The following is a 57,671-nucleotide window of genomic DNA, read 5'->3' on the forward strand; positions in this document are numbered from 1 at the left end:
GCAAAAAACCGCTATAAAATTGAAGCGCAAAAAACCGCTATAAAATTGAAGCAAAAAATAGTGAACTCAAGCATGGGCACGGTTTTGAAACAGCCAAATCCTCGGGTTTATTTGGTATGGAAATTCAAGGAGCCACAACCATATTCGCTGTCAATCTCAAACGGATAATAAAACTTCTTAATGAAAAAGAATAGGAAATAGGCAGAGGTATAAGCAACTTCCCTTCGAATTTCGGTAGGAAGTTGCTTTTTTTTGTCTTTTTTCATCCATAATGCCTTTTCCTTATTTATAAAATATAAAAAACGGAAGTTCTTCAGTGCCCTCACTGCGTGTCTGCGGGGTCTCGCCTGTCTCGCTTCTCCCGCAGGAGTCTTCGTGCCTTCCATGCAAATCAACAGGTTTACAACAACAACTGTATATTTAACAAAGCTTATAAAATGAATCCCCCTCCGGTTTGGAGGGGGATTAGCCATATTATTTATTTGTACGTTCTGGTTTTGCTAAATTAGCGTTGGAATCCGCCAAGTTGTTGTTCTGCCATTTGCACTAGACGCTTAGTGATTTCTCCTCCGACAGATCCGTTTGCACGTGAAGTAGTTTCGCCGCCAAGTTGTACACCAAATTCAGTTGCAATTTCGTACTTCATTTGATCAAGTGCTTGCTGTACTCCAGGTACTAAAAGTTGATTAGAGTTGTTGTTACTTGCCATAGTTGAATAACACTCCTCTTAATAATTTTGGGGTCAGTATGGAATTGAACCATTATGGTTATAGTAACCATTGCCACCTTGGCCTAACCCATCTTAAATAATGATTATAAGTTGGAGATGATTCACACATTGTGTGGCTGGGTTAGCCGGGCTTGCACCGGCGCTAAAGACCCTTTGATTGGTTTAACCCACCGAGTTAAGTTGTTGCTTTGTAATCATTATTATGGTTAAAATCCTCAAGCTTATTCAAATTTAAATATTAGTAATTTATTCCATTACATAGCAGATAATTTGTAACGCAAACTATAGTTATAAAATGAAACTCCATCAGTGGTGGTTTCTTCATCCCCACTGATGGTTAGTTGAATTAATGCCCGTTAATGCGGGATAAAAAAATAAAAGGGTGATAAGGGATGTCGATATGCCCAATATGTAATGGATTCAGAGAGGTTTATTCAGTATGCAACTCCTGTGGAAGTCAAATGATCGAGAGCGGCAGAGCAATGGATTACTATGATGATTACAGTCCTTACATGGAAATTGACTTAATGAAAATGGTTGATGGATTTCAAGATACAAACTCAGGTGATAAATGTCCTCATCTTTATCGATGTCCAACTTGTCAAAACGAAGAAATTTTATTTATAAAGGAATAGTAAAAAAGAGAAATAGAAAAAGCTCCGTTTCAATGGAAACGGAGCTTTACACAATTATTGTTCGTTATTAACGCGAATACGTGATTGAGTATCAACATCGAAGAAATGTGATTTATTTAAATCAAAAGCTAACTCAATTGACTCACCTGGGTTTACTTCTACACGAGAATCTAGACGAGCTACAAAATCTTGACTATCAAGGCTAGAGTAAACCATCATTTCTGCACCAGTTAATTCTGCTACATCAATTTTAGCTGTAATCTTCGTACCCACAGATGCCTCAATGAACACAGGCTCATCATGAATATCTTCTGGTCTAACTCCTAGAATGACTGGTTTTCCAACATATCCTTGCTCACGAAGGAATTTCATTTTTCCTTCTGGTACTGTAATCGTATCGTTACCGATAATAAATTTGCCATCTTCAAGTTTACCATTAAAGAAGTTCATGGCAGGAGAGCCGATGAAACCGCCAACGAATACGTTCTCAGGCTTCTCATATACTTCCTTCGGTGAACCAACTTGTTGAATGAGACCGTCTTTCATAACAACTAGACGTGTCGCCATGGTCATAGCTTCTGTCTGGTCGTGTGTAACATAAATTGTTGTAGTATTTAAACGACGATGAAGCTTAGCGATTTCCGCACGCATCGCTACACGAAGTTTAGCATCAAGGTTTGATAAAGGCTCGTCCATTAAGAATACTTTCGCATCACGTACAATCGCACGGCCTAGGGCAACACGTTGACGCTGACCACCTGAAAGAGCTTTTGGCTTACGAGTTAAGTATGCTTCTAATCCAAGAATTTTTGCAGCTTCTTGAACGCGGCGATCGATTTCATCTTTAGGGAACTTACGGAGTTTTAATCCAAACGCCATATTATCATAAACCGTCATATGTGGATAAAGGGCATAGTTTTGGAAAACCATCGCGATGTCACGATCTTTAGGAGCAACATCGTTTACTCTCTTACCATCAATATAGAAATCACCTTTTGAGATTTCTTCTAATCCAGCAATCATTCGAAGAGTGGTTGATTTACCGCAGCCAGATGGTCCAACAAACACAATAAATTCTTTATCTTGAATGTGTAAGTTGAAATCCTCAACTGCTGTTACTTTATTATCATAAACTTTATAAATATGGTCTAATTGTAATTCTGCCATCAGTAATTCCCTCCATAATCTTGATAGTTTTAGTTTACCTGGAGAGTTATGAAAGCGCTATATACAGGTTGCACAAGATTATGGGACTACTTTTTGGGCACTTTGTTATTTCTGCCTTCCTGCTCATATAGCATACATGCTAAAAAGACAGTGAATGCCCCATAAAAGTCTTTTAACTGAATTCCTGTTCTTTCTACAAACTTATCAATCCGATATTGAAGTGTATTTCKATGGATATACAGGCTTTTTGCGGTCATGCTGGCATTAAGGTTATTTTCTAGGAAAATTTTTAGTGTATCAAACAGCTCTGGATCATCTGTAAATACATCGGTAATGTGTCTGTGAAGCTGTTGGGTGATGGGATCATCCAAGTGGGCAGCAACAAATGAAGGGAATATTTTTTCAAATGTAAGGATATTTTTACTATCTAGATTTTTTTTGGCAAAGGAAAAAAAATCCCGTTCATGATTAAAATGCTCTCTAATTTGGTCGGAGTATGGATAAATTTTGCCAACATAGAAAGTGATTTTCACGTAAAAATCACTTTCTAGGGTGTCTGTCATTGAAACTAATTCCTGTTCTGTAAGAGAAAAATTACTAACTTCTTCAATGACAATACCGCTATTATTATGTTCCCAAACAATAATTACATCTTCTGTAAAAAATCCCTTCAATGCAGATTCAATCTCGACTTGGTCGACACCAATCCCTTGAATGTGAAATTGGATAAATCGAAAAGAAGATTCTGTACGATAGGAAAGAGTCTGTCCCTTTGCAAATAGATATTCATACCACTTTCTTGATATACTAGTAAATGCCTGTGGTTGAAATTCAATTTGTTCATAGAGTGTGTTAAGCACTCTAAGTTCTACTTCAGTTATGCTTGCCTTTGGAATTCCTACCCATTCTTGCTCTGATTCATCAAAGAAGATGTATTGGTCAGATGGATATTTTGGCTTCTCAGCGTACATTACTGAATTTTTATATAAATCGATAATTTTTCTTAGCATGGTCAACTTCCTTATTGTATAAATAATGTATTTTTTTGATTATGTATTAAACCAAGTGTAACAAAAAAAAACTGACAGTTAAACCTGTCAGCTTCCTTTAACATTAGATTTGTTATTGTTAAGTGTAGATTTTTGCGAAATCCGCTCCCTTTCCGCGGGCTCACCGGTGAGCCTCCTCGGTCGTTCCTCCCTGCGGGGTCTCACACTGGCTCATGCTCCCGCAGGAGTCTCGCAGATTTCGCAAAAATCTGTTTAAAATATCATTCATCATTACCTATGGCTAATATTAATCTGATTCATAAGGTGGTTGTTCTTTTACTAGGTCACTGGCTTCTTCGATGTTGGCTGTGTTGTTGCGGTTGTGAACGGAACCGCCGGATAAGCCTTCGTTTATGATTCGGTCGATATCTAAATAGACTTTATCCTTACCCTCATATAATACATCAGACTGAGTTTTCTTTTCTTTATTTTCCTCCATTACTTTCATTCCTTTCCCATTTTTCTTAGTGTGTGAAAAGGAATTAATTTAATGCAGGTGAGAGTTCTATTCATAAACATGGTATAGCATCAGTTCATGAATTTGGCTTATTAAAGATTCAATATCTTTTTGTTCCGGGGTATTTGCGGTCCACTCAATCTTGCCTGATTGATGATATAATCCCGTGTATCTTTTTTTATTATGATAAAATGAGAAATTCCAGCCGGGAATATTTTTATTTTCAAATAACGGCTTGAATTGAAAATGCATGAGCATATGGTATCCCCCTTATTTGCTTATTAACTTTAGCTTAAGGGATAAATTAAGGACAATCCAGCTGATTTTTATTTTTTTTAATAAGATTGAGGAATAACCGACAAAGGTTTTCTATTTTTCTTGCTTCGATATAACTTTCATCGAAGCTCATCGGTTTAGAATTTACTTCGTACAAGTAGTACTGTCCTGTTTGACTTAGGCCTGCATCAATTGAAAATTCACCAAAAAACCCGAATTGATTTGTTAAGGCTTCACCAATATGATTGACAATGGTTTCAATAAATTCATCATGTTCAGGGGATTGAATCTCGTGATAAGGAAGAGTCTTGCCTCCAGACGGTATATGGGTGGTGACATCCTGCTTTTGTGATTGCCTAATTCCGACCCCCGTCACAGTATAACGACATTGCTTATCCGCATGGGCAATGATTCGAAAATCAAATCTATTTCCATTATAAAGTGCAGGATGGATCGATTCTTGTGCTAGATAAGTCTTTTCTTTTAACTCCTTTTCCCATTTAAACCAAAAATGATCAAAGGTATCAAACCATTCCTGCTCTTTTATACCCTTTAGGAAAATTTGATTCTTATTTTTGTCATTCTCATTTACCTCTAATCTGTAAACACCCTTACCACGTGCCGATTTTGCTGGCTTTAAGTAAATATTTTTATGTTTCTGAATAAAGGAGTATAACCCCTGCTTCTGAGTAATCAGAATTGTTTCTGGTAAGTACTCATGAAGCACTGGATGGTTCTCAAAAAGTGAATAGAGATGATGCTTATTTATAAAACAGGGATTAAAAAAAGGAATATTTCTCTGAGATAACAAGTTAAAAAACTGCTGGTATTTTTCATGCTGCTCCGTTTTACGAAAGGGGATCCGGTTATAGACAAGATCGGGAAACGGGAAGGATTGCCTTTGCCATGTATTCTTTTCCGGTTGAAACTTGTAACCAACAATAGAATCGACGCCAACATCCTCTAATGTGAAAATAAAGCTTATTCCATCATGAGAAATAAGCTTTTTTTGTAATGCCATAAATAAGGGGCCATTACCCGAAATCATTCCATCTTTCTTACGGGCGGTTAAGATGCCGACAAGGGGTCCCGTATATTCCTCGGTTTTAGAGATATCTTTCATTTGAAAATTTCCTCTGGATACAGGATGGATTGTTCAGTGAGAAAGACGGCAAAGGCAATCGAAAGTTTACGTGTTAGGAAATCAAATTTCTTTAAATCAGGGTGGCTAAAGATGGATCTTCCTGGTTTAGAATTTGCTTCAAATAACCAGATGTCCCCATTTTTATCAATTCCTAAATCAAACCCAATTTCCGCGATAATCCCTTCCATATGGTTTTCTATCGCTTCGCTAAGAACGAGAGCTGCTTCAGAAAGTTTTTTCTTGAAAAACTCAGTCTCTTCCACTAAAAATACCTCTTTTAGCGTTTTAGTCTCTCCGCCGCTTCGCTTATGTGTCGTGACGCTCCCAGAGCCTGCAACCTTGGCTGCAAGGGCCGTTACATGCCATGCTCCAAATTCATCTTTATTTGTATGAATTCTAAAATCAATAAATCGCTGTTCTTGCCTAAGTAGGTGTATTCCTTGCTGGACGAGGATATTAGCTAGATTTTTCTTAGCAAAAACAGTACTAAATAACTTTTCAAGTGATAAAAACTTTCTCAAACGATTTACACCTGTATCATCTTGATACCGACAGAAGTATGCATCTTCGAGTTTATCATAAATAATTTGGTGAATCCCGAGACCTAGGCTGCCATTTTTAGGTTTAAGGTAAACATGACCATATTTAGATAACATTTTCTCAATTGTTGAGAATGAGGTGAAGGGGTGTGTTTCTGGCAGATAGCGGGTCACCGAAGCCTCCTGTTGTAAACGTTCATAAATGTCCAGTTTATTAAAAAATCCTGGATTGTACCAAGGGATAAGGTATTCTGTTTGCAGTCTTTCCTTCACTTGGATTAACTTTATATTCCTTTCACTTTTTCGATTGGGAAGCCGGTCGTAGATGACATTTGGAAATGGTACATCGATGGTTTTCCATTCGTTTTCATGATAAAAATACCCCGTGATGGTCGCTTGTTCCCAATTAATATGCTGTTCACCAAAAACAAAGGGTAGTGCACCAACCGTTTTATTTACAGATAGCAGTTTCGAGAAAAAGACCGATCGCTCCCCTATAGGTCTTTGGGGAAAAGGAGTGAATCCTGCAGTAAATATTCCAATAAGCGGGCCAATATAAAGTGTTTCATTTTCAATAAAGGTGTGCAAGGATATTAAGAAGTCTGGAAAATTTAATGCCTTTTGTATTTCTTTACTTATGCCTATTCGATTTTGTTTAGTTGTCTGAGGCGAAAAATTGGCAGAAACGGTTTTTGTACCAAATGCAATTCTCTTTATAGAATGCTCTTTAAGAAGAGCTGGCGGGCATACTACAACCTGTTTAGTCTCGTCTGTTAGTTCAATAGTATAACGTTTTCTCACTATAGCTCTTCCTTTCTTTGCTGTTATTATCAAAAAGATGTTTTCCATATAGAAGGGGTGCTCTCAATAAGGTCTCATTTAGGGTTGATTGTGTTTGAAGTATGACCTTTCTTCCCGGTTTAGAATTAACATCTAGAATCCAAATTGTCCCGTTTTTTGCGATCCCAATGTCTATGCCAATTTCAAATAAAGGAAGGAATTTTCTCTCAAGCAGGGCAGGAAGCTGTTTAATAATGTAGTCGATTTCATTACAAATCAATTCTTTTTTTGTAACAGGTAGGGCTTCTGTCCAGGTGGAGAAATCTAAACTTGAGCCACCAGCACTTAAGTTTGACAAAAGTCCGGCTTTATTCCCAATGCGGACCCCTTTGCCTCGTTCGACCCAATCACCAAGCTCATTTTTTTGTAGTAAAATCCTGATATCAAAAGGTTGTAATTCAGCATTTGAAAGCTCTAGATACGGTTGAAGAAGGTAGCTACGCTGTGTAATTAAAGTTCGAAGCCAGGATGTCAGCTTAGTGGTATTGGGAAAAGCGCGGGAAATCATTTCTTTGTTTTTTTCTGTTTTAACAAGATAGGTCTTAGAAATTTTTTGTAAATAATAGATTCCATAACCTTGTGAGCCATTAATCGGTTTAATAATGAGCTTCTTCAGTTTATCTAACTCTTGTACAACAGTTTTAGTATCTTTAATCAATTGGGTTGATGGTAAATAAGCCGCTAAAACAGACGAATTTAATGCCTGATAGAGCTCCATTTTATTTGGCAGACCATATCCTAAAAAGGTGATATCGGCCCTGGACTTTAACCACGAAACGATTGGCATACACTGTTTTGAATGTCTATCATCCCCATAAAAACAGCGGTCGTATATGAGTGACGGCAATATGAACTCTTGGTCCGCCCACTGCCTTTTTACGGAATCAAATTTTTTTCCTTGAACTTGAAGGGAATGCGGGTTTATCTTTGAGGGTATGAAACGGTAACAATCAATACCGCAATCTGCTGCTAGGACGGCCATTTCATTTATATAGCCTGATTCACTTTCCATACTAAGTGTCATGATTCCGAACGCAATCAAGTTAGTTCCTCCTATTCTTCAGGTGTATCAAAAGCGAGCTTCGTACAGAATTTGATAATCGCTTTTGCAGAAGGTCTTATTTTCAATTTGCCATCCTCAAAGTTTTTTGAGGGCTTTGAATTCACCTCGATAAGCCAAAGCTTTCCGGTATGATCAATTCCTATATCAATACCAAGCTCACCAAAAATACCTGAAGACTGAAGGCTAATCCAAGAGGTAATTTCGACAGCCAATTCCTTCATTTCTGAAAGGATTCTCGTTGCTTCTTTAGCAATAAAGGATTTCTCTATAGCGGTTTGTGGCGCCATAACCTCTCCACCCTTAGCTATGTTAGAGACAAATTCCGCTTCTGCTGAAACTCTAGCGACAACAGAGGTTACCTCCCAAAAGTCCCTGTGGTTCATGTGGCAGAGCACTCGAAAGTCCATTCCTCTAGATTCATAAGTGATAAGTTGAATTCCTTGTTGGACAATGTAAATTCGATTATTTAATAATGGCTTCAATTGCAGGTAAATCTCATCAATAGTAAACTTTGTAAGTTTCTTTTCTGAAAATGCCTTTAATGAAGAATCAACAGATAAAACACCATCAATTTTTTCAAGCTTGAAAATACTTCTTCCCTGGCTGCCATGAACTGGTTTTATAAACACGGTCTCATATTTTTCAAGAAAATATGTTAAATTTTCTTTAGAAAAAAGTCCTGTTTCAGGGACGTGAGTCACTAGATGATTTTCGTTTATTAATTGTTGATGAACTTCCCATTTTGATAGGAAGCGATCATTAAACAAGGGGATATTTAGCTGTTCAAGTTTTTTACGGAATAATGTAAAATCATTAGTATATTCTAGTCTTCTTGAGTGAATTCGGTTGTAGATGACATCAGGTAATGGGAGTTCTGAAGGGAGCCAGTTTCCATTGCTATAGTAATATCCCTGTACATTGAATTCTTTATAGGTAAAAACATAAAAAAAACCGCCAGCTTCCAAAATACCATGATGAAGCTCCTCACAAAATGCATGAATAGACCCAAAGCTTGGTTCAGTAGCTAATGAGTTGAACTCTGTTAACAGTCCAACGACTGGTCCAAGGTACAGGATATTGTTTTCCTTACTATAACTGGCATGAAACTTATAACATTGTACAGGTAAAAAAAATTCATTAAATAAATCCTCGGGTAGGCTTAGCTCATATGAGTCTATTTCTGCAGCTTGAACTATTATCGATACTCGCTTCTTTCCTAAGGAAATCGTCAGTTCATCACCCTCGTTTAAGCGTAATTGCTGAAGAAGGTAAAAGGAAATTCGTACATGATTATGGTTTGTGCTGAATTTCCAAGGAACAATCGAAATTGGGGGCATACTCACTCCTCATTTGTAGGCTAGTTTCGGGAATATAGGCATTAGCTGATATAGTATCGTATGTTAATGGGAGCATGGGTGTGATTCCTAGTTCGTGCTTCTTTCGAACATTCTCGCATTTATCTTCATAGTTTGTTATAGTAGTTTGGTGTTCAAAGCATAAACGTGCAGGTGTTATTACTGGGGTATATGGGATTTTTATATAACCTAAACGTTAGAGCTAGATAGAAAATGAGGAGTGGTACGATGTCAGGTAATTTATATGATGCTGCCTATGCATTGGAAAAAGCAATTCGTCAAAGTGAAGAGTATACACAACTTCAGCAGATGTATAGTGAAGTAAATGCAGATCCTGAGGCAAAAGCGATGTTTGATAATTTCCGTCACATTCAAATGAATTTACAGCAGAAACAAATGATGGGGCAGGAAATTTCTGAGCAGGAAATTCAACAAGCTCAGGCAACAGTAGCAGTGGTTCAACAAAATGAAAAAATATCTCGCCTTATGCAGACAGAACAAAGAATGAGCATGATTATTGGTGAATTAAACCAGATTATCATGAAGCCCTTGGAAGAGCTTTATACAAAATAATTTATTAAATGGGTAGTCCTCGGTTTATAATCGGGGGCTTTTACTTTTCTTTTATACCCTTTGTTCTATCTGGGCCTAAAATATCATAAAAGTGATATAAGGGTAAATTCAACCAAGAACAGGGGGCAGTAACATGATTTACCGCTTGCTGGCGTTAAATATTGATGGAACGCTTTTACAGACTAATGGAAGAATTCATAAATCAACAAAAGAAGCGATTGATTATGTACAACAAAAGGGAATTTATGTCACACTTGTAACATCTAGAAGCTTCCCTTCAGCTAAAAAGGTAGCCAGGGCTTTAAAAATAAAAAATCCATTAATCACTCATCAAGGAGCATATATTGCCAGTGCTCAAGATAAGCCAATTTATGTAAAGAGGATTAGTGAAGATATCACATATGATACCGTCCGTTTCTTAGAAGGGATTCCATGCCAAATTCGGCTCGTCCACGAGGATTACTCCTTAGCAAATCGGACTAAACTGTATAACAATTTGCTGTCTAAAACGGTCTTTACCTCAGGAGACCCTGTCTTTTATTCTCAGCAATTTGTGTCTTCCTTGAGTGAATACTTACATGACCAGCCTGTTACACCGCCAAAAATAGAGGTTTATTTTGAAGAAGAAAATGATTTACAGGACGTGAAGGATGCTCTTGGTAAAATGTATACTGAGATTGAGACTATCTGTTTGGATCCATTAAGGTTAGATATTGTCCCTGCAGGAGTCTCTAAGTTAAGTGGATTATCCTATCTTTGCAGTACTTTAGGTATTCAGCGTAAGGAAATGGTTGTTATTGGCGATGGATTAGATGATATCCCATCAATTGAAGCAGCAGGCTTAGGCGTAGCTATGGGGAATGGCGGTTTTGAAATCAAAAGGGCGTCCGACTGGATCACACGTTCACAAAATGAACAAGGCGTCGCTTATATGGTAAAAGAACACTTCAGAAAGCAGCAGCCAATCGAATTCCTACGTAAAATGAATATAATAAAAAAATAAGAATAAAGACATCGCAGGCATGACCCTGCGGTGTCTTTTCATATTTATTAATAATTTCCAGTATATTGACCTTATATTATTGTTTTTGTACACTTAAGGAAGTTTATCCCGCATTAACGGGCAGTAATACCCCCACCTCAAGGCTATGAGTGAAAATAAGAAATCCTAGGTGGGGATAACTGCCCGTAAAAGCCCGATAAGTTCAACTAACCATCATTGGGGGATGAAGAAAACCCCCAATGATGGAAGTTTTACTTTACTTTGAGAGAGTGATGGTATTGAAAATTTCTATATTGGGCTTAGACGATGAAAGATTCAACCGGCCCATACAGCTAATAGCAAACTTGTTTTTTGAGGAAAGCAACATCGTGAAAGATTTAGATATTACTGCAGATGTTTCAATTATATTTTCAGTGCAGGCTGGAGATAAAAAAGTCAATGTATCTGGAGAACTAAAGGACCGAAAGGAGAAATCTTTTAAAGCTAGCTATGAAACTGAATTAGTGCCATCTGATTCAGAAAAAGAAAGGTTTAACCAAATAAAGAATGCGGTTGCCCATGTGTACTTGACGGTCTTACAGGACTGGACTGAAATCACCCAAAAATGGGGGATTCTAACAGGGATTAGACCGACAAAACTACTACACAAGAAGGTTCAGGAAGGAATTCCTTCTAAGATTGCGCATCAGCAATTAAAGGATGATTACTTAATAACTGATGAAAAAATTGCATTGATGCAGAAAATTGTGAATCGGCAGCTTGCAGTTGTCCCCGACCTTTATTCACTTCAAAAGGAAGTAAGTATTTATATCGGCATTCCTTTCTGTCCAACAAAATGTGCTTACTGTACCTTCCCTGCATATGCAATTAATGGACGCCAAGGCTCTGTTGACTCATTTCTAGGGGGACTTCATTATGAAATGAGAAAAATGGGAGAATGGCTAAAGGAAAAAGATATAGGGATTACGACAGTTTATTATGGCGGGGGAACACCGACAAGTATCACGTCAGAAGAAATGGACATGCTGTATGAGGAAATGTATCAGTCATTTCCAGAGGTCGAGAAGATTCGTGAAATAACCGTTGAAGCCGGCAGGCCTGATACAATAACTCCTGAAAAATTAGCCGTATTAAAGAAATGGAACATTGATCGTATTAGTATCAATCCGCAATCATATACCCAGGAAACGCTAAAAGCAATTGGCCGTCATCATACGGTGACGGAAACGATTGATAAATACCATTTAGCCCGAGAAATGGGAATGAATAATATAAATATGGATTTAATTATTGGACTGCCAGGAGAAGGAATCCCTGAGTTTAATCATTCTCTTAGTGAAACGGAGAAGCTGATGCCAGAATCACTGACAGTTCATACATTATCATTCAAACGGGCATCAGAAATGACTCGGAATAAAGAGAAATATAAAGTAGCCGATCGTGATGAGGTTGAGAAAATGATGGAATTAGCAGAAGACTGGACTGCTAGTCATGGGTATGTTCCTTACTATTTATATCGTCAAAAAAATATTCTAGGAAACCTTGAGAATGTTGGTTATGCTATGCCTAAGCAGGAGAGTATTTATAATATTATGATTATGGAAGAGCAGCAGACGATTATCGGTCTAGGCTGTGGGGCAGCGAGTAAATTTGTTCATCCTGTCAGCGGGAAAATCACCCATTTTGCAAATCCAAAAGATCCGAAATCCTATAACGAAGGCTTTGAATCCTATACTGCTGAAAAAATAAAAATACTAAATGAACTTTTCTCAGAACAAAGTTCTACCACAAAATAAGTAGAAGCAGCCAAATTTGAACTGCACCAAAATTGTTAGACACAAAACTAACAATTTTGGTGCAGTTTTTTATGTTAGGTTAAATTTTTAGAATTAGTTGTTCTCAATAGAGGATTATTAAGATAAACGTCGAATGTTTTAGGGGACATCTGTCATAGAATATGATGATTATAAAACACTTTCATTACATAGGAGGGGATGATTAGTTATGATGCAAACACCTTTAACGATGATCCAGATGATTGAAAGGGCAGAAAAATATTTTCCAAAGAAGCAGGTTGTTTCTAGAACGACGAGCGGGATCCAGCGATTAACTTACAAAGAGATCGGCGAAAGAACAAGAAGACTTGCAGATAGCCTTAAAAAACTAGGTGTTCAAAAGGGTGAAAAAGTAGGGACTTTAGCATGGAATCACCACCGCCATTTAGAAGCTTATTTTGCGATACCTTGTATCGGGTCAGTCCTTCATACCATCAACATCAGACTTTCTCCACAGCATATTTCCTTTATTATTAACCACGCAGAAGATAAAGTTCTTTTAGTTGACCCTGATTTAATTCCATTACTAGAAAAGTGCGCCTCAGAATTAAAAACAGTTAAAGCCTTTATCATCATGACTGATGAAAAGGAACTTCCTGAAACCAGCCTGTCTCCAGTCTATCATTATGAAAATCTATTAGCAGAAGCTGACCCAGAGTACCAATACCCAAATGATATTGATGAAAATGACCCTGCGGGAATGTGCTATACCTCTGCTACCACAGGAAACCCAAAAGGTGTTGTTTATTCTCACCGTGGTATTTTCCTTCACAGTATGGCCTTAGGTCTTGCAGATAGCATTGGGCTGAGTGAAAAAGATATTGCTTTAGCCATTGTACCAATGTTCCATGCGAATGCATGGGGTATGCCTTTTGCAGGAGTATGGTTTGGTACTTCACTCGTACTTCCTGGACCAAATTTTACCCCGAAATTAATTGCTGAATTAATCCAAGAAGAAAAGGTAACGATTAGTGCGGGTGTTCCAACCATTTGGCTTGGCCTATTAAAGGAGCTGGAGGAAGGAACCTATGATACGAGCAGTCTAAGGGGCTTATTATGTGGTGGTTCTGCAGCACCAAAAGGAATGATTCGAGCCTATGAACAAAAGTACAAAATTCCATTTATGCATGGATACGGTATGACAGAAACAAGCCCTCTAGTGGTTATCTCGACTCTAAAAAGCTATCAAGAAGAGTTAGAATTTGAAGAAAGACTAGAGATCAGAGCCAAGCAAGGAATTCTTGTACCTGGCTTGGATATTAAAGTAGTAGGTAAGGACGGAGAAGTTGCTTGGGATGGGAAAGAAATGGGTGAATTATGTATAAAAGGCCCATGGATTGCCTCTGAGTATTACAAGGATGACCGTACAAAGGATGCATTTAAAGATGGATGGCTTCATACGGGTGATGTTGTAACAATCGATGAAGAAGGTTTTATCAAAATTGTCGACCGTACTAAGGATTTAATAAAGAGTGGCGGTGAGTGGATTTCTTCTGTTGATTTAGAAAATGCCTTAATGGCCCATGAAGGAGTATTTGAGGCAGCAGTTGTCGCAGTTCCACATGAGAGGTGGCAAGAAAGACCAGTAGCGTGTGTGGTATTGAAAGAGGCATACAGAGGAAAAGTCACTAAGGATGAGTTAACCGAGTTTTTAAAACCACAATTTGCAAAATGGTGGCTTCCGGATGAAATTTTATTTCTAGAGGAAATTCCGAAAACCTCGGTAGGTAAATTCCTAAAGATGGCCCTTCGTGATCAGGTCCAAAAGGAAGTATTACAGAAATAAATAGGCTTTAGGGACAAGAGGTTTTACCTTTTGTCCTTTCGCTTGGATAAAAATAGGTTATTATATTAATTAAAAATTCTATGGATTTGGAAAACTATTTTTTATTCTAGTGTTTTCAAGCTATAATGGAAGCAAAGACGATAGGTGGTGGTTAGTATGCCGGCAAATTTTGTTACAGAAAAGGTAAATATGAAGGTGAACGGTCGCATGGCAATAATTGAAATGAATCGGCCAGAAGCTTTAAACGCAATAGATGTAGACATGATAAAGGGGCTTGTCTCCAGGCTTAAGGAAATTTCCGAGTCAGATGATATTGATATTGTTGTGTTAACTGGTAATGGGAGAGCCTTTTCATCGGGCGGAGATATTAAAACGATGCTGTCTAATATGAATGAAACGGATTTCTTCCCTGTCATGGACTGTATTAGTGAATTAATTGTTACACTATACAGTATCCCTAAACTCACCATCAGCGCAGTCTCTGGCGCGGCAGCTGGTTTAGGCTTCAGTCTTGCTCTAGCAACCGACTATATTATTGCTGACAAGAATAGTAAACTGGCAATGAATTTTATCGGAATTGGCTTAATTCCAGACGGCGGTGCCCATTTCTTCCTTGAAAAAAGATTAGGGGAAGTGAAGGCAAAGCAGGTAATTTGGGATGGGAAAGTGTTGTCTGCAGATGAAGCTTTAGGACTTAACTTAATTGAAGAAGTAGCAGATGGTAGTTTACAAGAAACGGTGGATCGGAGAGTTGCCGATTGGTTAGGCCGTCCTGTTCAGGCGATGATCAAGACGAAAAAAATACTAGCTGATATGAACCGTCCACATCTGCTTAAAATCTTAGAACTTGAAAAAAATGGTCAATTTAACATGAGAAAAACACAAGACCATAAAGAAGGTGTAAGAGCCTTCATCGAAAAAAGGCCAGCGAAATTCATCGGCAAATAGATAATAAAAAACCAAAGAAGTGCGCGCACTTCTTTGGTTTTTTTTAGATTGTCCAGCGCAAGACGCCTTGCACTTTTCTTATTTTAAGAATGAAAGAGCAGTAGTTTACCGCTAGGTGAGGTGCAGCGATGTGTTTTCTCTAATAGGTTTTTCTCAGATAATATTTTTTCTCCCATTTCCTTTGCTGCGTCATCATGTTCTGCCTGAAAGGCTTCTTCTAGGACCTTTTCTCCATTTGCCTCAAAAACTGTTAATTTATAGGTTTTCATTTTACTCCCCCTTGAACACCTGATTTTATTATCATTTTTGCATATTTCATAATTTAATGCAAAAATGAAACTATCGAAAAGGTTAATCGTACTAACTCAGGGGAGGAGGAATTAATATGGTATTAAAAATAGAACATGTAACGAAGCGGTTCGGTCAGTTTACTGCGGTAAATGATTTATCATTAGCTATTCCGGAAAAAGAAATGTTTGGCTTTTTAGGTGCTAATGGAGCTGGAAAAACGACAACCTTTCGAATGATTCTAGGACTGCTTGATCCTAGTGCAGGAAAAATTAGCTGGGACGATAAACCGATTAATTATTCAACCAGCCACTTAGTTGGCTATTTGCCAGAGGAGCGGGGATTGTATCCGAAGCTAAAAGTTAAGGATCAAATTGTGTATTTAGCAAGATTACGGGGTATGCAAAAGAATGAGGCTATACAGGAATTAACATTCTGGCTTGAAAAATTTAAAGTGCCAGAATACGCAACAAAAAAGGTCGAAGAACTTTCAAAAGGTAATCAGCAAAAAATCCAATTTATTGCTGCTGTTATTCATAAACCAAAATTGTTAATTCTAGATGAACCATTTAGTGGTCTTGATCCAGTAAATGTAGAAATGCTAAAGGATGCTGTACTTACATTAAAGGAAAGCGGGACGACAATCGTTTTTTCGAGCCACCAAATGCATCATGTAGAAGAAATGTGTGAGCACCTATGTATTATGCATAAAGGAAGACCAGTGGTCCATGGTTCGTTAAAAGAAATAAAGCGTACCTTTGGAAAAAAGAACCTCGTTATTCATGCGGATTTTCCTCTAGATATGTTAAAAAATTACCCTGGTGTCCTTAAGGCAAGGACCACAATGGAAGGGATAGAACTGCAGGTGGAGGGCGAAAAGGTAGCTGAGAAGATATTAAAAGAGATTGTCCAGAATGGATTTATTAGAAGGTTTGAACTTGAAGAGCCATCTTTAAATGATATTTTTATCGAGAAAGTGGGTGATTCTTATGAATAGCTTTTGGATTATCCTCGTTCATACATATCTGAACAAATTAAAATCGAAATCCTTCATCATCACAACAATGATGACGGTCGTCCTAGTGCTGGCGCTGACAAATATCAATAATATTATTGAAGTTTTTGACAAAGATGGTGATAAATTAAACGTTGCGGTACTTGATGAAACAAGCCAGCTTTATGAACCATTTAAAGAGCAAGTAGGCATTATCAATAGTGACATCACTCTATCACTCTATAAGGGCAGTGAAAGTGTGGCGGAAAAAGCCGTGGAAGATGGTGAGTACCGAGGCCTTATCATCATTAGCTACAATGAAGAAAACCTTCCACAGGCAACGTATAAGGCAATGAGTATTGCAGATTCATCCTTGTTCATGGATTTGCAAGCAAGTTTGCAGCAAGTAAAAACAATGATGGCTGCGACACAAATAAATCTGACTGCTGATCAGCTGCAAAAGCTATATGAACCTGTAATGTTAGATCAAATTGCTCTCGAAGAACATGCAAAAACAGAGGAGGAGTTAAACCAAGCTAGAGGACTCGTATATATCCTGCTGTTCATTATTTATTTCTCTGTAATCATGTATGCGAGTATGATTGCCACAGAGGTAGCAACGGAAAAGTCCTCCAGAGTGATGGAAATCTTAATTTCCAGTGTATCACCGATAAAGCAAATGTTTGCAAAAATTTTGGGTATTGGGCTATTAAGCCTGACACAGTTAGCGGTATTTCTATCAATTGGTTATTATTCTTTTAAACAAAATAGTGAATCCTTAAAAGAAGGTTTTTTCGGCGTATACGGATTAGGAGATGTTCCTTTTGAAACGATTGCTTATGCTGTCGTGTTTTTTATCCTCGGCTATTTCCTTTATGCCACTCTTGCGGCATTTTTAGGTTCTTTAGTCAGCAGGATTGAAGATGTGCAACAGATGATCACTCCTATGACATTATTAATTGTGGGTGGGTTTATGATTGCTATGTTTGGTTTAGGTAAACCTGATGCCACGTTTATCACCATCACATCGTATATCCCATTCTTTACCCCGATGATTATGTTTTTACGTGTGGGTATGCTAACTCTCCCTGCCTGGGAAGCATATTTAGGAATAGGCATACTAATTGTAACAATAGTTGCTCTAGCCATCTTTGGTGCACGTGTTTATAGGGGAGGAGTTTTAATGTACGGAAAATCAAACTCCTTTAAAGATATTAAAAAGGCTTTACAGTTAACAAAAAATGAGTAAAAAGAGAGACTCTGTCAAAAATGGCAGAGTCTTTTTGAAAATCTATAACAGAACGTGCATTCGCACTTTACTGGTGGTACAATAAAGAAAAAGTCTGTGAAAGGAAAATATTATGAAACAGATATCATTTATACATGCTGCTGATTTGCATTTAGACAGCCCAATGATTGGATTAAAGGATTTGCCGGCTGCCATCCTTTCAAGATTAAGGGAAAGTACGTTTACAGCCCTAAAACGACTTACATCCTACGCCATAGATGAGCAAGTTGATTTTGTTATCTTGGCTGGTGACCTATTTGATGGTGAAGATCGAAGTCTGAGGGCCCAATCACGCTTCCGCAATGAAATGTTAAGACTTGCCGAGGCAGGAATCCCTGTTTATGTGGTCCATGGGAACCATGATCACTTAAACGGGACTTGGGTTCACATTGATATGCCGCCAAATGTAAAAGTATTTGACAGTGAGGTAGAGATGAAGGTTTTAGAAACTAGACGTGGTGATACCGTACATCTTTATGGCTTTAGTTATCCCACACGCCATGTTTATGAACGAAAAATTGATGATTATAAAAGAATAGAACCTGCTGATTTCCATATCGGCATCCTGCATGGTAATGAAAGCAGCAGTAAAGAACACGATAACTATGCGCCATTCTCAGTAAAGGATTTAATTGCCTTGAAATATGATTATTGGGCACTCGGTCACATTCATAAAAGAACGATTCTCTCGGAGCATCCGTCTATCGTTTATCCAGGTAACATCCAGGGGAGGAATAAAAAAGAACTTGAGGTTAAAGGCTGCTACCATGTAAACCTAGATGAGTTTACTACAAGTCTAGAATTTACTGAAACATCCGATGTGGTGTGGGAGGAAGCAGTTGTCGATGCAGATGAAGCACGTAACTTTCAAGATATTATCTACTTATGTCAGAAAGTAATTTATGAGAAACGTAAAACCCATAGGGGAACTTTATTACATTTAAAGCTGCAAAATGTCAGTCTGACCGATTCTAGGGAAATAAACCTTCTAACCGGAGAATTACTAGAAGTCTTAAACGACAATGAATCTGAGGAAGAGTCGTTTGTATGGGTAGTAGAATTAACAGTGTTAGAGGGTATGCATTATGATAGAGAAAGCATTACGACAGAAGCTAACTTTTTTGCAGAACTCTTTGAAACAAGAGACCAATTCGACAATCCAGAACAATCGTTAGCTCTATTATATGAACATCAACTTGGAAGAAAATATATAGCTGAATTGACGGAAGTAGAACAAAAAGAACTTCTAGAAAAAGCTGAAAAGCTATTAATAAATCTACTCTATCAAAAGTAATGAGGAGGTGTTTGCATGAAGATCATAGAGGTGCATATATATGGCTTTGGCCAGTTGAATAATTTCATTATAAAGAACTTATCAGATTTTCAAGTTTTCTTCGGAGAAAACGAAGCTGGTAAATCTACCATTATGGCATTTATACATGCTGTTTTGTTCGGTTTTCCAACAAAGCAGCAGTCGGCAGAGCTTCGATATGAACCTAAACATGATACAAAATATGGAGGTAAAATAAGAATTCAGCATGAAGAGCTAGGAATCGTCACGATTGAGAGAATGAAAGGTAAGGCAACAGGTGATGTTACCGTAAGCTTAGAAGATGGAACTGTGGGTGCTGAGGAATTGCTTAGTAAAGTACTCTCAAAAGTAGACAGATCTCTATTTCAAGCCATCTTTTCTTTTAATCTACAAGGATTACAGAACATACACCAAATGAAAGGTGAAGAATTAGGGAAATTCCTGTTTTCTGCTGGCACGCTTGGAACAGACAAACTTATGTCAGCAGAAATTGAGCTGCAGCGCGTGCTAGAGAATCGGTTCAAGCCAAATGGTAAGAAACCTGTGTTAAATGAAAAATTGAAAAACCTTCATGAATTAAATAGTGAATTGAAAAAAGCAGCAGCTAAAAACCAGCAATATGAAACGTTTATTTCAGATAGGAACAACCTGCAGCAGGAAATGGAAAGCATTCATTCTCTTTTGATTCAGACGAAGGATAAGCTTGATCGATTAAATGAATGGAAGAAAATCGCATCACTTGTTAAAGAAGAACAATGGACAAAAACTGAACTTGAAAAACTAGGAGAAACTACTTTTCCATTAAAAGGACTTGAACGGTTAGATAAGCTGAATCAATACATTCTTCCGTATAATGCTCAGATTATAAGCTTGGAAGAAAGAATGGAGCAAATTAAAAAGGAAATGAGCATCATTAATCCTGACGATGGGGTATTAAGGAATGAAGCTACGATCCTCTCAGCATTAGAACAAGTCCCCATTTATGAACAGCTTAAATTAGAAAAGCAGCAGGCTACATATAAGCTACGAGAGTTAGCAGAAAAATCTTCACTGATTAACGAAAAACTTCACTTATCTTTATCTGAGGAAGAAGTATTAGCAATTAATACCAACATTTATATGAAGAATCAAGTTGAGGAAATCTCTCGAAAATGTCAGAAGCTAACTGATGTAAAGCAAGAGTTAGAGGAAAAATTTCATGAGGAAAAAAGCATCCTTGAAGGCCTAGAAGATCAGGTGCTGTATGCTGAAAATCAAGTTATTTCTGAACATGAAAGAGCAAAACTTGAGAAATTGATTAGTGAAGAGAAAAATAAAGCCAGTTTAGAAATAGACCTTAAAATCCTTAAAGAAAAAAAGGAGTTAGTTCAAAATACAAATGAGCGTGAACGGAAGATAATCGAAAAATTACTTAAACAAAAGCAGACCCAATTTTATACTCTTGAATTTATCTTGATTGCTCTTGCAATCTATGGCTTTTTTACACAACAATGGCATTTATTAATTGTAGGTATACTCAGTGGTTTGGCTGCAATGATTTTGTTAGGTAAGAACATAAGGGGCGAAAAGGAAAAGGAGGATCGTCAATCGTTTAATCAATTAATAGAAAAAGAACAAGAAATAAAGAAAAAACTTGAATCATATGACAATATTTACTTTACTCACCTTCATGAACAATTAAAACTGGATAACCAGAGGAGAGACCAGTTGCAAATATCAAAGATGAAGTTAGAACAGCAGCATATCCTATATGAAAAGGTAATATCGAAATTTGAAGAATTCGAGCAACACACTGCTGAAAATAAGGTGAAGTTATTAAAGATTATGAGCGAGCTAAAGCTTTCAGAGGATATTGCCAACTCTTTTTTACTCGAAGCCTTTCATTTAATTGAACAATATAAGCTAGTTATAAGAGAGAAACAGCAGGTATCTTCTAGAATAGAAGAAATTACCCTCCAACTAGAAAACATAAAAAGTAAGCTTGATTTATTTAATAGCAAATATCTAGCGGGTCAAGGGTTAGAAGTCCAAAGGATCGTATATTTGTTAAAAACTAAATTAAAAGAAGAACAGGAGAAGCAAATTAAATCAGAGGAAAAGAAAGCAAAGCTTTTGGATTTAGAAGCAGATATACAGCAGTTAAGGCGCGAACAACAGCATGTAATGGAAGAACGTGCAAAGCTCTTGGAGGAAGCTAATGTTAAGAATGAAGAAGAATTCTATCAGTTGGGGTCCAAAGCTGAGAAAAAGGTAAAGCTGGGCGAAAGAATGAATGATTTAAGAAAGCAGTTACAATATACAATCATAAAGGAAAATGAATGGGCTGAGTATTTAACTATTCACAATGTGGATGAGTTAATTCAGCAAGCAAAGGAACAGTCACAAGAGCTGGCTGATCAGTTAGTTCTGCTACAAGAAAAAAATGCATCACTAAAGTACGATATTCAGCAATTAGAAGAAGGTGGTATTTATGCTGAACTACTTCACAAATTTAAACATAGAAGGTACCTATTGGAAGAGGAAGCAAAAGAATGGTCTGTCTATAGACTGGCCCAGGAAATACTTTCACGAACTGTTGAAAAGTATAAAACGGTTTTTTTACCAAATATGCTGGCAAAGGCTGAAGAGTACCTTTACTTTTTAACCGATGGCAATTATCATAAAATCCATCTTCAAAAGTCGGGAGCGGGGTTTCTAATTGAGAGAAAGGACCATACCATGTTCGAAGCGAATGAACTAAGTCAAGCTACTACTGAACAAGTCTATGTGTCGATTAGGCTCGCTCTAGCAACCACCTTGTATGAAAAATACCATTTGCCAATCATTATTGATGATAGTTTTGTAAATTTCGATGCAAAACGGACTGGTAAGATAATGGAACTGCTTAAGTGTCTCGAACAGAATCAGATATTGTTTTTTACCTGTCATAGACACTTACTTCAGTATTTTGAACCTGAAAATATACTATCCCTTAATAACGGTGCTGTAGAGGTACCTTCATAGGGATACCAGTAAATATGCTATACTAGGTTTATATGGGGGGAGAAACAGATGATGAGTAAAGGTGTATTACAGTATGACGTAGGAGTTCAAGTGGATTTATATCTGCTGATAAAAAGCGCTACAAAAGGAATTGCTGCCAATGGTAAGCCATTTTTAACACTCATTTTTCAAGATAAAAGTGGAGAAATAGAGGCAAAGCTTTGGGATGCGAGTGATGACGATGTAAACAGCTATGCACCACAAACGATTGTAAAAGTTAACGGAGATATTCACAACTACCGTGGCAGGAATCAGCTAAAACTTCGCCAAATTCGCAGAACAGGACCAATGGACCCAGTAAAGCAGGAGGATTTTCTTGAAACAGCACCGCTAAGCCAGGAAGAAATGACGGGGAAATTAACGCAATATATCTTTGATATGAAGAATCCAAATATCCAAAGAATCACCCGGCATCTATTAAAAAAACATCAGGTGGCCTTCTTAGAATATCCGGCAGCAACGAAAAATCATCATGAGTTTGTCTCAGGGCTAGTCTATCATGTTGTTAGTATGTTAGATTTAGCGAAGTCAATTTCTGTCCTCTACCCAAACTTAGACAGGGACTTATTATATGCAGGTGTGATTTTACATGATATGGGTAAGGTATTAGAATTATCCGGTCCAATTTCAACCGTCTATACCGTGGAGGGAAATTTACTAGGGCACATTACCATAATGGTAAATGAAATCGGAAAAGCGGCTGAAGAACTTGGGATAACAGGGGAAGAAGTCCTCATTCTCAAACATCTAGTTTTGAGTCATCATGGAAAGTCCGAGTGGGGAAGTCCAAAGCCGCCCTTAATCAAAGAAGCAGAAATCCTGCATTATATCGATAATATAGATGCAAAAATGAACATGATGGAGCGTGCACTAGAAAGAGTGAAACCTGGTGAATTCACCGAACGAATCTATGCGCTCGATAACCGGTCCTTTTACAAACCACTATTTCATAAATAAAAGATAACCTCCGGGTTATCTTTTTTATTTGGATAAGAATATTTAAGATTTTATTTGAATAAGTTGTTATAAAAAGTGGACAACCACTAAGGGAAGGAGCAGATATAATGATTATTCCTATTTGGGTATATGCTGTCGTGGTTGGTATTGTGATTAGTGCATTAATGGCCATAAAAACAGGAAGAGAAGAAAGACAAATTGAATTGGAATCAATTGAAAAAGAGGGAGAAATTTATATCACAAGATTAGAAAGAGAAAAGGAAATACGAGGCGGAGAAAGAGCCGCTGGCGAATAAAAGAAAGGAGGGACTCAAGCTTTTGAGACCCTCCTGAATTTTTATTGTTGAGTAGTAGCACCTAGCTCAAGTGCACCTTGTAAGTCTTTGTCGCTAATTTTTACTTTCGCATCTTTTAATTCTTTTTCCATGATTTCATTAATTTTCTCGTTGGTCATTTTAGATGCTACTAATTCTTCTTTTAGCTCGTCCTTATGATCTTCGAGCTTTGCGTCCTTGCGTGTTTCTGTTACCTCAATAATATGGTAGCCGAACTGACTTTTGACTGGTGCACTTACTTCATTTGCATTCAGTGCAAATGCTGCTGCTAAGAAGTCAGCATCCATCTGAGCTTCTTCCGCAAACCAGCCTAAGTCTCCACCGGCAGCTTTTGCAGCTTCGTCAGTTGAGTACGTGTTGCTTACATCTTCAAATTTCTCACCAGCGTCAAGCTTGGCTTTCACTTCATTTGCAGTTGCTTCATCTGCTACAAGGATGTGGCGAGCTTTAATTTGCTTCTTCCATGTTCCGAAGTATTCTTCTAATTCTTCGTCGGTCACTTTAATGGAAGCTTTTGCAGCTTTTTCTTGAAGCATTCCAAGTTTCATTGTTTGTTTAAAATCTTCCTCATCTTTATAACCATATTGTGCTAAAGCCATTTCAAAATTTTCACCAAGCTGCTCTTTTAATTCTGCAACTTTTGCGTCCAATTCTTTATCCGTTACTTCGTATTTCTCGGAAAGGACTTTTTCAAATATTAGCTGTTGCAGGGCTTGGGCTCCTACACGATCCTTCATTGCTTCGTAAAGTTCTTGTTGCGTAATATCTCCTGCATCACTTTTCGCCACAGTATCAGAACCGCCTTGATTACATGCACTTAAGGCAAGAACCCCGCCGGCTAATGTTAAAGCTAATAACAATTTTTTCATGTGAACCTCTCCTAAACAGTAGTTTCTTGTGGCCGTTTGTCCACAAACTATACTATACCATAAATGGTAACCACTGCAAAAAATAAACTTATGATGATTGATAATTTGTAGGAATTCACTTACCACTTTAATATCTTGAACGTATGATTTGCATGTAAGTAACTCATGAATGATTCTGAGCTATTGATTGACTAATTAAGTCGCCTGAAAAAGTTCTCGGACATTTCAATACACTTTTTCCTAAGAAATGTGATGTGTGCCTAGACGAAATGAAGACAGCCTGAATAGTATATCTTAACAAGTAATAAAGGAGGTATTTCCATGGGTGCAGTACATGGTGGATACGGTGCAGGATTTGCATTAATTATAGTACTCTTCATCCTATTGATTATTGTAGGAGCCTCCTGGTTCTAGGACCAGAAGATTTACAATTTAACTACTACTAGAAGGAGTGATCGGTATGACTGGAGCAGCTGGAGGTTTTTACGGAGGAGGATTTGCGTTAATCGTAGTCCTTTTCATTTTATTAGTCATCATTGGAGCATCTTGGCTGTAAGCTTCAAGAAAAAAGCGATGAGATCTTTCTCATCGCTTCTACTTTGGTACATATTCCAACATGGGTTATGGACTATGTATACAGAATTTCTACATAGGATGAAATCAATAAAATAGTAACAAGGACGTTAATGGTACGGAAAACCTTATGTTGGCGTTCCTCTGGTATTTCCTTTTGAATGCAAAGGGAATTGGTCATTTTATTTATATAAAATAAAATGAATATCGCAAAGACAATAAATACGGAGATCATCAATGATTCCCTCCCTGATGTTCATAGTTATGTTTAATACAATATCAAATAATTACAAAAAAAGATAGTTAAAAGGATTGGTAGAAAAGTAGGAAAATAAAAACAAAAGACAGTATCAATTATGTGACGATTTGAACATACGAATGGAAAAGTAAAAAGCGGAAGGAATATAAAATTTCATCCGCTTTTCTTTGAATTCTTATCATTCCAAAATAGCTTTCAAAAACTAGGCTAGTTCTTCCTCAGCACTTTTAGATTTTTTGAGCTTTCCTTCTTCTTCGACAAATTTGGTTTCAATATTTTCGAATGACCGCTCAAAAATCTCCATAAAATCATCCCCATAGATATTACGAACAATAGCCATCATTTCCATAATCTCAGGAAACTTTCCATATAAATCTCTTAACGGTAAAGCACCTGAAAATACGGCATTGCCTTGAGGTTCATACGTTTCCATCAAACGAAGAAGAATTTCCTCTCCCTTAGGTGTCAGTTGGATATACGTATTTCTCTTATCGTTTTCCTTTTTAGAAAAGCTCAACAAGCCTCTCTCTTCTAACTTTTTTGAAAAATTAAATGCTGTTGATACATGCATAACACCAAATTTTGCTACATCTGAAATGGAGGCTCCATTTAGATGATATGCAATCCAAAGGATATGATGTTCATTAATATTTAAATCAAAGGGTTTAATCCACTGCTGCCAGTCTTTTTCGATTGATTTCCACAAGGCTTTACTTAACTGAGCAATCCGTTGACTAAATATCATGGCTTCTTTCATTGAATAATGTTTCTCAGACATCCCCATTTTCACCTACTTTTTTATTTCTCTATTAACATTATGCCAATAAAATAAAAATTAATAAAGATGCAAATTAACAAAATTTTTAGAAATTACTATTTTTTATTTTCCCTTTAACTTCTATCTTTATTTTACTTGGTTTTACTGACTAATTACAACTTTTAAAATATTCACTCAATTAAAATGCTTGTTTTACTTGGAAACACTTTACTTGTACATAGTGAACAACAATAATTCATATAAATAGATATAACTTAAAGAGAAAAAGGGGGCGGAAAGTATGAAGAGTATAACTCTCATTCTTTTCTTTATCAGTGCCTTGCTGCTTTTAGGTGCTATTAAATTTCTGTTAGATCTTAGCAGACCAGGTGTATATCCGCCTAAACAATTATTAAAGAAAAGAGCTGCTGCTTTAGCAGGTGGTGGGGGAATCTTTTTAGTCATTGCGATAATATTAAGCAGCTTCATTTTCTAAGAAATATAAAGAAAAGAACCTTTGTAGGTTCTTTTCACAATTTACTTTGAAATAACAGTTGTGGATGTGAATCCCGTTCTTCTTACAACTGTTTGAGCAATAGGGTACAAAACAACCATTGCAATAGTATTAACTGCAGTTGCTGGAAGTACTACCCCTGCAAACAGGGCTAGAAATGGACCTGGTAATCCAACGATAAGCAGTGCTGATCCCAAAAATACTGTTCCAGAAACCAAAGTACCCACTGCGGTTAACACTCCAACACTAACAATAGAAGTTCGGAATTTCCCCAAGGCTAAAAATAAGCCAAAGAAGATTAAGGCGGTAACAGGTTTGTCAACGATATTTGGAATTTGTCCACCCGGAAATGATGTCGTTAAGGCAGAAATTCCACCGGTAACTATCGCTAATAACATCACATTTTTAATCTCTGGGAAAAGAATAATCCCTAAAAACATCATTGTTAACATCATGTCGGGTTTCATACCGAATAAAATGGGCGGAGCAACTGCGTGCAGTACAGCACCTATACCTACTAATAATGCTAAAGCTACAAGATTCTTTGTATTCATTTCTCATCTCTCCTCTGCTGGTCTCAAGCTTATTGGTTTCTCCTGCAGTGCGCTCAGATGCCTGCAGCGAAAAACTTGATATTATTATAGCATAAAAACTAGTTCGATTAAAAGATATAATTTTCAGATAATAACACTTTATCCCTCATTAACGGGGAGTAAGCCCCCACCTCTAGCTAATGAGTGAAAACGAGAAGTTCTAGGTGGGGGTAACTGCCCTTAAAAGCCCGAAATGTTCAACTAACCATCCGTGGGGATGAAAAAACCCCCTGGAGGGAAGTTTCCCATTATAGATTTTTATTAATACTTTCAGCCATCTCTTTTAGTAACTCCGGTGTATAATCACTTGTATTTGTTTTCCAGACTGCACCAAAACCATCACCTTGACCGTAGCGTGGAATTAAATGCATATGGTAGTGAAAAACCGTTTGTCCAGCTGCTTCGCCATTATTATTAATGGTATTTAAGCCGATTGGTTCATAAGTTTTCTTTAAAGCATTAGCGATGGAAGGCACGACTTCAAAGAGGTTTCTTGCAAGATCGGGAGTCAGTTCATATAAATTTTCTTTATGTACTTTTGGAATTACAAGTGTATGTCCCTTCGTAACTTGACTTATATCTAAAAATGCTATCACATGCTCATTTTCAAATACTTTGGCTGCTGGAATCTCACCATTAACAATTTTACAAAAAATACAATCACTCATTGACAACACACCTTTCTTAAGCTCATATCCGTATTTTACCATATACCTTGGAAGGAAAAAAGAAAGAGGCAGGATCCGCATGGAATCCTGCCCTCTCGAAGGGGAATGCTTCATTGTACGTTCATTAGGAACCCTCTTTGATAAACACCTCATTTGACATTAAAGTGTAATTATAAAGAGTAATCTTTGTTCAAGCTGACCATCCCCTATATGTGTTTTTATATGTTTTCCCAACTTATAAAAACGGATGACGATCTGCGGTAAACACCTCATTTTCTATTTATTTGACTAAATAGCTGGTGTTATTGAACTCAGTATGGTTTCAAGCACGCTGTGCAAAACAACCATCCCCTTATCTGAAACGTTGCGAAGCTAATGGGTTTGAAACGAAAATGTCTTTAACAAACACCTCATCTCAAGATTTGATGAATCACTTCATCGAGTTGTTGTTTCCCCTTCAAATATTATGATGTCCATAGCATGAGGAAATATACAATTTTTTTTCTAAAACCTGAACTTCTATTTTTCTTTATTACAATTTGTTAAAATATAAGGTAATCAGCAACGGAAGGACGTTTGTACATGACGTTATTATCAATTAAGAACCTTACAGGTGGCTATACAAGGAATCCTGTCTTAAAAGATGTAAGCTTTCAGGTAAATCAAAAAGAATTAGTTGGCTTAATTGGTTTAAATGGGGCAGGGAAAAGTACGACCATTAAACATATTATTGGATTGATGGAACCTCACCAAGGTGAAATAAAAATTAATGGTCAATCGATTCGCGACCATAAAGAGGCCTATAGAAAAATGTTTACCTTCGTCCCAGAGACACCGGTACTATATGAAGAACTGACCTTAGAGGAACATTTAAGATTGACTGCAATGGCCTATGGATTAGATGAGGCGACTTATCAGACGAGGGTTAAGCCTTTGCTTGCAGAGTTCAGAATGGAGAAGCGATTAAAATGGTTTCCAGCCCATTTTTCAAAGGGAATGAAACAAAAGGTGATGATTATGTGCGCTTTTTTGGTACAGCCCTCTCTTTATATAGTGGATGAACCCTTTGTAGGACTTGACCCGCTTGGGATTCAATCACTGCTCGACTTAATGAAAAAGATGAAAGAAAATGGGGCCGGTATCTTAATGTCTACGCATATTTTAGCAACTGCTGAAAAATATTGTGACAGTTTTATCATTCTCCATGAGGGAAAGATACGTGCTAAAGGAACTTTGGCTGAACTGCAAGAGCAATTTTCAATGCCAAGGGCATCCCTAGATGATCTTTATATCCAATTAACAAAGGAAGAAATTTATGAATAATGAGCAAAAACTCTGGAAGGACAGAGCCGCCCATCGGTTAAAGGAATTAGGCGTTTATCTTAGGTATATTTTAAATGGTCATCTTGTGATTGTTTTACTTTTTTTAATCGGAACGGGTGCCTATTATTATCAAAATTGGATAAAGACACTTTCTTCTGGATTCCCAGCAGAAATCATCATAGCGGTGTTACTGGGTTTGTTTATAACCTATAGTCCTCTATATAATTTCCTTCTTGAGGCAGATCAGGTGTTTTTACTCCCGCTCGAAGACCGATTAAAAGGATATTTTTTAAAATCTGGCTTCATTAGTTTAATTTTTCAAGGATACATATTAATCTTAATGATGGCTGTATTAATGCCACTATATGCACATGTCAGCAATAGCGGATTTAGCTCGTTTTTTCCTTTTCTGGGCATACTATTATTAGTGAAGACTTGGAATATTGCTGCTAGCTGGAAAATCCATTTTCATGTTCAAGCATCTGTTTATCTATATGACATGCTTGTCCGCTATGCTTTAAACACCTCATTTGTCTTTATGCTGTACAAACAGGCAAATATATTCTTGTTATTGTTATTAGCAGTCATTATGGTGCTTTATTATACCTATTTTAATGGTAAAACCAAGAGCTTAGGGCTCAAATGGGACACGCTAATTCGGCAGGAAGAAAAGAGGATGGGATCTTTTTACCGCTTAGCTAATTTATTTACAGATGTTCCAAAGTTGAAAGATACGGTAAAACGAAGAAAATGGATGGATCTATTTATCAACAATATTGGTTTTCTTCAAGAAAAGACCTACCTATATTTATTCTCACGCACCTTTCTCAGGTCATCAGATTATTTAGGGTTATTAATCCGTTTAACGATAATAGGAGCTGCTGCCTTGTACTATATTTCCTTTGGCATTGGGCAGATTTTATTGGCTGTCCTATTTCTCTACCTAACCGGGTTTCAGCTTTTGCCATTATGGAACCACCATCAAAATAAGTTGTGGGTAGATTTATATCCAGTGGCCTCTCAGCATAAAACAACTGCCTTTCAGCTTCTTTTATTGGTCATACTGGTTATTCAAGCGTTAATGTTCACACTTGTCATACTACTTAAAGGGGAATATCTAATTGCTTCTTTTGTGCTCATATCAGGAGTATTGTTCAATTTACTATTTGTATATGTTTATAGTAAAAAAAGACTGAAATATTAAACAGAATCCTCTTTCGGAATGAAAGAGGATTCTACTACTTCATGACATTTCTTTGTTTAAAGAATAATATCTATTTGTGGAGGGGTGAAGAAATGAATGAGTATGAATTAAAGGTTTATGAGGAAGTTGAAGCCTGGAAGAGAAAATTACACAGACGTTCAGGAATGATGAATCGAGTGTCTAAAAAAGCACAAGGTAAAATTAACGGATTAATTCCAGAAAAAGTCCATGAGGTAATGACAGAAAGCATAAAAGCAATGGTAAAAACAACTTTATTTGGTTCACAGCTAACGACCGATAGAAGTCAGGCAAATGGGCTGTCACTTGCCCAGCGAGATGAATTAATAACCCAGAAGACAGCTGTCTTTCAAAAGACTGCCCTAATTGAGGGAGCAGGTACAGGTGCTGGCGGAATTCTTTTAGGACTTGCGGATTTTCCGCTGTTACTTTCCATTAAGATGAAATTTCTGTTTGAAGCAGCCTCTATCTATGGTTTTAATACAAAAGAGTATGAAGAGAGGTTGTTCATTCTTCACGTTTTTCAACTTGCTTTTTCCAGTGATGAGATTCGAAAGAATACGTTGTACGAGATTGAGAATTGGGATCAGAGAAAGAAGGATATTATGGAAATGGATTGGCGCAAATTTCAGCAGGAATATAGAGACTATATCGATTTTGTGAAAATGCTGCAGCTGGTACCTGGAATCGGGGCGTTTGTTGGAGCATATGCAAATAATAATCTTCTAAAACATTTAGGTGAAACAGCGATGAATGCCTATCGGTTAAGGATATTAAAAAAAGCCCCTGAAAGATAGAATGTTCAGAGGCTATATTCATCAATTTTCTTGGCTGTTTATCGCTGCTGTACCAAGTGTTTTGGCCGCAATTAGCATAGCTTTCTCATCAATATCAAATTTAGGGTGATGGTGAGGATATGTTTTTTCTAATCCTTCTGGCATTGCACCTGTGAAAAAGAAGGTGCCAGGCACTTTCTGTAAGTAATATGCAAAGTCCTCGCCGCCCATTTGTGGTTCAGTTTCTTCAATCGATTTAACTTCAGGAACAACTGCCGCACATTTTTGCAAGAATTCAGTTTCTTTAGCATGGTTTACTACTGCCGGATAACCCTTTTCATATAAAAAGTGATAAGTGCTGCCTGTAGCATAGCAAGTTCCATGAATAATTCTTTCCATTTCTTCTTCAATAAACTGTCGTACACCTTCATCAAAGGTCCGAACGGTTCCAATAAGTTTTGCCTTATCAGCAATGACATTAAAGGCATTTTCTGCGGTAAAGGAGCCTATGGTAACAACTGCAGAGTCAATCGGATTGACTCTCCTGCTGACAATTTGCTGCAAATTAAGGACCAGTTGTGACGCTGTGACGATCGCATCCTTTGTTTTATGTGGCTGGGCTCCGTGACCGCCTTGCCCTTGAATTTCCACCTCAAAACGATCAGCAGCAGCCATAATAGGACCTGTTCGATATTGAATCTTCCCAGTTGATTCTCCGGCCCATAGATGGGTGCCAAATATCACGTCTACATGATCTAAGCAGCCATCCTCAATCATACTAACCGCACCGCCAGGCGCATACTCTTCAGCATGTTGATGGATAAAGACATAAATTCCTGCTAGTTCATCCTTTAACTCATGTAACGCTTTAGCGAGGATTAATAGCGATGCAGTATGTCCATCATGCCCACATGCATGCATAATGCCGGGTACTAACGATTTATAGGCAACTTCCTTTTCATCCTGAATGGGCAGTGCATCGAAATCGGCTCTCAAAGCAATGGTTTTCCCAGGTTTCTTTCCATAGACTTTTGCTACTACACCGTTGCCGCCCACATTTCCTCTTACTTCAATCCCAAGCTTTTCGTAAAAGGATTGAATAAATTGGGCAGTCTTGTATTCTTTAAAGGATAACTCAGGATGCTGATGTAAATAACGGCGAATAGAAATCATTTCCTCATAGTAATTTTCTATTCTACTAAAAAGGTTGTTTAGCATAATGTTCCCCCATTTTTCATAAAATATAATAGTATTTTCAAACTATTTTAACACTATTAAATAACGTTGTAGATTTTGACAGTCATTTTATTTATAATTTTAAAAGATTAGTTAGAAGGAAAGGATTTTTTTAATGCAGACGAAGGTTTTAAAATATTATACTCTAGGATTTATCATTCTAGCATTATTTGCTGCGGGATACACGACCCTAAATGTTATGACAGAGCGGGCCCTCATGCTCGATGAGATAGGGGCGGTCTTTTTTGGGTATGTGCCTGATACATTGAATCCTTTTTTCGTTGTATTAACGGAATTAGGGGATAAGAAAGGGATCGGTCTTGTTGCGGTATTTGTTCTTGGATGGCTACTGCTAATAAAAAGAAATTATTTAGGTGCAGCGATCATCACTTTAGCGGCAGCCCTTGGCAATGAGGTTAACAAGTTAATTAAAAACTCAATTGCACGTGAACGACCGGACCTCGAACATCTAGCGTTTATTGACAGCTATAGTTTTCCTAGTGGTCATGCTATGGTAGGCTTAATTGTTTATTTTTTTGTTGCCTATTTAATCGTAGAAAATATGAAATCTAAATCAGGTAAAATACTGGTCATAAGTTTTACAGGAGTACTACTTTTTCTGATTGGGGCAAGCCGTATTATCCTCCAAGTACATTACCCATCAGATGTCATTGGCGGCTTTTCCTTTGGGTATATCTGGGTGTTGTTATGGGTATTTATATATGAATATTTGAAAAAGAAATTAAGGAAATCATAGAAAAAGGCTGGACGATCCGTCAGCCTTTTTTATAAGGAATCAGAGCGTTAAGATGGTAATTTGAACAATATTCACATTTAAAAACGACTTTTTTTTGACACTTAGTATCGTAATCTATACACAAATAGGATTAATCGATATAGTGAAGACAGTTCTAGTCACGGCGTTAGTTTCATTTTCCTGCTACATATATTAAAATGAAAAACAGACATGTCTTGAAAGGTGGATTTATTTAGATGATTAAGCAAATCAACGAAACATTTTTGAAAGCGGCAAGAGGGGAGAAAACGGATTACGTTCCAGTATGGTATATGAGACAAGCTGGAAGATCACAGCCAGAGTATCGTGAAATTAAAGAGAAATACTCTTTGTTTGAAATTACACACCAGCCTGAGCTATGTGCTTATGTAACACGCTTGCCCGTTGAACAGTATAATGTTGACGCTGCTATTTTATACAAAGACATCATGACCCCACTTCCAGCTATCGGGATGCAGGTTGAAATTAAGTCAGGTATTGGTCCTGTGATTGATAATCCGATTCGCTCTTTAGCAGATGTTGAAAAACTTGGAGAAATTCACCCAGAACAAGACGTACCATATGTTCTTGATACAATCAAATTGTTAACTCAGGAACAACTGTCAGTACCACTAATAGGCTTTTCGGGTGCTCCTTTTACTCTAGCAAGTTACATGATTGAGGGCGGACCTTCCAAAAATTACAATAAGACGAAAGCTTTTATGTACTCTGAGCCAAAGGCTTGGTTTGCTTTAATGGACAAGCTTGCAGATATGATTATTATTTATGTGAAAGCTCAAATAAAAGCAGGCGCAAAAGCGATTCAAATTTTTGATTCATGGGTTGGTGCATTAAATGTTGAAGATTACCGCTATTTTATTAAGCCGGTTATGACTCGTATTTTCACTGAACTAAAAGAAGAGAATGTTCCACTTATCATGTTTGGTGTAGGTGCTAGTCATCTTGCTTTGGAATGGAATGACTTGCCGCTGGACGTTGTGGGATTGGATTGGCGTTTACCAATCCGCCAGGCAAGAGAAATGGGAATTCAAAAAACAGTCCAAGGAAACCTTGACCCAGCAATCCTTTTATCACCATGGGAAGTAATTGAGGAAAAAGCGAAAGCAATCCTAGATCAAGGAATGGAACAGGGTGGATATATCTTTAACCTTGGACATGGTGTATTCCCATCCGTAAATCCAGCGACATTGAAAAAATTGACTTCGTTTATTCATGAGTATTCAGCAACAAAACTAAGCAGATAAAATCCATTTTAAGTGTTTATATTGGTAAGTCGTCTAGTTTTTTGGCACAATATAATAAGCTTTATTCTTAAAGGGCCCTATACTAGCTAGAGGCCCTTTCATACGAGGATATAAATATATAAACCATACGATAACTGCTTCTAGATTTGAAAAATGAGGTGTTAAAATGACAAAGAAGAAAATGGGTTTACTCGTGATGGCTTACGGTACACCATATAATTTAGATGACTTGGAACGTTATTATACACATATCCGCCATGGCAGAAAGCCTACAACTGAGATGATAGAAGATCTCCGCAATCGGTATGAGGCAATTGGAGGCATATCGCCACTAGCGAAATTAACTCTTGAACAAGCTAGTAAACTTGAGGAACACTTGAATCAGGTTCAAGAGGAAATTGAATTTAAAATGTACTTAGGATTAAAACATATTGAGCCATTTATTGAGGATGCTGTGAAGCAAATGCATGATGATGGAATTATAGAGGCAGTTAGTATTGTTCTTGCACCACACTTCTCGACATTTAGTGTTAAGTCCTATAATGGACGAGCAAGTGAAGCTGCTGAAAAGCTTGGCAACCTAAAAATCACCTCTATTGAGAGCTGGTATAATGAACCAAAATTTATTGATTATTGGGCAGATAAATTAAGTGCCGTATATGAACAAATGCCGAGAGAAGAAAAAGACAATTCCATGTTGATTGTTTCGGCACACAGCCTGCCTGAGAAAATATTACAATCGGGTGATCCTTATCCACAACAGCTTCAGGAAACTGCGGATTTGATTGCAGTAAAAGCTGGAATTGATCAGTATGCTATTGGCTGGCAAAGTGCTGGGAATACACCAGAGCCATGGCTTGGCCCTGATGTTCAAGACCTTACGAGGGAATTAGCTGAGGAAAAACAAGTAAAAGCATTTGTATATGCTCCAGTAGGTTTTGTTTGTGACCACCTTGAAGTGTTATACGATAATGACTATGAGTGCAAACTGGTTACAGATAAAGTGGGAGCGGCCTATTATCGCCCTGCAATGCCAAATGCTCAGGATGAATTTATTGATGCATTGGCAACGGTTGTTTTAAAAACATTGAACGATTAGGATTATACTTATAAATATTAAGAAGGTGACACCCGTGACGGAAGAAAAAAAAACGGTTGTAATTATTGGCGGCGGTATTGCTGGGCTGACTTCCGCATATTATCTTCAAAAAATCGTGCAGGAGCAGCAATTGCCAATGGAGATCATCCTAGTTGAATCATCACATCGTCTCGGAGGTAAACTGCAAACGGTTGTAAGAGATGGTTTCACGATTGAGAGAGGACCAGATTCATTTCTAGCTAGGAAAACAAGTATGATTAGACTTGCTGAGGAAGTAGGCATGGGTGACCAATTAGTTTATAATTCTACAGGAAAATCCTATGTACTTGTGAATGATCAGCTTCATCCTATGCCAGGCGGTTCAGTAATGGGTGTTCCAACTGAAATTGGTCCTTTTATTACGACTGACTTGTTTTCTTTTTCAGGAAAAATGAGGGCTGCCGCAGATTTCATTTTACCGAAATCACCAGGTGGGAAAGATCAATCACTAGGTGATTTTTTCCGGCGCAGATTGGGTGATGAGGTTGTAGAAAACTTAATTGAACCTTTATTATCAGGGATTTACGCAGGGGATATTGATCAATTAAGTTTAATGTCAACTTTCCCACAATTTTATGAGGTAGAGCAAAAACACCGCAGTTTAATTCTTGGGATGAAAAAGTCCACCCCATCCCAACCGAAAAAGACAGAGAATAAAGGGCCATCAAAAGGAGCTTTCTTAACCATTAAAAGTGGGCTTCAATCTTTTGCAGAAGCAATTGAAGCTAAGTTGGACCCAAAGATAATTTTAAAAGGCCATCGAGTTGATAAAGTTACTAAATTGAATCATCAGTATGAGATATTCCTAAACAATGGTGAGGTTTTAATAGCAGATTCTGTTATCGCTGCAACTCCGCATAAGATAACTCAATCAATGTTCTCTGATTTTTCATTCTTTGATCCATTTAAAAATATTCCATCGACCTCTGTAGCGACGGTTGCCCTAGCTTTTCCAAAAGAAGCAATTAAGAAAGACATTGATGGTACAGGTTTTGTTGTTTCGAGAAATGGGGATTACTCAATTACAGCTTGCACATGGACTCATAAGAAATGGGAGCATTCTACTCCTGAAGGGAAGGTTCTACTCCGCTGTTATGTAGGCCGTTCTGGAGATGAAACCATTGTCGATCTTTCCGATGATAGAATCATTAAGATTGTACTTGAAGATTTGAGTAAAACGATGAATATTACGATGGAACCTGAATTTTCTGTCGTGTCACGTTGGAAGGAATCTATGCCTCAATATACGGTTGGGCATAAGCAGCGTCTTGAGACAATAAAGGAACATCTTGAGAAGGATCTGCCTGGTGTCTTTTTAGCAGGTGCGTCTTACGGAGGGGTTGGAATTCCAGATTGTATCGATCAAGGAGAGGCTGCTGTTAAAAGTGTTTTGACCTATTTTAAAAGTAGATGTTCGTACTGACAGAAGCTGAGCAGAAATGACACAGCTTCTTTTTTCTTGTACTCTTTTTGAGTATAGTAAAGATAGAAGGATTCTGATTTGGAGGGACATTATGAACTTAACAATCATTGGTTTTTGGGGAGGATATCCGAAGAAAAACGGTGCCAGCTCTGGATATCTGCTAGAACATGAAGGGTTTAAACTACTAATCGATTGTGGCAGTGGGGTTCTTGCAAAGCTTCAGAACATCGTCCAGCCTGAGGAGCTTGATGCGGTGATCCTGTCACATTATCATCCTGATCATATCGCAGATATTGGCGTCTTGCAGCATGCTCGACTCATCCAAGGGTTTTTAGGAAAAGAATGTCCTACTCTGCCAATATACGGGCATAGCTTTGACCAGAATGAATTTGAAAAGCTGACCTATAAAGAAATAACGAAAGGGATCGCATACGTACCTGATGAGGTTTTGACAGTGGGTCCTTTCCAAATTAGCTTTTTGAAAACAAATCATCCTGTTCCATGCTTTTGCATGCGAATAACGGACGGAGAAAAAACGCTAATCTATACTGGGGATGGCTCTTTTAAAGAAGAATTTATTTCCTTTAGTCAGAATGCGGATGTTTTATTGTGCGAGTGTAATTTTTATGCTCATCAAAATGGTAAAGCGGCTGGGCATATGAATAGTTTGGAAGCTGGTCAACTTGCGAATAGCGCTGGTGTTCAGCAGCTCATTCTTACACATCTACCTCATTACGGAGAATTATCTAAGCTTAAAAGTGAAGCTTTAACCGAGTTTACAGGTATAATAAAGCTTGCAGATGAGTTTCTATCTATCTCACTATAGGAAGGAGTAAACGTTCATGTTATTTATCGATAATAAAGGTATTACCGACCCACGGATTAATTTAGCGATAGAAGAATATGCCTTAAAAAACCTAGATATCAATGAAACGTATTTACTGTTTTACATAAATGAACCATCCATCATAATTGGCAAAAACCAAAATTCTATTGAAGAAATTAACACGGATTATGTCGAAAAGGGCGGAATTCATGTTGTCCGCAGATTGTCTGGAGGCGGAGCAGTTTATCATGACTTAGGTAATTTAAACTTTAGTTTCATTACAAAGGATGATGGAGAAAGCTTTCATAACTTCCGAAAGTTCACAGAGCCCGTAGTGGAAGCTTTGAAAAAACTGGGTGTTAATGCAGAACTTAGCGGCAGAAATGACCTTTTAGCCGAAGGTAGGAAAATTTCAGGTAATGCCCAATTCTCCACAAAAGGGAGAATGTTTAGCCATGGTACACTTCTTTTTAATTCGGAAATGGAACATATTGTTTCAGCCTTAAGGGTTAAAAAGGATAAAATTGAGTCTAAAGGGATCAAATCTGTTCGCAGCAGGGTAGCTAACATATCAGAATTTTTGTCAGAAAAGATTTCAATAGAAGAGTTTCGTGCATTACTTCTAAATTTTATTTTTGAAGGAAGAGAGATCAGAGAATATGTTTTAACAGAAGAGGATTGGGAGAAAATACATCAACTCTCGAAAGAACGCTATCAAAATTGGGATTGGAACTACGGAAAGTCACCTAAATTCAATCTCCAGCATTCACACCGGTTCCCGGTTGGGCAAATTGACGTTCGCTTGGAAGTTAATAAAGGTATAATTGAAAACTGCAAGATATATGGCGATTTCTTTGGTGTTGGGGATGTCAGTGAGATTGAAAACAAGCTATTAAAGCTCCGCTACGAGAAAAACAAGCTTGAGGAAGCTCTAAGCGATGTGGATATTTGATATTATTTTGGAAATGTTTCAAAAGAAGAGTTTATTAATCTAATTTATTAATATTTGAATGCGGATTAAATCTCCGCATTTTTTTCGTATTATACTTGAATAGTTAAATTTCTTTAAATATAATATATTTAGAAAATTTTTACGATTCAATGAATGAGTATTCATTCACAAAGGGGAGAAATCGGGTGAATTTATCAGTAAAACTTCAAGAAACGGCTAGAAACAATGCCAGTAAAACAGCCTTTTATTTTATGGGGAAAGGGACTTCTTATGGTGAATTAGATGCTGCTATTAAAAGGTTCGCATCTGGCCTTCAGCAGTTAGGGGTGAAAAAAGGGGACCATATTGCTTTATTGTTGGGGAACTCACCTCATTTTGTTATAGGTTTATACGGGGCATTAAGGTTGGGGGCAACCGTTATTCCGGTCAATCCAATTTATACTGCAGATGAAATTGGATACATTCTAAATAATGGTGATGTAAAGGTAGTCGTGGGTCTCGATATGGCCATTCCCTTAGCAGAAAAAGTGCATACCATGCTGCCTAAAGTAGAGTCATTTGTTTTTTGTGAAACCAGCCCAAATGGGATTACACAGTATAATATCGAAACATTATCACTCTACTCAAAAATGAAATCGTTTACAGAAGTATTGGCATCAGGAGATTTAGGCTTTCAAGGACCAACGCTTCACGGTGATGAGGTAGCAATTATTCTTTATACATCAGGGACAACTGGAAAGCCAAAAGGTGCAATGCTTACCCATAAGAATTTATATAGCAATGCGAGCGACGTAGGCGATTATCTAAAAATGAGTGAGCAAGACCGGGTCATAACAACTTTACCGATGTTTCATGTGTTTTGTTTAACCGTGGCTTTAAATGCTCCATTATTAAGGGGGGCTACTTTATTAATTGCACCTAAATTCAGTCCAAAGGACATCTTCGAACTAGCGAAAGAGTACGAGGCAACTGTTTTTGCCGGTGTTCCGACCATGTACAATTTCATCTATCAATATCCAGAGGGCAATCCAGAGGACCTAAAATCACTTCGTCTGTGTATTTCCGGCGGAGCTTCACTTCCGGTAGCATTACTGACTAATTTTGAAAAGAAATTTAATGTCCGGGTTTCTGAAGGCTATGGCTTGTCCGAAGCATCTCCTGTAACATGCTTTAACCCTTTGGACCGCCCGCGCAAAGCTGGATCAATTGGTACCTCCATCCTTCATGTTGAAAACAAAATTGTTAATGAACTCGGGGAAGAAGTTCCAGTAGGTGAAGTAGGGGAATTGATTGTCCAAGGTCCGAATGTAATGAAGGGTTATTATAAAATGCCTGAGGAAACAGAAGCAACCATTCGTGAAGGCTGGCTCTATACCGGTGACTTAGCAAGAATGGATGAGGAAGGGTATTTTTACATCGTTGACAGGAAAAAAGATTTGATTATTGTAGGCGGTTACAATGTTTATCCACGTGAAGTTGAAGAGGTTCTCTATAACCACCAAGAGGTAGTGGAGGCAGCAGTCCTAGGTGTTCCTGATTCAAACCTTGGTGAAGCAGTGAAATGCTATGTAGTAACTAAAAATCCAGCAGTTACCGAAGCAGACTTACTAGAATATTGCAAAGAACATTTAGCAAAATACAAAGTTCCATCATCCATTGATTTCCTAGAGGAACTTCCAAAAAATACAACAGGAAAAATTTTAAGAAGAGCACTAAAAACGCAAATTACTCAAAACGTCTAAAAAAAGTCATTTCTCATATATTTTAAAAAAGGCAGGCAATTAGCCTGCCTTCTTTAGGAAACAAGGAGTGAGAATTCAAATGGGACAAATTTGTCTAGAAATAGAGGACCATATTGCCACTGTAACCATCAACCGTGCTGAATCCCTTAATGCTTTCAATTTTGAAACGCTAATTGAATTGCAGAATCAAGTAGAGAATATTCGGATCAATAAGGATATAAGAGTAGTTATTTTTACAGGTGCAGGAGATAAGGCTTTTAGTGTGGGAGCAGATTTAAAAGAGCGTAAAACTTTAACAGATGAGCAGGTAAAACGGAACCTATACAAGATTAATGATGTTTTTAATGTTATTGATCAGCTGCCACAGCCAACCATTGCAGCTATTAATGGTTTCGCATTTGGAGGCGGAATGGAGTTAGCCCTTGCCTGTGATTTTCGGATTGCAGCTAGAGAAGCTCTCATGGGTTTAACAGAAACAAGTCTTGCTATTATTCCAGGTGCTGGAGGGACTCAGCGACTTCCGAGATTAATTGGTCAAGCAAAAGCACTGGAGTTGATTTTAACTGCACGCAGGCTGACCGCTCTAGAGGCACTCACATATGGAGTCGTAACAAAATGTGTCGAGACAAAGGATTTGATGGGTGAATGTATATCATATGCTAGTCAATTGCTGAAAAATGGGCCGATAGCGTTACAGCAAGCAAAATTTGCCATCAAAAATGGTATGAACACCGATTTAAACTCTGGACTACAGATTGAACGTAAGGCATACGAAGTAACAGTCCCAACTGAGGATCGGCTAGAGGCACTGCAGGCTTTTGCAGAAAAAAGAAAACCAATTTTTAAAGGACAGTAAAAACATGGCGTCTCTGCCATGTTTTTTTTAGCTAATAGGAAAAGTTTAAGAAAAACTAAGGCCCTCACATTAAAAACTTGGCGAATGCCAAGTTTTTCTAATTTATTTCTTTTTGAAAATTTGCTAAAATTACTGTTTGTTGGGAAAGTTTAGCCAGCTTTAGAAACAACCGCTTATGATACATACACAGGAGGGATACAGGTGGCGGATATTGCAATTGGAAAAGAAGCTTCCGAGTTTAAAAAAGGATTGCAGGCAGGAATTAGTATTGGCATTGGTTATTTTCCGATTGCTCTTACGTTTGGACTTCTTGCAAAAACAACTGGACTAACAATCTATGAATCCATATTAATGAGCTTAGTTGTATTTGCTGGAGCATCACAATATATCTCCCTAAGTCTGATTGCGTACGGGACAAGTGTAGTTGAAATTATCTTAACAACCTTCATTGTCAATATACGACATTTTCTGATGTCTACTTCTTTAAATGAAAAGGTAGAAGAGGACGTTTTAACTAATAAGATGATTTATTCTTTTGGGATAACTGATGAGACGTTCTCAGTTGTCTCCATGAAAGAAGGCAGCGTAACAACCGGTTTCCTGTTTGGGGTTAATTTACTCGCCTATTTAAGCTGGGTAATTTTCACGGGAGTAGGACATTTAATCGGTGCTAGTTTGCCGCAAACTCTACAGGAGAGTATGGGAGTTGCCTTATATGCAATGTTCGTTGGATTATTAGTCCCTTCAATGAAGAAAAGTGCAAAGGTTATCTTTTTAGCTACGCTAGCCGCTACTTTTAATTCAATTTTTACATTTGGCAATTTGATGCCTCAAGGCTGGGCAATTGTGTGTGCCACCCTGCTATCTGCTTTTATGATTGAACTGATTGAAGTAGCAAATAGGAAGCAAAGGGGTATAAAGCATGAAGAGTGAAATTATTTGGATGATTATCGGAATGGGGGTAGTTACCTATATTCCAAGAATGTTGCCTTTTGTTCTTTTCAAAGGAAAAGAACTGCCACCATTTATACAAGGGGTCCTAAAAAACGTACCCTATGCTACGTTAGGAGCCTTAATTTTCCCAGCAATCTTTTTTATACAAAAAAATGATATTTGGTACGGAGCAATCGGTGCTGCAGCCGCCTTTATTGGTGCCTATTTAGGCGCAAACGTTATCGTCGTAGTCCTTGGGTCAATAGCAGTACTATCAGTCTATTCCTATTTCCTATAAGCCGGAGAAATCCGGCTTTATTAATTTGATTTGTAAAAGCGTGAATGGTAAACATGATTGGATTTTTGTGAAATTTGCGAGACTCCAGCAGGACAACGAAACAGGTGAAACCCCACAGGTCGGAACGACCGAGGAGGCTCAGCGGTGAGCCTGCGGAAAGGGAGCAAATTTCGCAAAAATCCATTTGAAGCAATCCCCTTTTTCTTTTGGTTCTAAAACCAAGCATTTTAACTAAACTAATTATAGAGAGGTTGGACAAAAAGGGGGACAAAACATACATGGTTAGAAAAATGGGAGTCTATGCGGTTTTGGCCTATGTACTTTATGGGTTATTTATTTATTGGTATTTATTCAATTTTGCAAATACAAGCCTTCCGTTTGAGTATCAAGGAACAAAAGCCGATCCAGCTACATTTTTAAATGGCAGGGAACTGATGCTTGGTGAGGAATATTCAAAAATAAGAAACCTTTTGTTTTTCTTATCTGTGCCGCTGGAGTGGCTGATTTATTTTCTAATTTTGCTATTTGGCCTTTCAAAGGTTTTTCAGAACTGGGCTGAGACATCAGCAAAGAATAAACTGCTTCAAACGGCTATATACGTAATTTGGTTATCCTTTCTAACCTTTTTGCTAACGTTTCCACTAAAGTATGTTAGCTTTTCACTATCGAAAACCTATAATATTTCGACACAGTCATTTGCTTCCTGGATGAAGGATGAATTAATCGACTTTTGGATTAACTACGGAACAATGGTCATTATTGTTGCAGTGTTATACTGGCTTATGAAGAAAAGTGTGAAGCGCTGGTGGCTGTATGGGTGGTTATTATCTATTCCATTCACACTTTTTTTGATGTTCTTACAACCTATCGTTATTGACCCTTTATATAATGATTTTTCACAGCTTAAAAATAAAGAGTTAGAAACGAAAATTTTAGCATTAGCAAATCAAGCAAATATTCCAGCAGAGCATGTTTTTGAAGTGAACATGGCAGAAAAAACGAATGCCTTAAATGCCTATGTAACTGGAATTGGGTCAAATGCACGGATTGTCCTCTGGGATACGACCTTAAATAAACTATCAGATAATCAAATCTTATTTATAATGGCTCATGAAATTTGTCACTATGTTGAAAAGCATATATATATAGGAATAAGCGGTTATCTGCTGATCTCACTTATTGGCTTATATTTAACGTATAGGATTATGAATTGGGCAACAGCACGGTGGGGAAGGGAATTGAAACTGACCAATGTAAATGATATTCAGTCTTTACCGTTATTTTTAATGGTTCTTTCAATGCTTATGTTTGCTTCAAGTCCGATTACTAATTTAGTGTCTCGTTATGAAGAGACTAGGGCTGACCGCTATGCGATTGAGATGACGAAGAATGCTGATGCAGCGATTAATTCTTTTCAGGAACTTACACGTTCTGGTTTAAGCCAAGTAAACCCGCCTTTGTTGGTTAAAATTTTCCGTTATACACATCCAACCATGCTCGATCGAATATCGATGTTAGAAGAATATGAGATTAAACAGCAATCCAATATGAAAGAATAACGGCCCATTACTCAATGGGTCTTTTTTTTATATTCAAAAATCGTTTCACTTTTTGCATGTCGTTCATAGGATGGAGTGGACGGGTAATTTCGTTAGGGGGGCAGGGAATTGGCTGTATTACTAGACAGGATTTCTTTTCAAGAGTTAGTACCGCTTGGCCAAGAGGTAAGAAAAGCGGGTCTGCAGTTTTATGATACAGAAAATACTTCGTGGTTTTGTGCTAAAGAAAATGGAAGAGTGATAGGCTTATTGGCTTGTGAAGTGATTAAGAATTCAGCACTAATTCGCACAGGCTTTATTACGGAGGATCAGAGAGGGCAAGGGATATTCCGTGATTTATTTCTTTACGTACTAGAATTTGCAGAGAGTCTGGAAGTTAAGATAATTAAGGGTTACTGCAAACCACAGTCGGTAAAATTATTTTTAGAATCTGGGTTTGTGATTTTTTCTCAATTTAGAGGTATTACCTGTGTTAGGAAAAGGAGGATGCCAAAGTTAATAAACTGCAAGGTTCTTTGCAATATTATTAATGGTCAGGTGACTAAGGGCAATGAAGAGTTTCTTATTCACTCAATTGTTGACCGAACGATGTATGTAAAAACAGAGCATTCACTAGTTTTTTTATATGATCGGCGCGAACAAATAGATTGGGACAGGATAGAGAAGTTTGCCCCCTGCAGCATCGTTTACGAAAAGGGGAAACAACTAGAGCGGATCATTCCAAAATGTACCTATATTGAAGTCACCGACATGCAGAAATCTTATTGGCAGTTTGTAAATTATTATCGTGACCAATTTGATATCCCAGTATTTGCAATAACTGGTACATGTGGCAAGACCACAACGAAGGAGATGATCAAACATATCCTAAATGACAAATACAAGGTTCAAGCAACAAGGGGAAGTAATAATTCCTTTTATATCAATTTACGCTACTTAACTGAAATAACCAAGGATACGGATGTTGCGGTATTTGAGACCCCTGTTGGTTGGCCGGGCTTACTGGAATTTCACTGTAGATACTTTAAACCAACGATTGGAATGATTACGAATATAGGAATTGATCATCTCAAACAGTGTGGCAGTATTGATAACTATATAAAAGCAAAAGGAGAGATTATTAAAGGATTAAATTATCAAGGAACATTACTCCTTAATGCAGATGACGAAAAGACAGCAACCATTTCATTAGAGGACTTTAAGGGCAGGATTGTTTATTTTGGTATTCATCAATCAGCCGACTATAAGGCGGAAGATATAGAATATGTCGATGCAGGAATGAAATTTACATTAATAGTGAATGAAAAGAAATCTATAATTTATGTCCCAGGATATGGTGAGCATCAAGTTTATAATGCAATAAGTGCAATTGCAGCTGTCCAGCAGATAGGAATGAGTATCGAGGATGCAGCAGTGCGGCTGGCTGCTTTTACAAACATCAAAGCACATCTCGAAGTATCAACAGGGTTCAATAAAGCTACCATCATCGACGATACTTGGAGTTCAAACCCAACTTCAATGGAAGCTGCTTTAACAGCACTGCCAAACATTTCTAAAAATAAGAAGAAAATTGTATTAATAGGTACAGTTGCCTTATTGGGGGAGGATTCAAGCTATTATCATCATGAAATGGGAAAAAGGGCAGCAACAATGGGAGCTGATGTATTAATTACCTATGGGGAAATGGCCAATGAAATCGCTAAAGGCGCGGTGGAAAATCAAATGATAGGGCCGGTGTATTCCTGTAAGACGGTCGCTGAAATTGAAAGGATTCTGCTCCCTATACTTCAAGAAGATACAGCACTACTAATCAAAGCCTCGATGTATGACAAATCCTTAGCAGTATTGATTAACAAGCTGAAAGGGCAGTAAACGGAAAAAAGCAGCCTTTTGGGTTACTGCCTATTACTCTAAGAAGCTATAAGAATACACTGTACTTAGGATTCTTTATTTATTAGAGTACTCACTAGACTACACTGGGAGGATAGAATTTTCATGATGCTAATTGGCATGCTTCACCATCGAAAAGACCCTCGTACCGTGATAAAAGCATACGCTTATGCAGTGGTTGCAAAAGCGGAAGGTGCAGAAATGATTTATTTTGCACCTAAAGGTGTAAATTTTGAAAAAGAGACCATCAAGGGTTTTATGTATGAAAACGGCGGTTGGATAGAAAAGGAAGTCCGTTTCCCGGACGTTATTTATAATACAGGGAGCCCAGAAAAGCTTCTCCCCTCTGCAAATATTATTAATCAATTGAAACAGAGGAAAATTCCATTTACAACCCATTCAATCGGCAATAAACAGTCCATTTATGAAAGATTAAAGGAGGCCGGGGACTTTGCTAGTTATCTAATTCCAACTGAAGTTGTAACCTTGCCAAGGCACTTTTTTGAGTTTTTATATGATTATCACAAAATCATATTCAAGCCGCTAAATGGCCGCAAAGGGAAAGGGATTGTTCTGGTTGAAAGTTTTCAAGATCACTACAAAGTCTTACAAGGTACTGATGAACAATTCTGGTCAACAAAAGAACTTAGAGACTTTGTATCTATTAAGTTAAGGGAAGAGCAGTATATTGTACAACCATTTATTTCTTGTCAAACTAAGTCGGGGCACGCGTTTGATTTTCGGCTTCATGTTCAGAAAAATGGGGAAGGTAATTGGGTTATCACAGCAATATATCCAAGAATTGGCCCTACAGGTAGTATAGTTGCTAATATTAATAATGGAGGAGCAACGAATTATTTAGAACCTTTTCTAAAACAGGAATTTGACGAGGACTATTATGACATTAAAAGGTATCTTGAACAGTTTGCGCTCTCCTTAGCAAACCATCTCGACGAGCTTCAGCAGGTTAAATTTGGAGAAACCATTGACGAATTAGGAATGGATGTTGCTCTTGATGAATTCGGAAAGATATGGATATTTGAGGTAAACTGGAGACCAGGCTGTCCACCGGCATTTTATCTTGAGTTAGATGTGGTCAAAAATATGATCGAATATGCGATGTTTTTAGCTAAGAAAAGTAAAGTCAACAATTAGGGAGTGGGAGATTTGTTTAATAGAACAAAGACGGATAGGCCCACAATTGCAGTAACGGGAAGTGCGGGAAAGACTACAACGAAGGTAATGATTGCGGCGATTTTGCGAACGAAATGGGTTGTTTTTGAAACAAAGGATTATTGGAATACGACAGAACACACACAGAAGCATAAGGACATGATTTTACCGATTCATCGGGCTGCTGTCCTTGAATATGGCATGGCCTATTCGGGGGTAATCCGTAATCATTGTCAAATCATTCAACCAAGTATCTCTGTTATTACAAATATCGGTATGGCACATGTGGGTAACTTTGGTGGAGCTATTAAAGGCATTGCCACGGCAAAATCAGAAATCATTCATGGGATGAAACAAGATGGGTATCTGTTTCTTAATGCAGATGACGAAAACTCAAACTTATTAGAAACAAAAACTTTCAAGGGGAAAATTGTAACGGTTGGAATTGACTGTAAGGCAGATTATCAGGCAAATCGAGTGGAATATGTAGAGAAAGGCATGGAATTTACGATTAAACTACATGGGAAAGACTGCCGATTTTTCATCCCTGTATTTGGAAAGCACAATGTTTATAATGCACTATTTGCGATTGCAGTAGCAGATTTGCTAGGCTTTAGCAGTCGAGACATGTACAAAGGACTAGAGCATACAAAAATAACGAGCAGAAGATTAGTAATGAATCACTTAAAAGATGGAATAACCGTTATAGATGATACCGTGCATGCACATCCAGCTGCAATGAAAGCGGCATTAGAGGTCCTTTCAAGTGTTGGTCAGAAGCGTAATATCGTAGTGTTTGGCAGAATGCCGGAGTTAGGTGACCAAATGACTCAGGCACACAGGGAGATTGGTACATTTATTGCTGCACAAAAAGTCGATTGGCTGTTTACTTATGGAAACACTGCTGATGAATATGGAATTGGGGCGGAAGAGGCAGGCTTTCCATCTAATAGAATTATTCATTACCCCAATTATACAAGAGATGATTTTCATAAGGAGTTAATCAAGCATATAGAACCAGGCACAACCATTTTGATTAAGGGAGCCAGCCGTCTGAATATGTTTGATACAGTCAAATATTTAAAAGAATATTATCTAGTCGAATAAAAAAGCAATCAGGTGCTGCACCTGATTGCTTTTTTATTGTTGTATGTGCCAAAAAGATCTTAATCGCTTTATTCCATGTAAAATCTTAGATGTGAGGCGGCTGCCTTGGCATTTTGCTTTGCTTCTTTTTCTGTTTCACCTGTGGCTATGACATAGGCATAACGGTGGCCCATAGACCTAGGGGGCTGAAGAAGAGCACCTTTTTTCGGTTTTACATATACTTCCTCAACACCTTGGGAAGCCAGCGCTTTGTTCTTGCCAGTTACCTTTAAAAGGGTCCCTATTGAGTCAACCGTTACATATTGAGTAAACACTGGTTTCTCATGTTTGAGGGTGAAATCTGGAGTGATCCCCATTGCCATTTTTAATTCTTCTTCAATTAAGTTAATTCCTAGGCCTATCTCAATCATCCGGTTCATCGCACCACCGGAGATTCTAGGATTAATCTCGATCAATTTCCACTGTTTGTTACAATAGCGCAGCTCTAAATGACATGCACCATCTTTAAATCTATGCAACTTTATGATCTCATCCACTGCCTGCTCCATATGGTGAAAAAATCCTTTGTTTAAGTTATGTTTTAGGCTATAGCCGGTGATAATAAACCGTTCCTTAAAGTTAATTTCCTGCTCGAAAACAGCAATGATTTTAAGCTGGCCATTTTGCACAACGGCCTCAACCAAATATTGAGGACCGTTTAAATATTCTTCTAACAGGATGGAACTAGAAGGATTCCTCTTTCTAAGTTTTTTAATAAATAATCTAAGTTCATCCATATTTGTTGGGCAGAAAACGTCCTTCGATCCCGTGGAGTATGGTGATTTTACAATGGGAAGAGGCCAAGTATCTAGTTCTTCCTTTAAGGAATTCAAGTCCATATCTGGTTCTAGAATTGAATAAGTAGGTGAGTAAGCGGTTCCTGCAAGTGTTCCTCTCGATGTAATTTTACTTTGCATATGTTTAATACTTTCAGTTGTGAAATGATTAATTCCTAATTCTTCTGCAAGTAAACAGGAGGTATAGACATATGGATCCACGAAGCTTACGATTCCTTTAACAGTAAGTCCATTGAGGATCAGTCGGTTAATTTCGTCCCTAATCAGCTCTACGTCCGATAAATCTAGGTATCTAAGTAAGTGGACATCAGAAAAATCTCCCCGTTTTTCTTTAAAACTAGCTCGGTTAGTAAACAAAACCGTATAATAGCCCATACGCTCCGCAGCTTTAATTGCTTCCCTGCTGGAACCTGCTTTCTGAGTCTCTAGAAATATAACCGTATCCATACCATTTCCCCTTCCACAATTAAAACAGAGTACACATAAATTCTCATCTGTATATCTTATTGCGGTCAATTTAGGAAGGTGTAGTCATTTAACTAGAAAAGTGAAATAATTGAAAAAGAAAAAACCGTCTGAAGGAGACGGTTTAGCTTAAATCATACGCCACAAAACGTGCCGCTTTCGCTTTCTTATGATCCAAATCTTTTATTTAGTTCATTGAGCTGTTTGGATAGTGTGTAAAAAGATTTTTTATCTTGGCGGTCAATGGCTGAGTCAATATTCGTTAATAATTTTTCCTTCTCCACAGTCAGTTGGATTTCAGATAAAAGCATTTCGATGTACAAATCCTGGACATAGTTCTCTTGCTTTTGACGTTTCATGGCACCAATCTTCATTAATTCCGTGTATGATTTTTCATTCACCGAAAATCACCTCTGATGCTTTTTAATATTATATGGGAATTTTCTAATAATATCAATGAGTTTTTAAAATTTTCTGATAAATTATTTCATTGATAATTTGTGAAATATTTCGTAACAATTTAAAAAATTGACCTGCATTTTAAAATTAATGATATGATTATTATGGTAAAATTTATGTTATTGGAGTTGAAAAGATTGAAGCAGAGACAAATTGAAGAGTATGAGGTAAATCCATGTACGATGTTTATCAAACCTGTTACGTATGGCAGTAAAACGTATTCGGAAATTTTTGAAGTGGAGGATGTTTTTTTATCACCTTTTAAACCGCTTGATATTATAAAAAATAGTTGCGATTACTTTGGCTGTGACTATGAGGGCAGAAAAAAAGGAACAAAACTGTTAATAGGTACAACGCATAAAATTCCAATCGCTATTGATCCAACAAACCGCATCTTTTTCTTTCCAACACAATCACCAAATCGGCAAGAATGTATCTGGATCTCTCATGAACATGTAATAGACTATTCCAGAGTAAGTCCTCAAGAAACATTAATCACTTTTCATAATAAACAAACTTATCAATTCCCTATTTCCTTCAACTCAATTAACAATCAGATACAAAGAACGTCCCACTTAAGAACTACGTTAATGCAAAGAATTGAATATAATGAAAGGAAATCTTATTATATGCTTCAGAGATCGAAATCACTGGAAGCATCAGAACCCCCGCATAAATACGGCAAAGACTTGTTCTAAATGATCATCACCTAACGGGACAGGTGTTTTTTTAGAAAATAAAACTCCATTAATTCCTGTACTTTATTGCGAATTCTTGGATTAAAGTAATTGTGCTCTTCTTCATACCCTTTATATAAAAACAGATACATAGTGAAGGCGTCGTCCCGTTTTGTCTCCATTACCTTTAGATTGTGCTTTTTCATATATTGTTTTACTTCGGCTAACTCCTTCTGAATTATCTTCATCGTATCTTCAACTAGTACTAGATAGGGTCTTTTTAACTTTAAGGGACTCTTTTCAATTATAGATAAATCCCGATTTAAAATAATTAGAACCATCGGCAAATAAATGGCTTTTTCCATTAAATTACGATCTTCATCAGGAATTCTGGTCATTCCATCAGTCCCCCTGTCTTTTATTAAAATAACAAGAACAAATGTTCTTATATATCATACGGAAAAATTAATTAAAACGCAATCCTAAAAAGGTTGCGTCTTTTATTTGTAAAAATTGGCTTAGATGTGAGAAAGTTTTTTATATAGAAGGATATAGTATTGGGGAAAATGAAATAATGTAGTAACTTTAAAAAAATATATGCAGTCAATATAGATAGAAATATCAGATAGGTGGGTGATCCAATATGCGATCAGAAAAGCATCATAATAGAAAAAAAAGAAGTTGGAGAACAGTTTTCCTTGTGTTTCTTATTGTAATCGTAGCGACAGCAGGATATTCTTATTTTCAGTATAAACAAGGTATAAATCAATCGTTAAAGAAAATCAACCAAACACAAGAAAATGCCAATATAAATGAAGTGGTCTATACTTTTGAAGGAAAAAAGGACCAATTTGGAAATACCAATATTCTTTTACTGGGAAGTGATGCACGCGGGGAAGAGAAATCACGGGCAGATACCATTATGATAGCACACTATAATGAGGATAGAGGTTCTTATAAGCTGACATCCATCATGAGGGATAGCTACGTTAGTATCCCAGGACATGGAAGGCATAAGATTAATTCTGCGTTTATGAGGGGTGGTCCTGAGCTTATGAGAAAAACCATCAAAGAGAACTTTGATATTGAGATGCAGTATTACGCGATTGTTGACTTTGAAGGCTTTGTCCAATTGATTGATGAAGCTTTTCCAAATGGAGTAGAAATTAATGTCGAAAAAAGAATGGAAAAATACATAGATGTAACAATCGAACCCGGGCTCCAAAGATTGGACGGTGAGCATATGCTTGGTTTTGTTCGCTTCCGTCAAGATGCAATCGGCGATTTTGGAAGGGTAAAACGACAACAGCAAGCATTGCAGGCAATAGGAGACCAGTTAACGAGTTTTCAAACCATCCCGAAGCTTCCAAAGTTGGTTGGGGTTGTGACACCGTATATCAATACAAATATGGATACTACAGATATTTTATTTATGGCTAAGGACTTCTTTTCTAAAGATAGGGGGGCAGTTGCAACTTTTAGAATACCAATCGAAAATGGCTATCAAGATGCAAAGATTAGAGGGGAAGGAGCCGTCTTAGAGTTAGATTTTGAAAAAAATAAAAAGGCCTTCCATGAATTTATAGCTCAATAACTATTTCATTAATGCATAACCTTATAAGCAACTATAAAAGGAGCATTCGCATGGATTTCGAACTATTCAAGGCGTGGTTTACCCTTGAGAATATGATGGAGTTAATTCAAAGATATCGGTCTTTTGGGCCTGTACCAGGAATATTGCTGCCGATGTTAGAAGCTTTCTTACCCTTTTTACCTTTATTTATTTTTGTTATGGCAAATGCGAGTGCTTTTGGTCTTTGGCTAGGCTTTCTTTATTCATGGGTTGGCTCATGTACAGGTGCACTCCTGCTCTTTTTACTTATTAGGAAGTATGGGAGAAAAAGGGCATTCTCCTTTATTCTAAAACATCCAAAAATTCGAAAGTTGATGGACTGGGTTGATGATCATGGTTTCGGCCCGCTGTTTTTGTTATTATGCTTTCCATTCACACCTTCAGTTGTTGTTAATATTGTGGCAGGTCTTTCAAAAATTAATATCTATCAATATATGCTGGCAGTGTCTATCGGAAAGATGGTGATGATTTTTACTATTAGTTTTATTGGTTATGACCTTCATTCTTTAATAACACAACCATATCGCACGGCTTTTGTCTTTCTAGTAATTTTCATTCTTTGGTATGTTGGGAAAAGAATTGAAGTAAGATTGAATAAGCGGGTTGAAAAAGGCGATAATGTGGAAAAAGAGAGTGAAATGGAGCTCAAAAAAGGGAGGAGCCTTCATGAAGATTGAATGGAAAAAAGAAGGTATAGAATGGATTAAAGCATTTGCAATAGGTTTTATTATATTCGCATTTATTCGGACATTTTTCTTTTCAAATTATGTCGTAGAAGGCGAGTCAATGATGCCAACACTTCAAGATGGAAACAAGCTTGTCGTTAATAAGCTTGGTTATCAAGTCGGAGATTTAAACCGGTTTGACGTTATTGTTTTTCATGCGAATGAAAAGGAGGATTTTGTCAAACGTATAATTGGCTTACCAGGTGATAAGATTGAGTATAAGAATGACCAATTGTATATTAATGGTAAAAAATACGAAGAGCCCTTTTTATCAATTTACAAGCAAGAAATCGTGGGAATTAAACTGACAGAAGATTTTAGTCTAAGAGAAAAAACGGGAGAAAATATCGTGCCCGACGGAAAATTATTTGTAATGGGAGATAATCGACTCGGAAGCTGGGACAGCCGCCACTTTGGATTTATCTCTGTCAATCAAGTTGTAGGTAAAGTCGACCTTCGCTATTGGCCCTTAAGTGAAATGGATGTTCATTTCTAATACAATAGATAAAAGCACGAGCAATCGTGCTTTTTATGTGTTTATGGCCGTAGAAATTCCCATTTATGGTGGTTCAACTAACCATCAGTGGGAAGGAAGAAAACCCCACTGATGGAAGTTGAACTATATGATAGAATGAAAGATACAGAGTTATTGCAAGAGTAAGGAAAGCGAGGTTGTAACATGTCATTAAGAGTGGTGACGGGAAGGTCAGGTACTGGCAAATCGTCAATGTTTTTAGCTGAAATAAAAGACCTTCTTTTGGAAAACCCGGCAGGCGCACCAATTGTATATATTGTTCCTGAACAGATGACGTTTTTATCTGAATATCGTTTATCGACTGATCCTGAGCTTGGCGGAATGATTCGTGCCCAAGTGTATAGTTTTTCTCGGTTAGCTTGGAGAATCCTTCAGGAAACGGGTGGTATTAGTCGTTATCATTTAAGCAGTGTGGGAATGAATATGCTAATTCGAAAGATTATCGAAGATCAAAAAGACCATTTGAAATTGTTTCAAAGAGCAGCAGATAAAACTGGCTTTGTGAAGCAAGTTGAGCAGATGATTACCGAATTTAAACGTTATTGCGTTAAGCCGGAGGAATTAACACAAGAATACCTAAACCTTATTGAGCGCAATGATTCCTCAGCTAAAGTCTTAATCGACAAGCTTAAGGATTTAAACATCATCTACCAACAATTTGAAGAGGAAGTATTCGGAAAGTACATTGATTCGGAGGATTATTTTCGTTTGCTTTCCGAGAAAATTAAATCCTCAGCATATCTTAGGGATGCTGAAATATATATTGATGGTTTCTACAGCTTTACACCCCAGGAATATCTAGTAATAAAGGAATTAATGAAGAATTGTAAACGTGTATCTATTGCTCTTACTACCAATCAAGTAACATTTGATTCAGCAATTGATGAGCTTGATTTGTTTCGATTATCTAATGAGGCTGGATCTGCCATTTCTGAAATAGCAAAGACCGAAGGAGTTGAAAGGGAAGAACCCATTTTGTCAGAAGGCCAAATGAAAAAATGGGTTGATCCCTCACTTTTTCATTTAGAGGCAAATTTTGACTCACGCCCAGCAGTCCCATATCGAGGGAAAACAGCTATGCATATTAGTCAGGCGGCTAATCGAAGAGCAGAGGTTGAGGGGATTGCTAGAGAAATTCGCCAGCTTGTTCGGGCAAAGGGTTATCGTTATAAGGACATTGCCTTATTGATTAGAAATGGGGCAGACTATCATGACATTGTGGAGCCTGTATTGACTGATTATCAAATTCCCTACTTCATCGACCAAAAAAGAACGATGCTGAATCATCCCTTGATTGAATTAATTAGATCTTGTTTAGAAACCATTAACTCGTTTTGGAGTTATGAACCTGTTTTCCGTGTCATTAAGACTGAGTTAGTATTCCCACAGTATGAAAACCCGAATACCATGCGTGAGAAGATGGATTTACTAGAAAACTATGTACTTGCATATGGGATTAAGGGGAGTAAGTGGACTAAAAAGGACCGGTGGATATACAGGCGTTTTAATGGTTTAGAAATGGGAACAAACGTGCAGACGGATGCTGAAAAGACAATGGAACAGCAGCTAAATGAACTAAGACTATTGGTTACAGCACCCATACTCCGGTTATCAAGACGCCTTAAAAAGGCAGATACAGGGCGTAAACTTTGTGAAGCAATCTACCTACTATTAGAAGAGTTAGATATACCCTCGAAACTTGATAGTTGGAAGCAGTCGGCTGAAAAGAAAGGTAATCTTGTCCGAGTGCGTGAGCATGATCAGGTTTGGAATGCTGTCATTGATCTTTTAGATCAATATGTTGAAATACTAGGTGACGAACCAGTATCTATTAAAACTTTTTCATCCATTTTAGAGGCGGGCTTTGAATCTCTTTATTTTTCACTCATTCCTCCAGCTATCGATCAGGTTGTGATTGGAGATTTAGAAAAATCAAGGCTGACAGATATTAAAACAGCATTTATTGTCGGTGTTAATGAAGGTGTATTACCAGCCAAAATAGCAGATGAAGGAATATTTGCGGACCAAGATCGTGAATTGCTGCTAGCTGCAGGTCTCTCTATTGCTCCCAGTAGCAGGACGCGTTTGCTAGATGAGAATTTTCTTGCCTATAAAGCTTTCACCATACCAACAGAGGCACTTTATATTAGCTATCCCCTTGGTAATGAAGAAGGAAAAGCGCTAATCCCTTCTTCGTATATTAAAAGAATGAAAGACATGTTTCCAGAAATAGAAGAGCATATCTACGTGACAGACCCTTCGGAGTTGAAAGAAATAGACCAATTGGATTTTATCACGAATTACAGAACGACGATCTCCTACTTGAATGGACAACTCTTGTTGAAAAAGAGGGGTTATCCTATATCAGATCTGTGGTGGGATGTCTATAACTTATATTTAGAAAGTACTTGGAAGAAACAAGCTGAGAAAATATTCTCCAGTCTATTCTATAAGAATCAAACTGTTAGTCTTTCTAAGGAAGTTGCTGATGAACTATATGGTGAGACCATTCAAGCTAGTGTTTCAAGAATGGAACTATATAACGGATGCGCATTTTCACACTTTGCCCAACATGGCCTTAAGCTTCGTGAAAGGCAGATCTTCCGCCTAGAGGCCCCTGATATTGGGGAATTATTTCACGCGGCGCTAAAACATATTTCGGATATTGTAAATGAACAGAAGATTTCATGGTCACAGCTATCAAGGCAACAATGTGAAGAGTTGTCAAGAGAAGCGGTCAGCGCTTTAGCACCAAAATTGCAAAATGAAATTCTGCTTAGTTCGGAGCGTCATCACTATATAAAACGGAAATTAGAGCAAATTATCACAAGGGCTTCACTTGTGTTAAGTGAGCATGCAAAGGTAAGTGGATTTTCACCGATTGGGTTGGAATTAGGCTTTGGACGAAACGGGAAGCTCCCACCACTTTCTTTTTCATTGAAAAACGGGAAAAAAATGGAACTAGCAGGGCGAATAGATCGGGTCGACCAGGCCGTTTCACAGGATCATGGCGTTTATTTACGTGTAGTTGATTATAAATCAAGCGAAAAGGACGTTAATCTAAGTGAGGTATACTATGGACTTGCTCTTCAGATGCTAACCTATCTAGATATCGTGATTGCACATTCAGATGAGTTAGTCAATATGAAGGCTAGCCCTGCAGGGGTACTTTATTTCCATGTTCACAACCCATTAATTAACACAAAAAAAATGCTGACACTTGATGAAATCGAAAAAGAGATGATGAAAAAGTTTAAAATGAATGGCTTAATGCTGAGTAATGAAAATGTAATCCGGTTAATGGACCAAACTCTAGAATCTGGTGATTCACAAATCATTGCTGCTGGAATCAAGAAGGATGGAAACTTAACGAAAAAGTCAAAAGTCGCAAGTTTAGATGAATTCGATACACTAAAGACTTATGTTCGCAGATTGTATCAGAAAACAGGGGATGCGATTGTAGATGGCCATGTAGAAATTTCTCCATTTAAATTAAAAGATAAAAGCCCTTGTACGTTTTGTTCTTATAAATCAGTATGTCAATTTGACGAAACAATTGAAACGAATCGTTACCGAGTCCTATCTCCACGGTCAAATGAAAATATTTTTGAGTTAATTCGAGAGGAGGCAGGTAAAGTTGAGTAAGCTCATAATCCCGTCAATGCCTGAAGGCTTGACTTGGACAGAAGACCAATGGAAAGCAATTACAGCAAAAAATCAGGATATTTTAGTGGCAGCGGCTGCAGGTTCTGGGAAGACGGCTGTCCTAGTAGAGAGAATTATTCAAAAAATCTTATCAGAGCAAGATCCAATCAACGTTGATCAGCTCCTAGTAGTGACGTTTACAAACGCATCGGCCGCTGAAATGAGACATCGAATTGGGGAGGCTTTGGAGAAGGCAATCGACGCAAATCCCGGGTCAAGGCATTTAAGAAAACAGCTCTCTTTATTAAATAAAGCATCCATTTCAACTCTCCACTCCTTCTGCATGGAGGTCA

57 protein-coding genes and 1 pseudogene (1 of these 58 running past the window's edge) are annotated in these 57,671 nt (G+C 37.5%); 39 read left to right on the forward strand and 19 right to left on the reverse strand.

The genetic code is table 11. From position 1 onward, the window contains the following. Positions 1-29: 29 nt before the first annotated feature. Positions 30-194, forward strand: a pseudogene (locus BTR25_RS27190) (IS5/IS1182 family transposase); the annotation flags it as partial. A gap of 311 nt (positions 195-505) precedes the next feature. On the opposite strand, the gene BTR25_RS17615 reads toward BTR25_RS27190, so the two are convergent. Beyond that, positions 506-709 carry an alpha/beta-type small acid-soluble spore protein gene (locus BTR25_RS17615; protein WP_075689357.1) on the reverse strand — a complete coding sequence of 68 codons (204 nt, stop codon included), beginning with the start codon at positions 707-709 and terminating at the stop codon, positions 506-508. Positions 710-1,122: 413 nt separating this feature from the next. Between BTR25_RS17615 and BTR25_RS17620 the strand changes: the two genes are divergently transcribed. After that, complete coding sequence (locus BTR25_RS17620; RefSeq protein WP_075689358.1) at positions 1,123-1,365, forward strand: hypothetical protein; 243 nt, start codon at positions 1,123-1,125, stop codon at positions 1,363-1,365. 54 nt (positions 1,366-1,419) lie between these two features. On the opposite strand, the gene BTR25_RS17625 is transcribed toward BTR25_RS17620, so the two are convergent. The 8 genes from BTR25_RS17625 to BTR25_RS17660 all read right to left on the reverse strand — a co-directional run bounded on the left by BTR25_RS17625 (position 1,420) and on the right by BTR25_RS17660 (position 9,237). Beyond that, positions 1,420-2,532 carry an ABC transporter ATP-binding protein gene (locus tag BTR25_RS17625; RefSeq protein WP_075689359.1) on the reverse strand — a complete coding sequence of 371 codons (1,113 nt, stop codon included), beginning with the start codon at positions 2,530-2,532 and terminating at the stop codon, positions 1,420-1,422. Between the two features lie 86 nt (positions 2,533-2,618). Beyond that, a complete protein-coding gene (locus tag BTR25_RS17630; protein ID WP_075689360.1) occupies positions 2,619-3,542 on the reverse strand; it encodes a PucR family transcriptional regulator in 924 nt (307 codons plus the stop codon). Positions 3,543-3,828: 286 nt separating this feature from the next. After that, on the reverse strand, positions 3,829-4,020 hold the full coding sequence (locus tag BTR25_RS17635; protein WP_075689361.1) for a hypothetical protein: 192 nt from the start codon (positions 4,018-4,020) through the stop codon (positions 3,829-3,831). A gap of 66 nt (positions 4,021-4,086) precedes the next feature. Further along, positions 4,087-4,296, reverse strand: coding sequence for a YheE family protein (locus tag BTR25_RS17640; protein WP_075689362.1), 210 nt, complete (start codon positions 4,294-4,296; stop codon positions 4,087-4,089). 46 nt (positions 4,297-4,342) lie between these two features. Continuing rightward, a complete protein-coding gene (locus BTR25_RS17645) occupies positions 4,343-5,437 on the reverse strand; it encodes a YheC/YheD family endospore coat-associated protein (RefSeq protein WP_075689363.1) in 1,095 nt (364 codons plus the stop codon). Next, entirely contained in the window at positions 5,434-6,798 is a 1,365-nt protein-coding gene (locus tag BTR25_RS17650) for a YheC/YheD family endospore coat-associated protein (RefSeq protein WP_075689364.1), read from the reverse strand. The genes BTR25_RS17645 and BTR25_RS17650 overlap by 4 nt, the downstream gene beginning before the upstream one ends. Further along, the gene (locus BTR25_RS17655) at positions 6,776-7,879 is read right to left on the reverse strand and encodes a YheC/YheD family endospore coat-associated protein (protein ID WP_075689365.1); all 1,104 of its coding nucleotides are present in this window, start codon (positions 7,877-7,879) and stop codon (positions 6,776-6,778) included. Before BTR25_RS17655 ends, BTR25_RS17650 begins: the two co-directional genes overlap by 23 nt. A gap of 11 nt (positions 7,880-7,890) precedes the next feature. Beyond that, positions 7,891-9,237 carry a YheC/YheD family endospore coat-associated protein gene (locus BTR25_RS17660; protein WP_083652446.1) on the reverse strand — a complete coding sequence of 449 codons (1,347 nt, stop codon included), beginning with the start codon at positions 9,235-9,237 and terminating at the stop codon, positions 7,891-7,893. Between the two features lie 246 nt (positions 9,238-9,483). Here BTR25_RS17660 and BTR25_RS17665 point away from each other — a divergent pair, with 246 nt between their 5' ends. The 5 genes from BTR25_RS17665 to BTR25_RS17685 all read left to right on the forward strand — a co-directional run bounded on the left by BTR25_RS17665 (position 9,484) and on the right by BTR25_RS17685 (position 15,400). Continuing rightward, entirely contained in the window at positions 9,484-9,828 is a 345-nt protein-coding gene (locus BTR25_RS17665; protein ID WP_075689366.1) for a YlbF/YmcA family competence regulator, read from the forward strand. Between the two features lie 133 nt (positions 9,829-9,961). Beyond that, on the forward strand, positions 9,962-10,831 hold the full coding sequence (locus tag BTR25_RS17670) for a Cof-type HAD-IIB family hydrolase (RefSeq protein ID WP_075689367.1): 870 nt from the start codon (positions 9,962-9,964) through the stop codon (positions 10,829-10,831). A gap of 239 nt (positions 10,832-11,070) precedes the next feature. Next, positions 11,071-12,627 carry a coproporphyrinogen III oxidase gene (locus BTR25_RS17675; protein ID WP_483295266.1) on the forward strand — a complete coding sequence of 519 codons (1,557 nt, stop codon included), beginning with the start codon at positions 11,071-11,073 and terminating at the stop codon, positions 12,625-12,627. Between the two features lie 208 nt (positions 12,628-12,835). Beyond that, entirely contained in the window at positions 12,836-14,452 is a 1,617-nt protein-coding gene (locus BTR25_RS17680) for a long-chain fatty acid--CoA ligase (protein ID WP_075689368.1), read from the forward strand. A gap of 156 nt (positions 14,453-14,608) precedes the next feature. Next, the gene (locus tag BTR25_RS17685) at positions 14,609-15,400 is read left to right on the forward strand and encodes an enoyl-CoA hydratase (RefSeq protein ID WP_075689369.1); all 792 of its coding nucleotides are present in this window, start codon (positions 14,609-14,611) and stop codon (positions 15,398-15,400) included. Between the two features lie 83 nt (positions 15,401-15,483). Here the strand turns inward: BTR25_RS17685 and BTR25_RS17690 are convergent, their stop codons facing one another. After that, positions 15,484-15,669, reverse strand: a complete 186-nt coding sequence (locus tag BTR25_RS17690; protein ID WP_075689370.1) for a YhzD family protein — start codon at positions 15,667-15,669, stop codon at positions 15,484-15,486. Positions 15,670-15,785: 116 nt separating this feature from the next. On the opposite strand from BTR25_RS17690, the gene BTR25_RS17695 reads away from it, so the two are divergent. The 6 genes from BTR25_RS17695 (at position 15,786) to BTR25_RS17720 (ending at position 23,577) form a co-directional block, all read left to right on the forward strand. Then, positions 15,786-16,685 (forward strand): ABC transporter ATP-binding protein, encoded by a 900-nt coding sequence (locus tag BTR25_RS17695; protein ID WP_075689371.1) that lies wholly within the window; start codon positions 15,786-15,788, stop codon positions 16,683-16,685. Next, positions 16,678-17,931, forward strand: a complete 1,254-nt coding sequence (locus BTR25_RS17700) for an ABC transporter permease (protein ID WP_075689372.1) — start codon at positions 16,678-16,680, stop codon at positions 17,929-17,931. Before BTR25_RS17695 ends, BTR25_RS17700 begins: the two co-directional genes overlap by 8 nt. 112 nt (positions 17,932-18,043) lie before the next feature. Continuing rightward, the gene (locus BTR25_RS17705) at positions 18,044-19,264 is read left to right on the forward strand and encodes a metallophosphoesterase family protein (protein ID WP_075689373.1); all 1,221 of its coding nucleotides are present in this window, start codon (positions 18,044-18,046) and stop codon (positions 19,262-19,264) included. Positions 19,265-19,279: 15 nt separating this feature from the next. Continuing rightward, positions 19,280-22,285, forward strand: a complete 3,006-nt coding sequence (locus BTR25_RS17710) for an AAA family ATPase (protein WP_075689374.1) — start codon at positions 19,280-19,282, stop codon at positions 22,283-22,285. Between the two features lie 51 nt (positions 22,286-22,336). Further along, positions 22,337-23,281 carry a 3'-5' exoribonuclease YhaM gene (gene yhaM / locus BTR25_RS17715; protein ID WP_075689438.1) on the forward strand — a complete coding sequence of 315 codons (945 nt, stop codon included), beginning with the start codon at positions 22,337-22,339 and terminating at the stop codon, positions 23,279-23,281. Between the two features lie 107 nt (positions 23,282-23,388). Beyond that, a complete protein-coding gene (locus BTR25_RS17720) occupies positions 23,389-23,577 on the forward strand; it encodes a sporulation YhaL family protein (RefSeq protein ID WP_075689375.1) in 189 nt (62 codons plus the stop codon). A 41-nt stretch (positions 23,578-23,618) separates the two neighbouring features. Here the strand turns inward: BTR25_RS17720 and BTR25_RS17725 are convergent, their stop codons facing one another. After that, positions 23,619-24,485 carry a peptidylprolyl isomerase gene (locus BTR25_RS17725; RefSeq protein ID WP_075689376.1) on the reverse strand — a complete coding sequence of 289 codons (867 nt, stop codon included), beginning with the start codon at positions 24,483-24,485 and terminating at the stop codon, positions 23,619-23,621. Between the two features lie 321 nt (positions 24,486-24,806). On the opposite strand from BTR25_RS17725, the gene BTR25_RS17730 reads away from it, so the two are divergent. Together BTR25_RS17730 and BTR25_RS17735 are read left to right on the forward strand one after the other, a co-directional pair. Continuing rightward, complete coding sequence (locus BTR25_RS17730; RefSeq protein ID WP_075689377.1) at positions 24,807-24,899, forward strand: YjcZ family sporulation protein; 93 nt, start codon at positions 24,807-24,809, stop codon at positions 24,897-24,899. 46 nt (positions 24,900-24,945) lie between these two features. Next, positions 24,946-25,041 (forward strand): YjcZ family sporulation protein, encoded by a 96-nt coding sequence (locus BTR25_RS17735; RefSeq protein WP_075689378.1) that lies wholly within the window; start codon positions 24,946-24,948, stop codon positions 25,039-25,041. A 72-nt stretch (positions 25,042-25,113) separates the two neighbouring features. On the opposite strand, the gene BTR25_RS17740 is transcribed toward BTR25_RS17735, so the two are convergent. After that, positions 25,114-25,293 (reverse strand): hypothetical protein, encoded by a 180-nt coding sequence (locus BTR25_RS17740; protein WP_075689379.1) that lies wholly within the window; start codon positions 25,291-25,293, stop codon positions 25,114-25,116. Positions 25,294-25,519: 226 nt separating this feature from the next. After that, on the reverse strand, positions 25,520-26,101 hold the full coding sequence (locus BTR25_RS17745) for an HTH-type transcriptional regulator Hpr (protein WP_075689380.1): 582 nt from the start codon (positions 26,099-26,101) through the stop codon (positions 25,520-25,522). Between the two features lie 274 nt (positions 26,102-26,375). Between BTR25_RS17745 and yhzF the strand changes: the two genes are divergently transcribed. Beyond that, on the forward strand, positions 26,376-26,570 hold the full coding sequence (gene yhzF, locus BTR25_RS17750; RefSeq protein WP_075689381.1) for a membrane protein YhzF: 195 nt from the start codon (positions 26,376-26,378) through the stop codon (positions 26,568-26,570). Positions 26,571-26,611: 41 nt separating this feature from the next. On the opposite strand, the gene BTR25_RS17755 is transcribed toward yhzF, so the two are convergent. Both BTR25_RS17755 and BTR25_RS17760 read right to left on the reverse strand, forming a co-directional pair. Then, a complete protein-coding gene (locus BTR25_RS17755; protein WP_075689382.1) occupies positions 26,612-27,142 on the reverse strand; it encodes a tryptophan transporter in 531 nt (176 codons plus the stop codon). Positions 27,143-27,429: 287 nt separating this feature from the next. Then, positions 27,430-27,849: an HIT family protein gene (locus tag BTR25_RS17760; RefSeq protein WP_075689439.1), complete on the reverse strand. Its 420-nt coding sequence runs from the start codon at positions 27,847-27,849 to the stop codon at positions 27,430-27,432. 582 nt (positions 27,850-28,431) lie between these two features. Between BTR25_RS17760 and BTR25_RS17765 the strand changes: the two genes are divergently transcribed. The 3 genes from BTR25_RS17765 (at position 28,432) to BTR25_RS17775 (ending at position 31,191) form a co-directional block, all read left to right on the forward strand. Next, positions 28,432-29,172, forward strand: a complete 741-nt coding sequence (locus BTR25_RS17765) for an ABC transporter ATP-binding protein (protein WP_075689383.1) — start codon at positions 28,432-28,434, stop codon at positions 29,170-29,172. Next, positions 29,165-30,376 (forward strand): ABC transporter permease, encoded by a 1,212-nt coding sequence (locus tag BTR25_RS17770; protein WP_075689384.1) that lies wholly within the window; start codon positions 29,165-29,167, stop codon positions 30,374-30,376. Before BTR25_RS17765 ends, BTR25_RS17770 begins: the two co-directional genes overlap by 8 nt. Before the next feature lie 92 nt (positions 30,377-30,468). Beyond that, a complete protein-coding gene (locus tag BTR25_RS17775) occupies positions 30,469-31,191 on the forward strand; it encodes an EcsC family protein (protein WP_075689385.1) in 723 nt (240 codons plus the stop codon). Positions 31,192-31,212: 21 nt separating this feature from the next. Here BTR25_RS17775 and BTR25_RS17780 read toward each other — a convergent pair whose 3' ends face one another. Then, positions 31,213-32,388, reverse strand: a complete 1,176-nt coding sequence (locus BTR25_RS17780; RefSeq protein ID WP_075689386.1) for a M20 family metallopeptidase — start codon at positions 32,386-32,388, stop codon at positions 31,213-31,215. A gap of 133 nt (positions 32,389-32,521) precedes the next feature. Here BTR25_RS17780 and BTR25_RS17785 point away from each other — a divergent pair, with 133 nt between their 5' ends. The 14 genes from BTR25_RS17785 (at position 32,522) to BTR25_RS27985 (ending at position 48,343) form a co-directional block, all read left to right on the forward strand. Beyond that, complete coding sequence (locus BTR25_RS17785; protein ID WP_075689387.1) at positions 32,522-33,163, forward strand: phosphatase PAP2 family protein; 642 nt, start codon at positions 32,522-32,524, stop codon at positions 33,161-33,163. 236 nt (positions 33,164-33,399) lie between these two features. Next, entirely contained in the window at positions 33,400-34,446 is a 1,047-nt protein-coding gene (gene hemE, locus BTR25_RS17790; protein ID WP_075689388.1) for a uroporphyrinogen decarboxylase, read from the forward strand. Between the two features lie 166 nt (positions 34,447-34,612). Beyond that, positions 34,613-35,545 carry a ferrochelatase gene (gene hemH / locus BTR25_RS17795; protein WP_075689389.1) on the forward strand — a complete coding sequence of 311 codons (933 nt, stop codon included), beginning with the start codon at positions 34,613-34,615 and terminating at the stop codon, positions 35,543-35,545. A 34-nt stretch (positions 35,546-35,579) separates the two neighbouring features. Continuing rightward, complete coding sequence (gene hemY, locus BTR25_RS17800) at positions 35,580-37,007, forward strand: protoporphyrinogen oxidase (protein ID WP_075689390.1); 1,428 nt, start codon at positions 35,580-35,582, stop codon at positions 37,005-37,007. A 91-nt stretch (positions 37,008-37,098) separates the two neighbouring features. Next, the gene (locus tag BTR25_RS17805) at positions 37,099-37,833 is read left to right on the forward strand and encodes an MBL fold metallo-hydrolase (protein ID WP_075689391.1); all 735 of its coding nucleotides are present in this window, start codon (positions 37,099-37,101) and stop codon (positions 37,831-37,833) included. Positions 37,834-37,849: 16 nt separating this feature from the next. Further along, a complete protein-coding gene (lplA, locus tag BTR25_RS17810; RefSeq protein WP_075689392.1) occupies positions 37,850-38,785 on the forward strand; it encodes a lipoate--protein ligase in 936 nt (311 codons plus the stop codon). Positions 38,786-38,970: 185 nt separating this feature from the next. Further along, positions 38,971-40,527: a fatty acid--CoA ligase family protein gene (locus BTR25_RS17815; protein WP_075689393.1), complete on the forward strand. Its 1,557-nt coding sequence runs from the start codon at positions 38,971-38,973 to the stop codon at positions 40,525-40,527. A 79-nt stretch (positions 40,528-40,606) separates the two neighbouring features. Further along, complete coding sequence (locus BTR25_RS17820) at positions 40,607-41,383, forward strand: enoyl-CoA hydratase-related protein (protein ID WP_075689394.1); 777 nt, start codon at positions 40,607-40,609, stop codon at positions 41,381-41,383. A gap of 201 nt (positions 41,384-41,584) precedes the next feature. Next, complete coding sequence (locus BTR25_RS17825) at positions 41,585-42,316, forward strand: AzlC family ABC transporter permease (protein WP_075689395.1); 732 nt, start codon at positions 41,585-41,587, stop codon at positions 42,314-42,316. Further along, entirely contained in the window at positions 42,306-42,614 is a 309-nt protein-coding gene (locus BTR25_RS17830; protein ID WP_075689396.1) for an AzlD domain-containing protein, read from the forward strand. Before BTR25_RS17825 ends, BTR25_RS17830 begins: the two co-directional genes overlap by 11 nt. Positions 42,615-42,892: 278 nt before the next feature. Continuing rightward, on the forward strand, positions 42,893-44,173 hold the full coding sequence (locus BTR25_RS17835; RefSeq protein WP_075689397.1) for a M48 family metallopeptidase: 1,281 nt from the start codon (positions 42,893-42,895) through the stop codon (positions 44,171-44,173). A 108-nt stretch (positions 44,174-44,281) separates the two neighbouring features. Then, complete coding sequence (locus BTR25_RS17840; protein WP_083652447.1) at positions 44,282-46,045, forward strand: UDP-N-acetylmuramoyl-tripeptide--D-alanyl-D-alanine ligase; 1,764 nt, start codon at positions 44,282-44,284, stop codon at positions 46,043-46,045. A 123-nt stretch (positions 46,046-46,168) separates the two neighbouring features. After that, positions 46,169-47,218, forward strand: coding sequence for a YheC/YheD family endospore coat-associated protein (locus BTR25_RS27980; protein WP_075689398.1), 1,050 nt, complete (start codon positions 46,169-46,171; stop codon positions 47,216-47,218). Between the two features lie 12 nt (positions 47,219-47,230). Then, positions 47,231-48,343, forward strand: coding sequence for a UDP-N-acetylmuramoyl-tripeptide--D-alanyl-D-alanine ligase (locus BTR25_RS27985; RefSeq protein ID WP_075689399.1), 1,113 nt, complete (start codon positions 47,231-47,233; stop codon positions 48,341-48,343). A 68-nt stretch (positions 48,344-48,411) separates the two neighbouring features. On the opposite strand, the gene BTR25_RS17855 is transcribed toward BTR25_RS27985, so the two are convergent. Next, entirely contained in the window at positions 48,412-49,626 is a 1,215-nt protein-coding gene (locus tag BTR25_RS17855; RefSeq protein WP_075689400.1) for an ATP-grasp domain-containing protein, read from the reverse strand. Positions 49,627-49,811: 185 nt separating this feature from the next. Further along, positions 49,812-50,045 (reverse strand): IDEAL domain-containing protein, encoded by a 234-nt coding sequence (locus BTR25_RS17860; protein ID WP_075689401.1) that lies wholly within the window; start codon positions 50,043-50,045, stop codon positions 49,812-49,814. A 195-nt stretch (positions 50,046-50,240) separates the two neighbouring features. Between BTR25_RS17860 and BTR25_RS17865 the strand changes: the two genes are divergently transcribed. Next, a complete protein-coding gene (locus BTR25_RS17865) occupies positions 50,241-50,801 on the forward strand; it encodes a competence protein ComK (protein WP_254842744.1) in 561 nt (186 codons plus the stop codon). A gap of 11 nt (positions 50,802-50,812) precedes the next feature. Here BTR25_RS17865 and BTR25_RS17870 read toward each other — a convergent pair whose 3' ends face one another. Then, positions 50,813-51,178 carry a YhjD family protein gene (locus tag BTR25_RS17870; RefSeq protein WP_075689402.1) on the reverse strand — a complete coding sequence of 122 codons (366 nt, stop codon included), beginning with the start codon at positions 51,176-51,178 and terminating at the stop codon, positions 50,813-50,815. 245 nt (positions 51,179-51,423) lie between these two features. Between BTR25_RS17870 and BTR25_RS17875 the strand changes: the two genes are divergently transcribed. The 5 genes from BTR25_RS17875 to BTR25_RS17895 all read left to right on the forward strand — a co-directional run. After that, positions 51,424-52,374 (forward strand): LCP family protein, encoded by a 951-nt coding sequence (locus tag BTR25_RS17875; protein WP_075689403.1) that lies wholly within the window; start codon positions 51,424-51,426, stop codon positions 52,372-52,374. A gap of 50 nt (positions 52,375-52,424) precedes the next feature. After that, complete coding sequence (locus BTR25_RS17880; RefSeq protein ID WP_075689404.1) at positions 52,425-53,090, forward strand: TVP38/TMEM64 family protein; 666 nt, start codon at positions 52,425-52,427, stop codon at positions 53,088-53,090. Next, positions 53,080-53,634 carry a signal peptidase I gene (gene lepB / locus BTR25_RS17885; protein WP_075689405.1) on the forward strand — a complete coding sequence of 185 codons (555 nt, stop codon included), beginning with the start codon at positions 53,080-53,082 and terminating at the stop codon, positions 53,632-53,634. Before BTR25_RS17880 ends, lepB begins: the two co-directional genes overlap by 11 nt. A 183-nt stretch (positions 53,635-53,817) precedes the next feature. Continuing rightward, positions 53,818-57,318, forward strand: a complete 3,501-nt coding sequence (addB, locus tag BTR25_RS17890) for a helicase-exonuclease AddAB subunit AddB (protein ID WP_075689406.1) — start codon at positions 53,818-53,820, stop codon at positions 57,316-57,318. Further along, positions 57,311-57,671 carry the beginning of a UvrD-helicase domain-containing protein gene (locus tag BTR25_RS17895; RefSeq protein ID WP_483295267.1) on the forward strand. The gene runs 1,001 nt beyond the window's last position, so only the first 361 of its 1,362 coding nucleotides appear in the window; the start codon lies at positions 57,311-57,313; the stop codon falls past the right edge of the window. The genes addB and BTR25_RS17895 overlap by 8 nt, the downstream gene beginning before the upstream one ends.

This window comes from Bacillus sp. MRMR6 (genome assembly GCF_001940785.1).
In the GTDB taxonomy this organism is placed as follows: Bacteria; Bacillota; Bacilli; order Bacillales; family Cytobacillaceae; genus Neobacillus.

Bases quoted from the DNA above. Each gene is read 5' to 3' on its own strand.
- BTR25_RS17725 (WP_075689376.1), bottom strand. From the start codon at position 24,485: ATGAAAAAATTGTTATTAGCTTTAACATTAGCCGGCGGGGTTCTTGCC.
- BTR25_RS27980 (WP_075689398.1), top strand. From the start codon at position 46,169: ATGATGCTAATTGGCATGCTTCACCATCGAAAAGACCCTCGTACCGTG.
- BTR25_RS17710 (WP_075689374.1), top strand. From the start codon at position 19,280: ATGAAGATCATAGAGGTGCATATATATGGCTTTGGCCAGTTGAATAAT.
- lepB (WP_075689405.1), top strand. From the start codon at position 53,080: ATGAAGATTGAATGGAAAAAAGAAGGTATAGAATGGATTAAAGCATTT.
- BTR25_RS17830 (WP_075689396.1), top strand. From the start codon at position 42,306: ATGAAGAGTGAAATTATTTGGATGATTATCGGAATGGGGGTAGTTACC.
- BTR25_RS17670 (WP_075689367.1), top strand. From the start codon at position 9,962: ATGATTTACCGCTTGCTGGCGTTAAATATTGATGGAACGCTTTTACAG.
- BTR25_RS17665 (WP_075689366.1), top strand. From the start codon at position 9,484: ATGTCAGGTAATTTATATGATGCTGCCTATGCATTGGAAAAAGCAATT.
- BTR25_RS17820 (WP_075689394.1), top strand. From the start codon at position 40,607: ATGGGACAAATTTGTCTAGAAATAGAGGACCATATTGCCACTGTAACC.
- BTR25_RS17785 (WP_075689387.1), top strand. From the start codon at position 32,522: ATGCAGACGAAGGTTTTAAAATATTATACTCTAGGATTTATCATTCTA.
- BTR25_RS17870 (WP_075689402.1), bottom strand. From the start codon at position 51,178: ATGACCAGAATTCCTGATGAAGATCGTAATTTAATGGAAAAAGCCATT.
- BTR25_RS17690 (WP_075689370.1), bottom strand. From the start codon at position 15,669: ATGAAAACCTATAAATTAACAGTTTTTGAGGCAAATGGAGAAAAGGTC.
- BTR25_RS17740 (WP_075689379.1), bottom strand. From the start codon at position 25,293: ATGATCTCCGTATTTATTGTCTTTGCGATATTCATTTTATTTTATATA.
- addB (WP_075689406.1), top strand. From the start codon at position 53,818: ATGTCATTAAGAGTGGTGACGGGAAGGTCAGGTACTGGCAAATCGTCA.
- BTR25_RS17745 (WP_075689380.1), bottom strand. From the start codon at position 26,101: ATGGGGATGTCTGAGAAACATTATTCAATGAAAGAAGCCATGATATTT.
- BTR25_RS17875 (WP_075689403.1), top strand. From the start codon at position 51,424: ATGCGATCAGAAAAGCATCATAATAGAAAAAAAAGAAGTTGGAGAACA.
- BTR25_RS17660 (WP_083652446.1), bottom strand. From the start codon at position 9,237: ATGCCCCCAATTTCGATTGTTCCTTGGAAATTCAGCACAAACCATAAT.
- BTR25_RS17735 (WP_075689378.1), top strand. From the start codon at position 24,946: ATGACTGGAGCAGCTGGAGGTTTTTACGGAGGAGGATTTGCGTTAATC.
- BTR25_RS17700 (WP_075689372.1), top strand. From the start codon at position 16,678: ATGAATAGCTTTTGGATTATCCTCGTTCATACATATCTGAACAAATTA.
- BTR25_RS17640 (WP_075689362.1), bottom strand. From the start codon at position 4,296: ATGCTCATGCATTTTCAATTCAAGCCGTTATTTGAAAATAAAAATATT.
- BTR25_RS17705 (WP_075689373.1), top strand. From the start codon at position 18,044: ATGAAACAGATATCATTTATACATGCTGCTGATTTGCATTTAGACAGC.
- BTR25_RS17770 (WP_075689384.1), top strand. From the start codon at position 29,165: ATGAATAATGAGCAAAAACTCTGGAAGGACAGAGCCGCCCATCGGTTA.
- BTR25_RS17765 (WP_075689383.1), top strand. From the start codon at position 28,432: ATGACGTTATTATCAATTAAGAACCTTACAGGTGGCTATACAAGGAAT.
- BTR25_RS17835 (WP_075689397.1), top strand. From the start codon at position 42,893: ATGGTTAGAAAAATGGGAGTCTATGCGGTTTTGGCCTATGTACTTTAT.
- BTR25_RS17680 (WP_075689368.1), top strand. From the start codon at position 12,836: ATGATGCAAACACCTTTAACGATGATCCAGATGATTGAAAGGGCAGAA.
- BTR25_RS17645 (WP_075689363.1), bottom strand. From the start codon at position 5,437: ATGAAAGATATCTCTAAAACCGAGGAATATACGGGACCCCTTGTCGGC.
- BTR25_RS17615 (WP_075689357.1), bottom strand. From the start codon at position 709: ATGGCAAGTAACAACAACTCTAATCAACTTTTAGTACCTGGAGTACAG.
- lplA (WP_075689392.1), top strand. From the start codon at position 37,850: ATGTTATTTATCGATAATAAAGGTATTACCGACCCACGGATTAATTTA.
- yhaM (WP_075689438.1), top strand. From the start codon at position 22,337: ATGAGTAAAGGTGTATTACAGTATGACGTAGGAGTTCAAGTGGATTTA.
- BTR25_RS17805 (WP_075689391.1), top strand. From the start codon at position 37,099: ATGAACTTAACAATCATTGGTTTTTGGGGAGGATATCCGAAGAAAAAC.
- BTR25_RS17780 (WP_075689386.1), bottom strand. From the start codon at position 32,388: ATGCTAAACAACCTTTTTAGTAGAATAGAAAATTACTATGAGGAAATG.
- BTR25_RS17755 (WP_075689382.1), bottom strand. From the start codon at position 27,142: ATGAATACAAAGAATCTTGTAGCTTTAGCATTATTAGTAGGTATAGGT.
- hemE (WP_075689388.1), top strand. From the start codon at position 33,400: ATGATTAAGCAAATCAACGAAACATTTTTGAAAGCGGCAAGAGGGGAG.
- BTR25_RS17720 (WP_075689375.1), top strand. From the start codon at position 23,389: ATGATTATTCCTATTTGGGTATATGCTGTCGTGGTTGGTATTGTGATT.
- BTR25_RS17760 (WP_075689439.1), bottom strand. From the start codon at position 27,849: ATGAGTGATTGTATTTTTTGTAAAATTGTTAATGGTGAGATTCCAGCA.
- BTR25_RS17675 (WP_483295266.1), top strand. From the start codon at position 11,071: ATGATGGAAGTTTTACTTTACTTTGAGAGAGTGATGGTATTGAAAATT.
- BTR25_RS17625 (WP_075689359.1), bottom strand. From the start codon at position 2,532: ATGGCAGAATTACAATTAGACCATATTTATAAAGTTTATGATAATAAA.
- yhzF (WP_075689381.1), top strand. From the start codon at position 26,376: ATGAAGAGTATAACTCTCATTCTTTTCTTTATCAGTGCCTTGCTGCTT.
- hemH (WP_075689389.1), top strand. From the start codon at position 34,613: ATGACAAAGAAGAAAATGGGTTTACTCGTGATGGCTTACGGTACACCA.
- BTR25_RS17635 (WP_075689361.1), bottom strand. From the start codon at position 4,020: ATGGAGGAAAATAAAGAAAAGAAAACTCAGTCTGATGTATTATATGAG.
- BTR25_RS17695 (WP_075689371.1), top strand. From the start codon at position 15,786: ATGGTATTAAAAATAGAACATGTAACGAAGCGGTTCGGTCAGTTTACT.
- BTR25_RS17620 (WP_075689358.1), top strand. From the start codon at position 1,123: ATGTCGATATGCCCAATATGTAATGGATTCAGAGAGGTTTATTCAGTA.
- BTR25_RS17880 (WP_075689404.1), top strand. From the start codon at position 52,425: ATGGATTTCGAACTATTCAAGGCGTGGTTTACCCTTGAGAATATGATG.
- BTR25_RS17775 (WP_075689385.1), top strand. From the start codon at position 30,469: ATGAATGAGTATGAATTAAAGGTTTATGAGGAAGTTGAAGCCTGGAAG.
- BTR25_RS17730 (WP_075689377.1), top strand. From the start codon at position 24,807: ATGGGTGCAGTACATGGTGGATACGGTGCAGGATTTGCATTAATTATA.
- BTR25_RS17855 (WP_075689400.1), bottom strand. From the start codon at position 49,626: ATGGATACGGTTATATTTCTAGAGACTCAGAAAGCAGGTTCCAGCAGG.
- BTR25_RS17685 (WP_075689369.1), top strand. From the start codon at position 14,609: ATGCCGGCAAATTTTGTTACAGAAAAGGTAAATATGAAGGTGAACGGT.